We start from the raw sequence: 55706 nt of genomic DNA on the forward strand, positions 1-55706 counted from the left end.
AGGAGGGTGAGTACCTGCACGCCGACATGGTGCGCTGGGGATGGCGCCCGCATTGGGCCAAGGACCGCGCAGCACCGATCAATGCCAGGGTGGAGAAAGTCGCACACGGCCCATTCTTCCGCGCTATCTGGCCACACCGGGCGATCATCGCCATCAACAACTGGTTTGAATGGGTAGATGAAGGCGGACCAAAGAAGCAGCCCTATCTGATCCGCCGGCGGGACCGGTCACCAATCCTGTGCGCTGCGATCGGCCAGTATCCGAATGCCGAACATGAGCCCAGCGAACACGACGGTTTCGTCATCATCACCGCCGACAGTGCCGGCGGTATGGTCGATATCCCAATCCGGGAAAACGCCGGCTAGATCAAATAGCGCCAGGCCCGCTTCAGGAGGGGTCGATTGCCGCCCTTAATGATAGGTAGAAATCGGCCAGAAGGGGTCACAGGACAAACTGGTCCACCACCAGGTCCTGTGGAGGCTCCGCCTCCCGGTCTGGTATAGATTTGCCCTTCACCCACGGTTCAGTTTTAATTAGAAGCCATAGAATTGATCTTTATTAATCCTTGAAAGACCAGGACCACCAATGATTATCAGGAACATAAGTTACGACAACAAAGTCATTGAGCTTTGCGGAAGCAACTATAATAATGAAAAAAATGTTTATACTTTACTTGTAGGCCGAAACGGATGTGGAAAAAGCACTTTACTGAAAAAAATATGCTTACTAAATCTAACCTCCTCGATGAGCAATAAATCCATTTCATTTAACGCATTACAGCTCTCTAGATACTTTGATCACAACGCAAACAAAAACCTCAACAATACAGGAAGCATGACATATAAAAGCTACGATACAACATATACAATAACAATCAAAAAGCCACAATTACATTTTATACCAAACAATCTTGAAGGTGCTGACTCTCTACATCGTGAAACTTTCGAGCGCACCCTCAGAGACCATCACCTGATGCAAGAGAACGAAATACGGCATACAACCAATTCCACCGAATCCCCTCCATATAAAAACCCGAAATTGATTGCCGTTTCATCGAGCCCTTTTGACAAATTTCCAATACTCGACAAATTCTCAATACCTGACGAAGATGTAAACCTTCTAAATCACTACATCTACAGAGGAACCCGAACCAATGAGCAAAACTCACAAAAAAACTATTTAACATCTAAGTTTGATCAGCTCGGCGGCTCATTTATTAATTTATTTTTAAACCACGAAAGCAGAAAAAATGAAATCCTACCATTATTCACTTACCTGGGCTTAACATCAAAATTAAAGCTAATACTCAAAACTAGTTTTCATTTTTCTTTCGATGACTTTCTAGACGAAAAAGGCAGAGGCCCAATAGAAGCAATCCGAAACGCTCGTTTTTTCAAAGGAGGATCAGTCCGAGGCATTGAGGAACTTTCAGCTGAAGTCAAAGAAAAAATTGTGGATAGCGTGAGAGCCATTCGTGACCACTACAATAAAGATCAAGAAGAATTATTTGGAAGAAACTCAACCTACGAATTAGACTTAAATATCACATCGGACACAAAAGTAGAACTACTAAAAGAGTTTGCAACTCTTGCAGAACACGACCTCATCGATTTAGAAAACATAGAATTTACCAAGACCAAAAACAGCTCATCCTTTTTACTAACAGAAGCCAGCTCCGGAGAGCTTTGCATTCTATTCAACATACTTTCTATCGCAGGAGCGATTTCCGACGATTCAGTAATTTTATTGGACGAACCCGAGCTCAGCCTTCACCCGGAATGGCAGCGTGATTTTTTACCGTTGGTAGAAGGAATATTTTCAAACTACAAAAGATGTCACTTCATTATTGCAACTCACTCACCACAAATCGTTTCATCAATGAGCCCATCAAACTCATACGTTGTCAATCTCGAAGACAATCCAGCGATAGTAATCGATGGCAAACAAACACACACGCAATCTTCCGACTACCAGCTTGCGCATGTATTTAGGGCACCCGGACATAAGAATGAATACTTATTAACTCAGATCGTCGAAATACTGTCCCAGATTAGAGATGGCAGAAAGCCTGACGAGGTCTTCTTATCTGAGATTGAAAGTCTTTTGAAATTTCATGACTTGGTACCAAGCAATGACCCAGTAAAAAAACTACTATCCACACTTAAGAAAGCATTACGGGTCATAGAAAATGATTGAAGTCAAATTTTCAAGTAGTGAGAGTGCCATTATCGAAAACCACTCTCGCTCACCGAACAAGTCCGCTTCTGACTGGATAGATAAAATTTTTGAGCCAGTAAAAAAATCAATAAAAGACCATTATTTAAAAGAGCAAAACTATACCTGTTGCTTTTGCAGGCAAAAAATAATGGTAAAACACAATAGAGCATGGGATACAGAACACATTATATCTAGATCCTCACATCCAGAATTCATGTTCCACCCTCAGAATCTTTGCGTCATATGCATAGACTGTAACTTAGAAAAAGGCAGTAAAGAAACACTGTCTACGCCGAAGAAAACAATTAAATTCCCAAACAAATCGAATGCATACAAAATCATACACCCTCATTTCGACACTTATGATGAACATTTAAAAGTCATTGTCGCTGGACAATTATACTCATGGAAAACACCAAAAGGTCGTGCAACACTTAACATCTATGGACTTGATCGCTTTCTGAAAATCGCCGACAGACCTAAACAGCCTGACTCAGATGTAAAACGCCTAATGAAGACCGCCTTAACTTCACAAGATGATGATAGTTACACTTCTATTGAGTTGGAGCTATTAGAAATTTTTGTTTTAAAGCACTCAGAAAAACTAGGATTGCAAATGAGCATTGATATAATGAAGAAATTAAAAGAAACACAAACTGATTAATATGATAGCACAGGGCTCACACACTGATTGTTGGACTTCGCTAGTGGCGTGGTGCGGATGCATATTTCGGTAAGATCTCCCAACCCTAGCGACTGACAATCTAACTCGACTGATGAAATGCTTCGGTTGAGTTGTACCAAACCAGGTCTGCTAACCGAGGGTAGTACGAAGCTACTGCTTTGCTCTATCCAAGGCCCGGTAGGTTCCATCACCGGTGTCATTCGCTAAATCTGTATATATGTACTGCTAACTGCATAGCCACCCTGCAGTCAATTTATTGCTGGATATTGCGACAGGTGGGGAAAGGCCGAAAGTCGTCCCTCCCCTAACCTATTTAGAACAACCCGTCCAATGCCGCTGGATCCCAGTTCATGATCACCAACTCGCCGCTGATCTCAGCTTTGCCGTGCCGCTGATTGGAGCTGGTGTAACGAATGTCCAGCGTCTCGAAGTGGAAGCCCTCGAACACGCGGCGAATATCCGGGTGATCGTTGATGCTGACCATTACCTTGCCTTTGCAGCGGCGCATAAAGTCAGCCATTCGCTCATAGTTCTCGAATGGAAAGTCCACCCCATAGCCGGCCGTCTGCCAGTAAGGAGGGTCCATGTAGTGAAAGGTGTGGGCACGGTCGTAGCGTTCTGCGCATTCGAGCCAGGGGAGATTTTCGACATAGGTACCGGACAGGCGCTGCCAGGCGGTGGAGAGGTTTTCTTCGATCCGCAGCAGGTTGATGGCAGGACCAGTGGTGGCGGTACCGAACGTCTGCCCGGAGACTTTACCGGCAAAGGCATGGTGTTGCAGATAGAAAAATCGGGCAGCGCGCTGGATGTCAGTGAGTGTTTCAGGGCGGGTCATCTTCTGCCACTCGAACACCTGGCGAGAGCTCAGCGCCCATTTAAACTGGCGCACGAACTCTTCGAGGTGGTTCTGCACGACGCGGTACAACGTCACCAGGTCGCCGTTGATGTCGTTGAGGACTTCAACGGGGGCAGCCTGAGGTCGCATGAAGTACAACGCGGCACCGCCGGCAAAGACTTCGACATAGCATTCGTGAGGCGGAAAAAGCGGAATGAGGCGATCGGCCAGGCGGCGTTTGCCGCCCATCCAAGGGATGATGGGATAGGACATCGATAGCAAGACCTTTACTGTATGGATAAACAGGTGCTAGGCTCGCTCCGCTTTGTGCACGAAGCAGGAGCCTTGGCTGGAATTGCAGGGACATTCTGCGAGGACGGCGGTCGGTCTGGATGTTGACGCATCCACACCGGCCGCTCTTTTTTTTGCTTATTTACTCAACTTTGGCTGCAGGATCAGGCGAGCCACCATCACCAGAATTCCAAGCACGCCATAAGCCACCGGCGGCAATACCGCCTGCAGCTGAGGCAGCAGCTGCTCAGCGATACCCAGTGCTGCAATGGCACCGCCCGCTTGAACGCTGGACATTTTTAAAGCGTCTTTCCAGTTGCCAATGAGTTCCATAATTTCCCCGTTCTATTTCAAGTAGTGCCCCGCTGGCAATTGCTAGCAGGTATGAATCAGGCCAGTGTTTTCAGTGAGACCTGGTACAGCGCAAGCCGCTCGGCGGCGCCGTGTGGCACCCGTCCAGGCTTGCCGGTGTTGATGACACTGCCGATATCCTGAAATCGGCCCGCGTCGGCCATATCGTTCAGGCTGTGCTGCGTCCACCACCAGGCGGCAGACATGGCGGCGTATTCGGGCTGCTCGAGCAGCTCCGGCTGATCGTCCAGCGGCAGACCCAGACCGGTGCCGGCAGCGCTGTAGTTCGAGCGGCCGGTGATCTGCAGCAGCCCACGTCCGCGGTATAACCAACCATCCCCGGGCGCCTTGTTGCCGTTGCGACCGGCGTACGCATCGTTGGCGATCGCATCTGGACGCCTGGCCAGGTGGATCGCCTTGGCGTTCGGCTTGCCATCGGCGCCGCAGTACCGATCTTTCCAGGTCGCCGCCAAACCCTCCGCGCTGTAGTTCAGGTTCTCTACCAGCCTCCGCAGATGCCCAGACTCATGCCCAACCTGGGCCAGGAACGCGGCCTGACGCACACGGCTGTCGATCTTGTAACGGGCCATAGCGCGGTTCATTGCAGGCAAAAAAATGCCCGCTAGAGGGCGGGCATTGGGAAGTATCTGTAGCAGTTGTTGCTGTGTAAGAGGCATGCATCTCTCCAAGCAGAAAGCCCGCGCTTGGCGGGCTATCAAAACGCAGACATAAAAAAACCGCTCATGGCGGCTGGTTTATCACGAATATCTACTTCAGACGGCGATGCCTTTGCGCAGGGCATACGCACGCAGATCATCAATGGTTGTTGCTATCTGAACCGGCGTTAAAAGGTCTGAGTGCACCTGGACCAGCGCAACATCCCCGGAGCCGCCAAACGCATTGAACGCACTGCCCAAGCGAAGTTTGTTAACTGTTCGACGCCGTGGCAGACCTGCAGGCGGGGTTACAGTGTTCGCTCGGTTGTTAGTGACATCACGAAATGTAATACCGACCGAGCTGATGGTTGCTACGAACAGTGCAAAGGTCTTGATGTTTTCCCAAGACACTGAACAGACGACGTTTGTCCGATCAGCATCATTGTTCCCGTAAGCTGCAGTAAAGGAAACCATCCCTCCGCCGGCTGAAGTCATGTACATGTTGATGCCGTCGGAGGTACCCCCTGCTGCCGCAACCCCTTGCTGCGTTCCTAAAAAAGACGGCCTGGTTGGAGATGCAAGACCGGTGTCAAGGCTGCGAGCAATACAGAAAACCGTCATGCTGTCAGACTCTGGGATACCCGACTGGATGTAGTCTGACAAAGACTTTATGGAAGCGTACCCGGCAGTAATGCCAGGTGTTCCGACGATACTTCCCTGCTCGATGCCCTTACCTGGCGCATAGTTTCGAGCAGCCTTCTCCAAGCTTGTGTTGAGAAAGTGAATACCTTTCAGTGCATGGCGCACAGGTGCTGCGTATTCCGTTGCGTACGCTTCAGCGTCTACGCCTTTTGCAATAATACGAACGCCGCCCATATTCTTCTCCTTAGAAACCTGTTTTACGGTTGAATTCGAACATCACGCAGGGGTTATGCAGCGCGAAAGTGTTGCCAAGTGGTGATGTAGCGGTGTCATAGAGGCCGTGCGTATCGCGCAGGTTTCCCCGCGCCCCGACTACAGGACCTGAGGCCGCTGCATCGCCAAGACGCCCCCTGGCATAGCTCAGAACCGCGTCAGTGTGTGCTGCTCGGCTGAGTGTCAGGCGCACTGTGTCGCTGCCGGTGACATCCACCACGCTGATGAGATTGGTAACTACAGCCCCAAACTCGCGAATGTCGAATCCGAAGTTTGGAGCTGCAGCTGCTAGTGCAGTGTCAAGGACCAGTTGACCGCCCGGCACATGGAACTTGATATCGATGTGGTCAGTGCGCCAATCGACGGTGACAGGTTCCAAAGGGCGCCATTTGCCGCTTCGATGAACCATCGTTTCGTGCATTGCGCGACTGTAGTACTCACCCAGCAGCCAGCTGCCTTCGTTGGTCAGATGCAGGTTGTCGGTGTAAACCGGAAAGATGTAGTCGGGTACCGCCATGACCACATCCGGGCGCATGCGGCTGGCACGCCACTGAGCCAAGGCAATCTGCATGGTGTCACTGCTGTAGCGTCGATGCGCGGCGACCTGGTAAGTAAAGAGGTACGGCCGAAACTTCTGCCCGGTAATCTGTGCAATTTCTCGAGACATAGCATCAAACAGTTCTAGTTGGAGCTGCGCGTACTGGTAGGCGGACTTTGTGGCTGTTGCGCCGCTACCGGTCGTTGAGTAATTCGCTTCGCCTTGGGTCCAGGTGTACGCCCATACCGAATAGGTTTTTCCGAGACTTTTCGAAAGCGCGGCATGATCCTTTATCAACTGGATCGTTTTTTCATAATAGCCAGTCCCACCAGGGCCTAAAGATTCAACACTCTGACCACCCATGCCGGGGGATGAAGCGATAAGCACCCAGTCAACCGCCTTCTCACCAGCCGCTACAGCTCGGCGCACAACCCCGTTACACATTGCCAAAACCGGTGCCTCGCCATCGTCACCAACCACCGTCTCTACCAGAGGTACGTATGAGCTTGCGTTGTAGCCTGGCTCACCCGCCCGGATCTTCGTGCCACTCACCAGCATTAAATTGTTGTACGGTTGAACTGTAGAAATGATCGGGAGCGAAAACGCCCCACGCCCTTTCGATTGCCCATAACCAATGATGTGTATTTGGTCTGTACGTTGTTGCCGGTCCAATTCAAGGGTTGTCGAGAGGACCTGAGTCTGCCCCGCACGTGAGGGACCAAAAAACGCACCCTCGCTGTCGAATCTACCGGCGACGAATCCACAACCACCCACAAATTCAATGCCAGCTTGATCAGAAGGCTGAGTGACCAGACCATTGATATTGCTTTCAGCAGCGCCGAGCCGGGCAAAGATGAAATTTCTGAAGTCCGAAATCTCCAGTCCATCACCTGAGTTGCTCAGCTGCGCACCGAGCAAATCCAATGTTCCATCAACCATCAGCTTCAGCAAAGTGAAGCGCCGACTTGCGTCATTGACCTCCAAAGCGACACCGTCCTCCTCACTGCTGTAGTTATCAATCAGCTCCCTGATCGACGAAATCGCATCGGCAGAAGGGTATCGCTTGATTTCGACCGCTACTCCCGCCACCTTCCGGTAAAGAATGAGGAACTCTTCGACGCCGGAGGAAATCACGCTGAAATATCTACCATCGAGGGTTGCGGCCAACCCCGAAGCTATATCCGGGTAAATTTGGGCGGCCACCTGCGCGGAGTTCGCAGCGGCCTCAGCGCGAACCATAGCTGCTTCAGCAGCCAGCAAGGCATCTTGCGGGTCAACCGTTACGATCCCTTCCATCATGGGTGCGACGTAACCGCCTCGGCGAATCTTGATATCGATCCGTGGTTCGCGGGTGTAAAAAAAAACGCGGGCATTACCGTCTGAGGTCAGGGGGTTGGCTATTGGAAGCTCTGTATCAGCTTTTGCGAATACATCCGCACGGACGTTGGATCCGCTCACAAACACGTCCACCGTTGCACCGGGCAGCAGGGCGCCGTCCTCGGCCCTGGCGGCGAAGAATTGGATGGGTTGCATATTGAGTCTCTATCAGGTGTTGAAGGTGATCGCGGGGGCGAAATTGAGCTGGGAGCGGGTGCTGCTCCAGGTGTCATAGGCAGCAGCGCGCAGGAAGCACGTTTGCCCGGTAGCCAGGCCTGTGATCTGGCCAGTACGCGAGGCTCCCTGATAGCCCACGCTTCCGGTGATTGTTGGTTCGAAGTCCGCGGTCAGGGAGTACACGTACATATACCCTGCTGCATCTGCAGCCACGCTGGCGGTACAACTGACGTTTGCGGTTGTACCGCTGACTGTCGCAGCGGTACCTGTAACGGCAGGTGGTGCGCTGTTGGTGACCAGCAACGCCGCCACTGGCGCGCTGCCGGCGGCATTGCGCTCGACGACTTCGAGGCGGTAGCTGCGCACCAGTGCGCCGTCTACCAATGCATCGTCACGCTGGTAGGTAAAGGTCGTGCTGGTCGTAAACACCTCACGCAGCAAGGCATTGCTGCTGGCATTACGAATCCGCACCACATGTTCTTCAGCCCGAGCTCCGGGCGCCCAACTGACGGTGAAATACGGCGCCTCAAACGCGCCGACCAACTGCAGGTTCTGCGCGGCACCGGGTACGACCCGCGCCGGCGACAGCAGGACGCTGTAGGCAGCCACATCGGCCAGGTCCTCCAGCGCACGCCCGAACACATTGAACGACCGAAATTTGACCCAGACCGTCCTGCCGATTTGGTCTGGGGTGTAGCTGTACTTCCAGACCGCATCATCCAGACGAACGAAGGGGGCACCTGCCGGATGGCTGACTGCCGGCGAACTGAGCCGGCCGCGTCGCAAATACTGCAGGTTATAGGCACCGATACCGGTCAGCGTGGCGTCCCGATAACTGATCAGCTCACCGTCGACCCAACAGAGCGTCGCCCCTCTATCAGCTTCCGCAGTGGTGACCGCGGTCAGTTCGTCAGGCACGGACAACAACACGGATAAGGTGTTTGCCGTATCCGGATCACTCCCCGTAGCCAAAGTCGCCGTAAGCCGGCCCATGCGGGCACCGCCATAAATGGTCTCAGCCTTCCAGTAGCTGTCACCATCAGCACTGATCCAGAGTTCGCAACCTCCCCAGCTCTCACCGGCGCCGGTGACCGCGCCCCAGATCTGGTTGTCACCACCCAGCAACAAGCTCTCCGGTGGGTTGAACATGATGGGCGGCAGCACTGGCCCAGGCTCTGCGTTCTGATTGCCCTGGTAACCGGCCTTGCTTTGCACGGGATAGTTCGGTGCGCTGCCGACACCGAGCAAGGCATCCTCTGCGGTTACCGCAAGCTTGCCTTCATCGTCCTCCTCAACCGAGATCAGCCGGACCAGCCGCTGCTCTAGCTTCAGACCGGGCTCTGTTACGGTAACCAGATCCATCGGCTCCAGCAGCACGTGCTGCCACCCGAGGGAAAACTGGTACTCGTTGCGGATGTAAAGTTTGCGCTGCACCAGAAGCTGCGCCGCGTGCGCTCCAATGGCGACGTCACAGATCTCATACGCTTTCATGGTATCCATCGGCCTCGAGCCAAACTGCTCGATCGCCGCCTGATCCACACCACGCACCACATCGGTATTGTATTCATGTGCTCGATCCAGGATCTCCAGCGAGACTTCGTTGTAGCTGTCGGCCTGGCTCTTGATCTTGAGCTGAACGGGGGGTTCGCCCTCTTCGGCGAGAAAGTCGTCATCGGTCAAATGCGCAACTGGCGTCGTGTCCGGGTACCAGGTGACACCGTTTCCGGTCACCACCTGATCCCCAAAGGGAACCACCTTCAGCTTGCCAGCCGACCAGAATATTTCACTGTTGGTCAGCAGCAGCCAACGCGCGATCGCTTCGCTTGCGGGGGCCTGCTCATCGAGCACCGGACTTAGCAACAGATTTTCCGCCAGGCAGTAATCACGGTAGCTGCTCAGATCCCCAATCCAGCTGGGGTCGAAACCGATCCCATCCAACGGATCCAGAAGCAAGCCGGGCAGGAACGCGCCGGGGTTGGCATCAGGTAGACCCGGTACCTGATAGGGTCCGTCGACCTCGAAGGTATGATTTTGTACGCCGGCACTATCATTGAGGCGGTACCGCGGGGCGTACACGTACGCTGTGTCTGAATAAGCGATCGCCTCGGCAGGATGCTTGGTTGAAAGAAATCCCCATACATCCTGATCCGAAGTGCCTCGCTTAAAACTCAACCCGACCTGCGACAGCGCGGACTTCGCAACGCCCTCCACCGTCTTTTCAGCGAACACTTCTTTATCACGGAAGATTCGGTGAACGGCCCCTAATCGACCCCGGCCGATGGCTAGAATCAACGCGGCATAATAGGTGTAGGTGGTGTCTTTCTGCGTTGCGCCACCCCCACCCTTGCCACCGGACTTGGTCTTTTTGGTTTTGGCGACCGACTCGAAATCGGTGTAGTAAATCAGGTTGGGGCTGATGCGATTGCGTCCAGCGATCCACGCGATCGGCTTGCCACTGGCGCTGCTCTGGACCTGCAACGCATTGATCCGCGTTGCGCTGTTGGAGATGGTGCTACTGCTGCCTCCCATCATTCACCCCGTAATTGTTCAATGTGTAATAGCGAACCGGGCGGCTGGCCAAGTGCTCTTCGCGCATGTCGGCTAACTCGACACCGATGTCCCGGTAGGCATGGATGACCTGGTGCTCATTGACCACAATTGCCCCGTGGCTGAAGGTTCGGCCAAACTGCCAAACCGCCACATCACCGGCTTGCGGTGTTTCGATCTGCTGCCCGTACAACTCCAGCCAGTGCAGGTATCGCTCTTCGCTACGATGCAGATGCCAGTCCTGGGCATAAGCCCCTGGGTCGATCATCGGCATCAGCCCCGCAACGAAGTACACCTCGATCAACAGCCAGGCGCAGTCCACACCGATGCCCATCAGGTGCTGGCGATGTTGATACGGTGTGTTGAGCCAACGACGGGCCTCGGCGATGACGATCTCGCGCTGCTGAGTTTCCAGCGCGTTCATACCGAAGTCTCCGCCACGGGAATGAACGGCATCCCCCGGTACCGTGCCCGGTTGTCGAACTTGTTAGTGCAAGCTTCCAACGTGCGCGCACAGCCCGGATAAATCAGAAATTGGTCGCCGGCCTGTGGTTCGGCTGGCAGCCCAAGAATCAAGGTGACGACGCCATCACCAGTGAAGCGTCGCACCGTGCGGGCCACGCCGGCATTGCCACCGTTTACAAATCGGATTACACCCTGGTCAAACCAACCCTGATCGGCGTCGACGTTGCTCTGCAGGCGCAGCGCCGTGCTGCCCGGTCGTACGACCCCAGCGGTTTCAAACAACACCCGATTGACGCCGCAATCACTGCTGTAAACGGTGCGCAGGCAGGACGGCTGATACACCCCTTTCGGCACCTTGGTGTCGAGCAGCTCCATGGGAGACTTGACCGCCACCGTGGCCTGCTGTCGATCAGCAGGATCAACCTCGGCGACACGCCCGATAAAACGTGTAACGGCGCCGATCACTGGTGTATGCCAGTCACGCATAAACGCGCGGGCCAACTTCAGTGAAGCGCCATCAAACCCGCCACCGGCAATGAACGGCAGCACCGACTCGCCGAGCACCGTGTCTTCCAGTCCGGCCGAGAACGTGACACTCAAGGTATTGACCTCAATGCCACGGACGGCCCGCACGCCCGAGCGTTTAATCAGCGGGCCACTGGCTGAGTAGTTCTGACCGCCGTAGTAAATTTGCACACCGGCATCGGTGTAGCGCAGCACCTGCCCGCTGGCCAAGGTGATGGTGTACAGATCAGCCATGACAAAACTGCGCGCCGTAGCCAAAAATTCCTTTAACGCGGGAGACGCATCGATCATGGTTTGATACTCGTAAAGGCGATGTTTTTCATTTCCCAAATCATCCGAAATGGTTGAGCGCTATCCAGCGAATCCCCATCAAACGCACAGCGAAAGAAGAACGCCCCACTCCAGACCAGCGAAGCACCACCCGGGGGCGGAACATCGAAGGTGACACGCCCGATTTCATCGACGGTGAACGCAGTAATGGGGATGCCACTCATCCGAAGAGCATCGATATTGACGATGCCGTAAACCGGCTCCACCCAGCTGCCAATGGCGCGGGTCAGCTGAAAAGTGGTGGTCGAGCCATCCCCGGTACCGAAACGGTGATTCGTCACCAGGTGATCGGAACGGTCGAAATACAAGAACTCGCCAAACTGACCTTTACGCCGGTTGAAGAAGTCCATGAGCCGCGAGTATTCATCCAGACCTGGACGCTTGCGCACCGCGTTGTAGCTGATCTGAAAAGACCAAAGCGGTGCCGAGTAATAGGCCGTCGTCCGGCGGCGCCCGCTGACGGACTTCTGCACCCCGGTGCTCCATTCGGGTGCTTTTTTAGAGAGCAAGGTCTGCCCCGGCATGCGCGGCAACACCCCTTCGGCCATCACGCCTCGATCCGGATAGCCGGCGATCCAGCGCGGCGGCCAGATAGGACCTAACGCCATAATTCCTCCTCACGCTTTGATGGCGCCGTTGCGCCGCAGTTTTTGCATCTCCTCGGCAAACACCCGGGCGTTGCGCCGGATATCCGCTGGGGTGAGCCGGCCACTGTGATCGTTGTAGTGATAAACACCGCCACCACCGAGCTGCCCTTCACCACTCGCCGCCTGGCGAATGACGTTGGCGTACTGTTTGGGCAGTACCATTTCTTGTTCGTGAAGCTGGGTCAGGGGGTTGGTACCGGCGGGAATGTCATAGCCGCCCTCAGCGGAGGCGACGTTCTTCACCATCCCGAAGACGAACGCACCGGCGGCAACAGCCGCTGCCACACCCAACGCTGGGCCAATGATGGGGATCGCCGACATGGCCGCAAACGCACCAGCCATGGCCTGCCAGGCGCTGGCCATGATGTTCTTGATGCTGGCCGCGCCCCAGATCGCCACGGACATGGCAGCGCCGCCCGCCTCGGCCGCGGTGCGCACCCCAACACCGGCAACCGTTGCACCGGTTTTGGCTGTCTCACCGAACATCCAGGCCATCAACGGGGCGGTGACCATGTTCTCGATAAACGCACTACCGATGCTGCCAAAAATCCCGTTGAGCAAGCCCTGGGTGGACATGGTGCCGGTCAAGATGCCATTCAGTCCGCTGGTCCAGCTGGAGCGCACGCTGCCGACCATTCCGGTCCAATTGCTCTGGGACTCCATCGTTTGCTGACGGCCAATGACCGCCATGCTGTTGCGATGGGTTTGCTCGAGCGCGAGGATCTGTTGTTGCACCTGCTGCAGGGCCACCGGATTGCGATCCGGATCCTGCTCCAGCAACTGTTTGCGCTGCGCCAAGGCGGCCGCTTCGATCGCGTAGCGCTGTTGCTCAAACTCGGCCTGCGACTGCAGCAATTGTCCCTGGGTGATCAGGTTGGCTTGCAGATCCAGTTGTGCCATTTGCTCAGCGTGCGAAATGTCCGTGAGCCGAGCCTGCTGATCAGCCGCCAACTGTTGCTGCTTCATGTTGGTGATCTGCTGTTGCTTTTCACGCTCGATCGCAACCACTTCAGAGGCCGCCTGGCGATACTCTTCGCTGTCCTGGCCGTACAACTGCCGGCTGCGATCCAGCACCTGCTGGGCGATCTGCAGGCGGGCGTCCATGTTGTTGCGGTACATCTGGGCCTGGGCCTGCAGATCTGCAAACGCTGAACCTTCGTCCTGCTTGCGCAAACTGGTCAGCGCACCCAGGTAGTTGCGCTGGACACTCAACCGTTCGGCCGCACTGAGGTCGGTGCGCTGCAGCACCGCCTGCCAATAGTCGACTTCCTTCTGCAGCGCGAACTGCTGGAACGCCCCCTGCTCGGCTTGCTGTTGGGTGTGTGCCACTTTCTGCGCGTCCAGCACTTCAGCCCACTGGCTGACCCGCGACTTTGAAGTGCCGCCGTCCGCTGTCGGCGTGTCCGTCTTGGCCGGTGGCGGGGTGTTGCCCTGCTCCAGCGCCTTACGATGCTCAATGGCTGCCGCGTAAGCCGTTTCTAGCTTCGTTAGACGCATCACCTCCAGGCCATAGGCCGTCGGGCGTTGCTGCGCCTGTTGCTGGGTTGAAAGTCGGGTATCGCCGGTGGCCGCCATCTCGGCGACCTTTTGCCGTTGCTCTTCGATTCGGGCCAAACGCGTCTTCATGCCGGCGTCGACTGTTTCGATCTTGTCGGAAGTCAGCTGCATGGCTTCCAATAACAACCGCTCTTCCTGCAGCGAACCTTCCAGCTGCGCCTTACCGCCACCGCCGCGGGAACCTTTGTTATCCAGATTCGCCAACATGGCCTCAAGGCGTTTGACGTTGCCAGCGACTTCATCAACGGTGACGCCGGTCCCGGTCAGGCCCTTCAATAAGCCATTGAACCAGCTCGCTGTTTCGGCCAGGCGCTTGTTCAGGCTGATGAACGCAGGCTCAAGAATCGTACCGAGGGTGACCTTGAGTTCGTTGCTCTTGGTGTCCAGCTCAGCCTGACTGCCCGTCAACCCTTGCGAGGCTTTGGTGGCGTTGCCGACTTGCGCTTCGGTTTCCTTGAGAATACCGGTGTACTCGGCCTGAATCTTTTGTGAGTCGCTGAGTTTGTCGCGGGTGGTGCCGATGCTTTTGGCGTACTCCTCCCACATTTTTGCCACGTTTTTGGTCACCCCCGCATTGTCGACCAACGCGGAGTTTTCGTTCTTGAGGCCCTCGGTTGCGCCTACAACGGCCTCAGACATACCGAGGTTGGCCTGTCGGTTAAAGGCAGCAGCGTCCTTCAAACGGTTGATCACCAACACCGCATGATCAATGTTGTAACCCCGACTCAAAAGGTTCTGCAGGGACTTAGCCGCATCACTAACACTGATCAAACCATCGGCGGACAGCTTCTGCGCCTCCTCCATTGCCCGACCAATGCCTACACCCGCATGGTTGGCCACCGCCTCGAGGCCACGGTACGCAGACTGCTGTTCAAGCAGTGCCGCCTTACTGTCGCTGACGAAATCCTTGATCGCAACGGCGGAAAATACGGCAGCCATCGAAGCACCCAAGGCCAGCAGGTCGCCTTTGATTTTGGCCCCGACAAAGCCGAAGGCATCATTGGCGGCCGCACCCAATCGACTGATCTGGGTTTGGCTGCCCACCATGTCGGTGTTGATCGCCCGGAGTTCGCGATTGAAGGTGCTTCGTGCATCGCGCATGTTGCGCTCGATGCTTTCTACTGCGCGGTCAAAACCCTGCGTGCCGGCAGTGAACTGGTAGGCAATGTTTCTTTCCATGCCGACACCTCAAAAAAGTGGGGGTAAGAAAAAGCCTCCGACGATGCGGAGGCTTTTCAGGTGTTGAATGCTGCTGCGACCTAACCGGTACTGCCTGGTCCGGAAAACGCATCCAAGGCGCCGCGTAAATGCTCTGGCAAATCGCCCCACAGATCCTTTGCCATCGCGGCGAGGTTCGTGGCCAGATCCGGCGCATCCGCCACCGGCAGATCCGGTTTGAAGCCGAGGTAACCGGCGGCCAGGACATGCAGCGGCGGATGTCGCTGCCAGTAATCCGTCATATGCCCCACCATCACCATGTCCCAATCACGCCGCAGCGTGACCGGGCTCTGGCCAGTGCTGGCAATCAAGTGCGCGTAGAGTTGGCCCCAGTCGAGGGGGCCGGAGCTTCCCCCGACTCGCTCACAGGTTGCGCCTCCATTCCTGACGCGCTCATGACGGCATCCAGCGCGCCACGCATGTTCTGTAGGTCGAGAAGGCTTGCCACTTCCGCACGATCCATGTCCGGATAATTGCGACGCAATGCGGCGTGCGTGGCATCAATAACGGTCGCAATGCTGTCCTTGTCCATGCTGCCGGACATGACGTTATTGATGCGGTCCAGCAGCTGCTCCAGGTCCCCCAACGACAGCGGCGGAATCACCAGTGTTTTGCCCGGGAACGGGAACGAAACACCCGGTACGTTGACAGCGGTCATTCGTTCGAACTCCAGTAGCAGACTTCACCGAATTCATCCTGGTAACCGGTGAACTCAAAGTCGGGGATGGTGTAATCGTCCTGCTTGGTCGAGATGCCGAGCTTGTTGCTGACGAAGTTGGGCACGCGCACGTAGATGGTTTTACCTTTGTATTTCAGGAACAACTCGCCTTGGAACACCGGCATGTCACCCATGGGCAGATTTTTGACCGACAGGCTTTTGCCCGTCGTCACGGTGTAGCGAAAATCAATGAACACTGGAACACCGACATCAGCGGTCGAAAAGGTGTATTTGCCGACAACCGAATCGAATACGTACTGGCCCGCTGCTGGAGCAGCCAGCACTCGTTGGAACGGGACCGAACCTGCGCCACGAACACCCAGGTCACCCGAAACAATGCCGCCGGCAGGAGGTGCAACAGTGATGGAGGCGCCCACCGGAACTGGCGTCGGGGTCGTTGAATGGCTCACCAGCACCTGGCCGGTACTGAGCGTCTGTCCAAAGACCAGTTGGTTCCACTGAAAGAGGCTGATCTGGGCCGACTTGGCCTTGCCCGACAACTTGCCCTGCCCGCGCGCCGCATCGATGGCGAACTGGTCACCCCCGAACAACTCCTTGGAGTCAAAGGACAGGTCAATAGACGCTTCCTGCATGATGCCGAGCAGGATCGGCGTCGGTGCGGCCAGCGAGTTGCCGAAGGCGTCCATCAGCGGGGTGGCATAAAACAGCCCGCTACCGAATGCAATTTGCATAGGAGGTATTCCTCAATAAATAGTGGGTCCCGACGACAGGTCGCCGGTGTTGCACAGATAGGTGAAGCGGTAGCGCACCATGCAGTTGCCCGCGGTGTTGTCGCCGTCGTCCTCGATCCAGTCGATGTAGAAACGCTGAATGCGGTCAGCCTCGGGAAAGGAGTCCTCCACCAGAAGGATCGCGTGCACGGCGACCTTGACCAAGTCCGCGACCTGATCCCAGGTCTCGCCCGTGGCGGTGTCCTCGCGAGCGAGAATTTCCACCGACAGCTCAAACTGGTTGCGGTCCACCGACTGGCTTTCGCGTTCGGTGGTTTCCAGGTTCGGGCGAATCACAATGGCCGGCGACATGTCCCGGGTAATCGCTTCCGTGCGACTGCGAAACACGCGGTCGCCGGCCAACGTACCGGCGGCAAGAATCAGCACCTTCGCCCGATCGACGATGCGCTCTTGAATGGAAGACATAGGGTTAGACCTTGGTGAGTGAAGCGAGACTGAACGCCCCGTCATCGATCATCAGCCGGTCGCGCACCCTGTAGGACACGCCACCCACGCTGATCAACTTGCCGTTGACGATGCCCAGGCGCTCCGCCTCGGCGGTGATGATCAGGATTTCGTAGTAGGTCGACTGACTGTTGATGCCGGCCATGGCACGGATCTCATCCGGCATATCCCGCACCGCCAGGAAGGGCTCGCCGTCAACCAGGCCACCCACATTGAAATCCTCAAGGAAGGCCGAAAGGTCCTCCTCAAACATCGGCGCCCACCTTGTCGATGCTGGCTTTTTTGGCCGATTCGCCGGGCTGAGTTTCGGTCAACTGGTTGCGGAAGCGTTGGGCCACGTCTTCAGGCAACTCAATCGTGCCCCCGACCCCGACTTCGGTGTTATCCGGCTTGCGGAATGATCCGCTAACCACCGTAAAGGACTTATTCGCCATTGCCGCCCCCTGCGTCCTTTTCGACCTTGGTGACCTTCTGAGCCAGCGCCTTGTCCGGCTCACCCGGGATGACAATCACCTCTCCCTTCTTGAACTGGACCGGGCTGATGATTTGGTAACGGCCTTTCTTGAGCTCCTGCAGGCAGTGCGCACGCGCACCGGCCTGAGCAGCCGTCAGGATCAGCTCGCCACCGAACAAGGTGATGTTCTGATCGACTGTGTATTTCGGCATTGTGATGTCCTCGAATGAGTTGCAAGCCCGAAGGCTTACACCAGTTGGTTCAGGACGGCGTACTGCCAGCGCCCGAAACCGACGTTGCGCCAGGTGTCGACGCCGTACTGGTGCGCGTCGTTGTCGAACTCGTACTCCGAGCCCTCAGCCTTGGCCTTCATCACCACGTCGGTTTCCTGCTGACGGATGAACGACTTCAGGCGCCCGTCGGTGCGGAAGGTCACAAACTTGTCGGTCCAGGCGTTCAGGCGGACGTTACCGATCACCCGCACGTTGACGTTGTCCGGCATGACGATCTCGCTGATGTTGGTACCGCGCGGTACGGTCAGCGCCGACTGGGCCACGCTCAGCAAACCGAAAGGCACCATCACCAGGAACTCGCGGGCCAGTTCGTTGATGGGCTCGCCTTGATCGTCCTTGAGGCTGGTCAGTTGGGTCACCGACCTGGCCACGGCCTGCTGAAACTCTTCAGGGCTCGGACGCGAGGGGGTTCCGTGCAGCGTGGCCGCCAGTTCACTGATGTCGGTGGTGATCTTGTTCGATTGCGGGCCGCTGTTGCCCTCTTCGTGGTCGGTATCGAAAAAGTACTGGCCGTCGTAGCAGATCTGGCTTTCGCCGTTCAGCACCAGGGCCGACAGCAGGCGAGCCCAGTGCGAGTTGGTGCGATCGGCCAGCTCACCGAGGCGAATGCGCAGCTGCCCGGTCTTGTCGCGGCGCAGCTCCTTGACCAGGACCTCGATCGTCGCTTCGTAGTGCAGGTTTTCAATTTCGAGGTCAGCGCTCACAAAGCCCTTGGCGTGGCGACCGCCGATCCACTCACGCAGCGTCGGTACCGCGCCAATCCACGGATACGTTTCCTTGGCCTGGTCGGAGTCAAAGAGGTTGGAGATCAGATCGATCCAGGTCGCCCCGGCGTTTTGTTCGAGCAGCTCGTAAAACGTGCCAATGACGGCACGGCTGGACAGTACTTCAGCACCCATGGGTGTATCTCCTGATGAAAGGGTTGATAAGCCGGCGTGTTACGCGACCGGGACGGCCTGCGCGGCGAACTTGACGATGCCCGCGCCAACGCTGACAAAGCGGTGCACATGGCCAATCCGGCTATTACTGGCTGCGATGAGGACAAACGTGCCGCTGTCAGTGGCGTACACGGCCTTGCCGATGTCGGTGATGGCCAGGGCAGCGACAGGCAGTTGCACCTTGCCCGCTTCACGCAAGCGAACGCGCGCCGCGCCGGCAGCCCCAGTGCGGTTGTCTACGCCGCGGTCAGCGAAGCCAACGAACAGATCACCAGCAGCCATCGGACGCGCAAGGCCATTCGCCGAATTGATGCCGACGGCCGAGCCTTCGAAGATCTGCACGCCGGAAGCGACAGCCAGATCATTGATGTCGCCCGTCTCGTAAGCGCGGGGAGTGTCGAGAGTAAGAGGCATGAGGATCTCCAAAGCCTAAAGGGTGGTGGGTGTGGTCCGGGTTACTTCTTCAGGACTTTGATCAGGCCCTTGTCTTCAGCTTTGCGGTACGCGTGGTACGCACCGAAGTCGCCGAACTCAGCCCGCAATTCCTTGTTGCCATCCCAGGTCGCCTTGGCTCGCTCCTCTAGCGGCGCCTCGGGATCTTCCTGATCAGCCGCGGCCGCCGGAGTGTCCGGTGCGGCTGCGGCAGGGACGGGCTTGGTCGCCGTGCTGCGGATATCCGCCAAAGCGGCAGTGCGCTTGGACTTTTCCGCGCTGATCACCTGGCTGGCGGCTTCCGCACCCGAGGTCTTGCCGTCGAACTTGAGGGAGGCGATCAACTCCTCATGCCCAGGAAGGCCGGCTGCCTCGACCGCCTGAATGCGCTCACACTCCGCTTTCGCACCGGCGGTGTGAGCGTCATGCTCCAGCGTCGCCAGCAGCTCGGCGTGGTTGGCCGCCAGGTAAGCGCGGTCAATGGATGGTTTATCGCCAGCGGTCGTACTTGGCTGGGTGGTGGTAGTACTCATAGAACGATCTCCAGAGTTGCTGCCGTTGAGTTCGGCAATCAAAGATTCAAGGGTGGATTCACGATCGGCCATGCCCAGTGCAACAGCATCTGAACCTATGCGCATGTCTCCCTGACCGAAGTCGGAAAGGACGGTATCGACGTCAACACCGCGATAATTCGCGACGTCCTCCACAAAGATGGTGGTCAAGCGATCGACATGGTTCTGAGCCAGTGCACGGCCCTGCTCGGTCGCAAAATCGGGGCGTTTGTTTGGGCTCTGGCTGCTGACGATCTCGACGCTGCCGTCATCCTTGTTCGTGCGCACCGAGAGCACGGTGCCGATCGAGCCGACCGCACCGGTGCGGCTCATGACGATTTCGTGGGCCGCAGCCGCCATCCAGTAACCTGCACTGGCGGCGTTGCCCGACACGTACGCGACCACCCGTTTCGGGGATGCCCGAATCATCTGGGCGAACTCGGCGATGCCGCTGGCCTGGCCGCCGGGCGTGTCCATCACCAGGATGATGCTGTCGGTGCGCGGGTCATCGACTGCCGCGGTGAACTCCTTGGCTAGGACATCCAGCGAAGTCGCGCCGGACATGGCGGTGAACAGGTTCGCATAGCGAAACACCGGGCCGGTGACTGGTACCAGCGCCACACTGCCGCGCTGAGTCACGTTGCGAGTGTTCTGCAGCGGACGCCCCTGCCGGGCCTCTACAGCCTCGGGGCCATCGTTTTCACGTCGGGCGATCGCCGCGATGGTGTGCAACATGTCCGGGGTGATCGCCCAGGGCTCGCGCGACACCAGGTCGAACGCCGTCACCCGATGCGCCGGGGGAGCGTCGGTTGGTTTATCGGTCATGGTCAGGTCCGTTCGGGTAGGTCGGGGTTTTGCGGCAGCTGGTCTTCAGGTTGAGAGGCCGGCGTGACAGACAGGCCGTCTTCCATTCGACGTTTCACTTCCAGCGCACGCTGTTCGTGGTTTTCTTCCCAATCGCTGCCGTCGTAGAGCATCGATTCCTTGGCCAGCGTGCTGACGCCAAGATCGACACGCGCCTTGGCCGCGTTGATGTCCTTAAGCGGATCCACCGTGCCAGGACCATCACCGACCCAAATCGACCCGCAGTAGGCATACCGCAGCAACGGATGGTCGAAAAAACCGGGAGCATCGATGTCGCCCTGGGCGACCGCCTCTTCCAGCCAGTGCTCGTACACCGGCTGACAGAAATCGTTGCCCAGAAAATCACGACAGCCACGGATGAACTGCCAGGCCTCCATCACGGCGGCACGCGCGGCGGTGTAACTGGCCGTGAAGTGCTTGATCAGCACTTCATACGGCAGCTCCAGGGCCATGCCGATCTGGCGCAACATCGCCAATACAAACGGATCGAACGCCAGGTTTGGTCGCCCGGGCGCCGCCGACTCTATCGATGCGCCGGGATCCAGCTCGGCGACAATGCCGCCGCTGAGCGTGCCGTCCCAGCCACCGGCCGCGCGATCTGCAGGACGATCACCGCCCACCGGCGTGTTGCCGGTCGCTGCGGAGGCCAACGGGCTGAGGTCTCCCCCCGGGCCGGGTTTGATGAACACCGCGAAGAACGCCGACACCACCGCGGCTTCCAGCTCTGCATCGGTGTAACGATCAAGTTGCTTGAGCTTCTCGATCACCGGTGCCAGGTACGGCACTCCGCGAGGCTGACCGACACGTTTGCGTCGATACAAATGCAGCAGCGCCCGACCACCCCGTTCATTGAAGAACGGTCGCTCATCCCACTTCCGCTCTCGCACACCCAGTGCACCCGGGTGGCTGCGCAGAATGTGAGCCTTGATCGGTTCCCCATCAGCATCACGTTCAATGCCGGCGGTCAGCGTTTCGGTATCGGCCTTGTTGTCCGGGTTACACACCCGATCGCCTTCGATCAGCTGGATACAGGCCGAGTAGTGCTGACCCGGGCGTTCTTTGTGGGTCAACAGCGGAAAGACATCACCACTACTGAGCACTGAACGCCAGGACAGGTCCTGCAAGCCATAAAAGTTCTGTTCGCGAGTGATGTCGCACGCCGTGGTTTCCGCCCACGACTTGAACAACGACTCGGTGTTGCGCTGCCAAGCACGCGCGGTGTCCTCATCCCAGCCGAGGATCTGCCGGTTGACCACCGACTTCAGCGCCAACCCGGTACCGACCGTTTTGGTTACCACCGTGTTGATCGCGCCGCCGCCGATGGGGTTGTTGCGCTCTAGGTCGCGGCAACGTTCCCGAAGCGTTGGCAGATCCGGCAGCAGATCCGAGGCTGCACTGCCAGCACCCGGATTCCAGGCACTGAGCGAGCGTTTGTTCTTCGAGGCGCCGCTGTATCCGCCCAGCGCCGTCACCGTCATCCGCGCATGCATGCGTTTCGCACCCTGCACGGGGTTCAACCAATTGATGGCCCGATCCAACAACGTCGGTTGGGGGGCTTTCGACCCGCGGCTCATAACGGCGTGATCCCGCGCAAGATAATGCCGCGAGGGCGACCGCTGGCCAGTCGATCCACCTGCAGCTGCCAGTAATCGATCATCTTGGTGATCTCCGCCGCGTCGGCGTAGTTCAGCTGGCGGGTGCCGATGCGGTAGCTCTGCTTCTGGCTGACCTTCATGCTTGCGTCGAGCCAGGCTTGAAGCTGGCTTTGCGCCTGTTCCAGGGTGATGGCCATAGATTAATTCCTGCGTTGAGAGAGCACGCGCATAGCAGTGCGGCGCCCAGAAACAACTCTCCCGCCAGAAGGCGGGAGCTCGTTGGGTTCAGCGGATGGTTTCGGTACCGGGTTATCCGGCGCCGGTGCGGGGTCTGAATCCGGCTTGATGTCGGGTTCCGGTGGTGGCGAATCAAACAAACCGCCTTGCCGGATCTGCGCATCCAGTGCAGCCCAATCGTGTTCATTGAGCAGGTGCGTTTTCAGCGAACGGGCCGCATGCAGCGCGTAGGTTTCGCAGTCCGTGGCTTCGTTTCGCTCGCCCGCCTTTTTCTGCCAGACCTTGCGATAGTGGTGCCGCCGGCTGGGGGCTTTCACTTCGGCGGTAATCTGCCGGAAGTAGTCCGGTCGCACGGTCTTGTAGAAGTGCATCCGACCAGGACCTTCGCCAGTCAACGGCAGCCGGCCTTCGATCCAAAGATCCTTGGCCCGCGACGTACCGACGATGTAAGGGCGTAGGCCGTACTTCGAGGCTTTTTGCTCCTTGTCGGTGTCCACACCCTGGCGAGGCGCACTGAAGATTTCTTTGCGTTCATCGTCCCGGCTGTTGCCCCGCTCGCTGGCCCCCTTGATCGCCATCACACCGCGTTGTTGATGCTTACGGCAAAACGCATAGGCCGCATCCTGGGTAACGGTGCCGTCCGAGGTGTCCAGCGAAACGGCCAAGACTTTCAGCTTGGCGCCGCAGGCATGAGTGATCGGCGAGAACAGCAGCTTTTCCAGATCCAGCCAAACGCCCTGCCCTGGCAACACCACTTCTCCGTAGATCTCACCCCAGTAGAGCAACCATGACTCCTCGCCACGGCCCCAGGCGCGAAGAACGACCGCCAGGCGATCGTGCTGCACGTCGACGCCCGCGGTGATCACCAGGCCACCCATGGGCACGAACATTTCCGGGTAATCCTCGGCCCGCTCCGCCAGCTTGTCGGCTTCGGGCAGATCCGATTTGTACTCATACGCTCGACCCTGTTTCTGGTTGACGAACTTGATCAGCAGCGACAGGTTGCCCATGGCTGCCTGGTGCTCGGCGTTGAGCTGCTCGCGCACGATGTTTGCCAAGCTCGTACCGGGCAGGCACGCATAAAGCTCGTTCAGTTCGATGAACCCGGCACGCCCAGCAAAAGGCTTGGTCGCTACCCAACCACAGAATGGATCACCCGCCTCCACGGCGTTGAACACCGTGTTGCGGATGTTCTCTTTACGCTGGTAGTCGTCCCAGATTTCCCCGCAATGCGGGCAGGCATATCCGGCGGTATCGGGATCCGCACGACCATAGATTTCGTGCGGCTCGACGCCTTCATTGATGTCCAGGTATTTGATATGGGCGAAGTCCAGCACATGAGCCTGGCCGCAGGCATGACAGACAATCGGCAGCACTCGGCAATCGGTCTGGGCCAAGCGCGCCTCGGTTTTGCTCGCGCCCTTGATCGCCGGGGTTCCACCTACCAGCATTTTCGAACCGGGATAACGCTTACCACGCTCTTCGAGCAGGGCGATCGCATCGCCCTGCCCCTTCACGTCGTCGCTGGTGTCATCAGGTTCTTCAACCACCGATAGTCCCACCGATGACGTCGACTTCACGTTGCCGGGGGAGTTCGAGGCGACCAACTTGAGAAAACCGCCGGGAAAACTCTTGTGGTCCCAGCGGTTGCCGGAGGATCGGCTGGTGTCGACCGGCATCAACCGATTGACCTCGCTGTTCGCCATCACGCCGTGCTTGAGCTTCTCGTCGTGGAAATTCTTCCCGTCCTTTTCCTTGGCAAACAAGATCATGATCGGCCGGGGCAGGAACTGGACAAACTTGAACAGATAACCGATCAGGAACCAGGTCCAGCCGATCTGCGCAGCTTTCATCAGGTCCACTTCGCTGACGCGCGGATCATCCAGCGCCGCGGCAACACCGAGAAAGTACGGCGTGTAGTGGAAGTCGTACAGGCCGTGCAGCACACCGCTTTCAGCGGGCAAGTAAAACTCCGTGCTCAAGTACTCCGCCGTGGGCACATCACGCGGCGGGTTGAATTTCCCCGCTGCTGCCAACAAGCTCTGCGCCAAGTTTTCGCGCGTAGCCTGCAATTCGTTCGGTTGTAGGTCCAGCAACTTTGGCCACCACAGATCGATCAACCGTGAGTTTCTGCACGTTCTCGATTTCCTGAATTAATCGTTCAACGCCGCCCAGGTACTCCCGGTTGGCAAAGGCCGACCAGTCGGACAGCACGCGCTCCGCTTCCATGCTGGGGATCAGCGACCGCAATTTCTCGTGATATAGCAGACGCCCGTTCGCCGCCTTTACCCGCCCTTCGTCAATCCGCACGGCGTTGAGTTCTTCTAACTGGCTGCCCCCACGCCCCGCCGCCTTGTTGCGCAGGTCGCGGATGTACGCGATCCGGATCTCGTCCAGGCTGGCCGCCTGCCAGTCACTGATGCTCAACCCCTTCAACACCTCGCGGGCATTGCGCTCGCTCATGTCCAGGTGATCGGCTATCTCGCGCTGTGTTGGCATGGTCATCTCCTAGGACTGGACAGGAAGCGGAACCCCCTATGTCGGGTTGAATCTGCAAAAAGATCGGGGTTCGAATTACCCCAATTCCGTCATCGCCCCAAAGGACCCATTGAAAAGAGGTGGAGATTTCCATTTCCGCACGATAAGCACCGAAGTCGCCGGCAATCGATGATCGTCTTTAGGTTTCGGGTGCCTCGAGAACCGAAACCGTCACGCCTTGCGAAACCCACGCCAGTTCGGATATACAACTACATTATTTTTCTAACTAGGACAGACAAAGACAACATGGATTTTATCGACCCAGCTTATGAAGCAATGGCACTGAGCGATCCAAATGCACAGAGCTTCCTAGATTTTATGGATGCTCAGTATGAGCTGATGAAAATAGCAGTGGCCAAAAACCCTCTGCCCATAGGCAACTGCTACTGGAATGTTGCCCGAGTCGTAAATGACCATGGAGGCTCGGTAGTACTTGGCTGGCTCATTAACATCTGGCCCGGAAGTCATATTGAAGCGATGCACCACGCAGTATATAAAAACATTAGCGGTCAGCTGGTTGATGTGACTGAAGGGTACTCAACTGTAGCGCCAGGGACGCCGGTTACGTTTTTACCTGACGATCGCCTTGCCGTTAACCTTGATAAATTACCCAACATTCCAGCACGTTTTTTTGCGTTGTCAGATAGGCCGCAGACAAAAAATTTCATCAATGCCTGCGAGCAGTTGCACTCCCTCGACACCCAGAACTCAGATTTTCTCTATGCTGCTGGCTACAGATGCGAAGCACAGTTCCGTAAAACTTACAGGCTGGCTCCCGAGCCGATTACAAACTTCACTGACAGTGACCTGATGGCCATAGGTACTTTAGCGAGGAGAACCCAAAACGCTAGAGAACAAATCGCGGACGCCATTACCGCTCTTAGGAGCGTCTCCTGAATTCACGTAACCACGTTATAGGGGAACATGGAAAGAGATATCAGCCCCTTTCCATTTCCCTGGCCAATGCCCGCCGAAACAGCGGTTCGAACTCGGCGGTAGCGACACGATCGGCCACACCATAGAAGTCGAAGCGACGACGATAGGTCGGACGCTTGACGAAGATCAGGATGGGGCGCGCACCGCTGCCGACGCGTTGCCAGATACCCAGCGGACCCGTGCCATTGCCTGGGCGACCAGCGAAGTAGTCAGGGGCATTGCGATTGCGCCGCTTGCTGCGCACCGTGCGGTTGGCCATGAAACCCGATACACGCTCGGCAGCACCAAGGGCAGACAGTATCTGCATGATCTGGCCGCGGCTGATGTTGCCACTGCCATCCATTCGGGCGCGCTGACCTGGCACCGCGTACATGTCCGCCGGCATCAGGCCGTAGTGAATCAGGGCCTTTTCAAATCGCTTGTGTGGACGACTGCCGCCGTCCATATGCACCGGCAGGTATTTCGAGGCGGCAACACCGGAGCTGGATTCATCCTTGACCCATACGCGAGAAAATAGCCTGGTGGGGCTGGCTCCGCGCTTGTAGATCGAGTTCAAGGTCCAGCGGGTTGGGCGATCAAACACGCGGACTATCTCGGCCGTCTCAGCTAATTGCACACGCTCAGCCGTGAAGGTCAATGCCTTGGCCGCAGCCATGGGCACCTTGTTACGGGCCAGCCCGCGCATATCTCGCACGACCTTGTCGATGTTATCGCGCATCTCAAGCCGCATCATGGCCCTTACTCGCGATCAATTGCTGGCGACTCATTGACGCCAAGGCGTTTGGCGGCCCAGCGTTCGTACAGGCCGATGGCAACATCGGCACCGGCCATCGCAGTCAGGCAACCCAGGCTGCCTGCAGTCCAGATCGTCATGCCCGCGCCGATCATCAGCATCATTGCCGACACACCGCATACGATGCAGGCACCGGAGCGAAGTGCCAGGCGCCGCAATAGCGCCCAGCCGCGCGCCCCATCCTTATCGGCTCGCCACATCTCTCCGGATACACCTCCAACGAGAGCCAGAACGATCACTAACCAGATCGGCATCTCTGCCAGCGCTTGCTGCTCATTTGTCATGTTGTGCCTCAAGTGAAGGAGTGTGCCGAGCACAAAAAAGAAAACCCCGCCGGGTGGCAGGGTTTCAATGTCATGATGTTAGCCAGGACGGAGTGCACAGCACGTGCTCGGGTCAGCGCCAAGGCGCAAAATTCATATCGTGGTGACTTTTTACCCCCTGAGTACGAAACCGAAAAGGGGTCATTTTCGGTTATCAGACTCGACGCAACTTTGACGCAACTTTGAGGAGACTTTGAGGCAAAACGCCCCGACCAGCGGTAAGCCACTTACGGGCGTCAGCTCGTTCGGCCAGCACTTCCAGCAACCGCTCATGCAGACGGTGCACCTGGTCGTAGTAAGTCTGTTTCGCTCTAGACTCCATCCCCAGCAGATGCAACTGCATCAGCCAAGTCGGCGCCGGATCATCGCCATAACGCAGGCTCGCCAACCGCATCAGCCGATCACCCTGCTCACCCTGACGCCCGATCTCCGACAGGGCAGCGGCGATATCCTGCGCAACTGCATCAGGCCCAGCTCCAGCGCCAAGGAGGACTCGGGATCCAGGCGTGCCGCGTGGTGCGCAGCCACCCCACTCCATGATCGTTGCCATCGGACTGCCCATGCCGCCGCTTTCGCCATTGAGCCGAAGTTGATCGCCCCAGTGCTTCAGCAGTACTTCCATTGCCTGGATCATTGCCCTTCTCCCCCGAAAAACGAACCCGACACAAAAAACACCCAACCCGACACAACCCCAACACAAACAAAACCCTTTAAAATCAATAGCCCTAATCGTGTTGTGTTTAGTGTGTTGGGTTTGTTGGGTATTTCCGTCCTCGCATGAAGAAAATAATCAGCCATCAGAAACCGAACATCTAACGTCACGCATGCGCGCACGCGTAGCGAAACCCAACACACTCGACACAAAGCCCGCAAACCGCCGAAAAATAAGGCTCCAATCTGTGTGGGGTATCTGAAATCAACCCAACACACACCCGACACACCCAACACACTTTTAGAGATAGTCATGCGGCAGCCGCCTTGATGTGGTCCCAACTGTCCACATGCCAGCCCGCAAGCTTCGCCTTTGCACGCCAGTTGTCGACCTGCTTGCCCAGCTCGGCCGCCTTCAGTGATGGGGGCGGGGAAGCGTCCTGATCGACGGGGAAGAAGAACGCGCCAAAACGACGGTTGCTGCCATCGGTCCAGGGAATCGCCCGCGTCTTATCGACCTCGGAACTGATGAACAGTGAGAACTTCGTCTGACTCATCACATGCTCTTTATTGCGCTGGCACCATTCGAGGAACAGCGAATAGAGGTCGGTCGAGAGACACGGCCCCCAAAGCCCCTGGCCCAACTCGCTGTACTTCCACAGATGCAAGAACGTCTGCCATCCGGCCCGACTCAAGGCCACCAATCGTTCGCGGGCATCCGTCGAGGGGGGGCGTGTCCGCTGGTTGAAGTCGCCCAGATCGACCGATAACAACCAGGCGTATAGCGCCGCGACTCCACCCTGCTCTAGTTCTCGTCCGATCGCCTTTTGCCGTTCGACCGGCAAGGTTTCCATAGGCCACATCACCAGCATCCGCCGGTCACTGTCACTGATCGGCCACGGCAAAATTTCGTTGCTCAGGAATACCGCGTTCATGTGGTTGGCTTCCTCCCAACCGTTGATGAACTTCGATTCCATTCGCACCGTTTTACCGGTGATCAGGTGCTTGATCTTGCCCACTTGGTTGTACCGCTGGTCACGGCTCACAACCTCTTCAAACACTGACCACAACTTGCGGCTTTGCCAGGCGTTGAAGTTGCTCTCCAACTGTGTCTGGCCGACCGTGGCCGCGTACTGGCCATACAGCATGCCCAGTGCATCGGCGAATAGCAGGCTTTTGCCCGAGCCTTCCATGATCGAGTGCATCAGTACCGCGGTGTCCATCTTGGCGCCCAGGTGTTGCAACGGGTACGCCAACCAGCGAACCAGCCATTGGGCCGCCGCTTCATCGTGGTTGCACAAAAACGAAATCAGCCAACGCAGATTGGCGCAAGCTTCATCATCCCTGACAGGTTCCAGCGGCAGGCCATCAAAGGTATTGATGTACACCGCAGGGTCCTTGCTCATGGTCGGATCAAACACTATGTGTTCGACATCCACGGTGCGCCGCTCACTGCTGTTGAGCCACAGCGGATAAGTGTCACCCAGCGCCATCTTCACGGCGCCTTCGGCAATACGCCGCTTCTTTTCCCGATCCCAGACATCCTTGGTGCCATCGATGTACACATACCGATCAGTCGGCGGCATACCGAGCGCGCCGCCCTTCTTACCCGCCATGCGTCGCGCTTGCTCAATGTCGCGGACGTGTTCATCAGCAATCAACCGTTTGCCCATGTCGTCTAGCCACGCCTTGGCCAGCGGCTTGCCCACGCGCGCTTCAAATGCGGCCTTCTTCATCACCCGCGACTGATCGCAGTCCCACACTTGCGTGGTGCCCTCGACCAGCGCAAAACGACGAAGTAAATGGTCGAGCGTCAGTGCCTCCCCCGCCCCCCCGTCAGGAGCCGGAGCAGCCTCGCCGATGGCGTCGTTCGCACAGCTCGGCTCGCTCACATCACCGGATGGGGTCGGGGGAAGATCCTGCGGATCAGGCCGCGATGAACGCTGCAGACCCAACATACGCGCAGCGTCCTTCACCGCTTTCGACTGATCGCCGTCGTGCTCGAGCAAACAGAACACCTCGAAGGCGTCGTTCTGATGCCCATTCGCGAGCGGATCGGCACCGTGGTGCGAGTAGACCTTGCCGTCAGCGATTGTCACACCTGGTAGACCGGTGCTGCTCTGCGGGTAAAGCCACTTGCTACCCCGCTTGATATAGCCGTGAGTGCGCAGTAGTTCCTCGATATCGTGGCAGCGGTTGAACTCGTCGATCACCGATGGCTGCTTACCCACCGTAGACGCTGAACGCTTAATGACTTTCGCCGGCGCCGTGGCTGGCTTGATGGCCCATGGGCAGGCTGCCTCGGCATCACGTTTGAAAAATTCCCAGCCTTGCCAGATGTTCAGCAGATCGACAGTCAGCGTCGGCAGGCCGTCGTTGGCGTTCGGTGGGGTTCTCCAAGTGTAAGGCTTGCCGGTACCCGGATGAATCGAAGGCGGAAACACGTCCTGTACCAGGCCAGCGCGAAGCTCGAACACCGTGAGGCGCTTGTACTTTTTAGCCTCAGCGCGGGCCAAGGCTTCCCCATCTACGTCACCCTGCTCCTTCGCCGCATTGGCTTTATCCATTAGGCCTTTGTGAATCGAACCGTCAGGGTCTTTTTCATTCGGCCAGGAAAGAGAGTGCCGGGTCAGCTCAATGCCTTCCGGCAATTTGAACACGACCCGGAAGCGCGCCGGGTTACCAACAATAGTCGGATACACCAACGCCATGGCATCCAGATCGACACCCAGCAGCTCAAACAACACGTGCCGCGTCCACTGAACGTCGTCGACGTCCAGCGAACAGACACGGCTCGGCCCGAGTACGACGCCTAGGTTGTGATTAGGGTTTCGTTGCCAGAATGCTTCAGCGGTGGCGGCATCAGTGATGTAACCGCCCGGTTTGTTCCACCCCATGCCCTTCGGGGTTTTTTCACCTGGTTCAATGGATACCAAGGCGAAGTTGAAAGTATCGATGTAGCGTTTTGCCCATGTGGCGATGGCTATTCCTTTTGCCGGCTCACTCATCGCCGAACCTCCCGCAACCCTTGGCAGTCGACACAGGTTTGGCAACCTGCAATCGTCTGCTGTCGAAGTATCGGAATGGCTTCGTCGCAATCCACACAGAACTGCGCACTGACGCGGTTTGATGGTGCAAGGCGACGGCGCTGAAGAGCAACGTCGAGCAAGTACTGCGCCTGATCGTTGGCGCGATCGATTTCGTCAGCCATGGACACGATCCTCCATTGCCTGACGAGCGCCTGCCATGATGCCGAGAACTTCGCGGATCACATCCATGCCCTGCTTTTCAAGATCGAGAACTTCGTGAAGCTCCCATACGTTGTCGGCAGCACCATCGTGCATGGCAGCCACGAACTCGCCGGTTTCGCCAAGCAACTTACCGACGGCCTTCAGGGCATCCCGCGTTGCCGGTACTGGCACCGGGCGATACCAGACAGCGCCGGCCGGGCGCATCAGCGCATCAAGTAAGCGCGAATCGCCAGTGAGCCTGATCAACTCTTCAAGCTCATCAGGGTTCAGCCAACGGCGCTCTTCATCGAGCTTGAGTTTCTTTTGAAGAGTGTCGTTGTCCAACACCATGTCAAAGGCAAGGGCGGTGATTCCGCCTTTGTAATCACGACCAGCGCGATAGATCGCCTGTCGCAATGGAAGGACCGGACCAGCGTCCGGCAAAAGATCTGTGCGACTCATAACCGTAAATCCCCTATTTACGGTGTAGCCATAGACCAGGGCAGACCCTATCCTAAGACCACGACCGATGTGCATGTGCTGTGTGTCGTCGTAGCTGAGCTGGGGGATCTTTGGTGAGAGGCCCCAGCTCGGCACCTTTTAAGCTCCTTTGGAGCCGCGCAAATAAGCCCAGTCGATATCTGCACGAAGCTGTTCGCAGGTGACTGAACCCGCAGACTCTCGCTCGATGCCTACCGCCAAAGCGGCGCTGGCCCTGCGATTGCCGTAAGCGACCTGTTTCAACTGGCCTACTGACGTACCGCATCGGCCCGCGAATGCATCCAGCGATGCCTTATCAAGACTTTTCAAATACTCGTGCAAGGTCATACACACCTCCTTCTGAGCGCCGAGATTAGCAATTGCTAATGCATTGAGCAATAGCAAACCGTAATTTACTGTTTGCTAACGGAAGGCGATGATTGGCAAATGGATATAAAGAAAATGCGAATTCAAGTTTTGCGCGACTTGATGGGTGAAAGAACCCAGAAAGAGTTCGCCGAGCATTACAACCTGGATGCCTCGTACCTTTCCCAGCTACTCAATGGGCATAGATCGTTGGGCGAAAAAGCGGCCGCGAATCTTGAAGCGAAAATCGGCCTTGCTGAGGGAACCCTCACTACGCCATCTGTCTCGATGCGCGCCTCCGCAACCGGAACGCTGCCACCATCTGAGAATCAGTCAGTCGACAGCAATGCTTATTACCTCGGCCCTATCGACGTCTGGGACGACGATACCCCCTTGGATGATGACGAGGTTTACGTGCCTTTCCTTAAGGAAGTTGAATTGTCCGCGGGAAGCGGCCGGACTGCGGTTCATCAGTCCCACAAGCAAAAACTTCGATTCGGAAAGATGACGCTTCGGCGGCAAAACGTTCAGGCGAATGAGGCCGTATGCGTAACAGTTAACGGCAACAGCATGGAGCCTGTACTGCCACACGGCAGCACGGTCGGTGTTGATCAGGGCTGTACAGCCATTACAGATGGAAAAATGTACGCGCTGAATCACGGTGGTCAGCTAAGAGTTAAGACGCTATACCGCCTACCTGGCGGGGGCTTGAGAATGCGCAGCTACAATCGTGAAGAGCATCCCGACGAAGAGTACAGCGCGACTGACCTCATCAAAAACGAGATCATCGTGATCGGTAAGGTCTTCTGGTATTCCGTGTTGCTGTAGGACCTCAAGCATCAAAGAACCCGCCAAGTGCGGGTTTTTTTTTGCTAATCGAAAAACTAATTTAGCATTTGCTATTGCATGTTTATTTAGCCGTTGCTAATTTTACACTCGTATCTACCTCTCACCAAGAGTACGAGCCATGCAAACCACACAGCACAGCAACACCCGTTGCCCGGTCTACCTGCACCCATCCGCATGCAGTAGCCGGGCCGCCGTTGAAGCGATCCAGCGCCGCACCGGACTGCTGGTAATCACCAGCGCTAAAGGCCGCACCGAAGCCGTCAAGCCATTCGACATCGTCGCCGTCGATAACAGCTCCTGGCCTTTCGGGGGTGACGCAGCATGAACAGCTATCTAATCCCACTCGCAAAGCAAGAGCTCCTGCACCACATGCTGCAGGTCGGCGGCGCCGCCGTGTGCCCCCTTCAAAGACCAGAGCAAACCATCCACGCAAGCTTTGAAGTCGAGCTCACCGACACCACCGTCCTCATCAATGTTGACTTGGGCGGCCACACCGGCGAACTGACCCTCAAGCGATCAGACCGAGCCAACCACCTGCACCTGCGAGATTTCATCCAGGACATTGCGAACGGCCGGATTGAGTCGGCGCAACCCGCGCCACCAGAACAGTCCGGCCGACTGGCGCAAATTGATCAGGCATTGGCCGACTCGGAAGCATTGCTTGACCGCGTTCGCAAACTGATCGCCGCCTGAGGACAGCGCCATGAACCGCACCCTGGACCAAACCGCCGCAGTGCTCGGCATCAAGCCCCGCGCCTTCCGCACCAGGTTGCGGGAGCTGGGCATCTTGAACAGAGGCGGTGACCTCGCCAGTCAGTATCGCGACCAAGGCCGTCTGTACTCAGACCCCCGCGTCCGCTGGAATCCCACGATAGGCAAACCGGTTCACTACGCCGTAGTGATGGTGAAAGAACCCGGGGTGGAATGGCTGGCAAAGAAGCTGGGCATCACCATTACGAACAAGGACGCCGCCGCATGAAAACCAATCAAGCCAACGCCTACACCCAAGCCCTCGGCGCCCTGAAGTTGATCCCGATCTTCCTCAACTGCCCCGGCGTCATCAGCCGCGCCACGCTGATCGGCGCCTCGACGGAAGCCGTCCAGTTGCTGGAAAGCATGCCAGTGCTGAGTACCGATCTGGCGGAGGTATTTCGCTGCGTCAACAACGTCATTCAAGACGGGCAAGTGGCCTACGTCACCCCTACCAACTCGCCGGAGTACCCATTCGGTGCCGTGGTGGCTGATGCCAAAGGCCAAATCTGCGCCGCCGCGATGGGCAAAAGCAAAGAAGGACTGGCCGAACTGATACGCCTCAAGCTGGTGCCCCGATCGGAGGGGTTCGGGGAGGAAGCCGCATGAGCACCACCCTCGACCTGCTTCGCAGACAGTTCGCCACACCCTGCCCGTCATTGACGGCAGTCCGAGAACATTACTTCACACACATCCGGACCGACCGCTACCTGCTGGAGGAGATCAAGGCCGGTCGGATCGCCTTGGTCGTCAAGCGGCTGCACAACTCGGCACGGGCGAAGCGCGTGGTTTACCTGCACGACTTGGCCGACTTCCTCGACGCCCAAGCTGCGAAGCAAGCGGCCTGATTCATCGGTGGCCCCTGCCGTCCAGGGGCAAACAACTCGCACTCAATGAGGCACAGCACATGAAACCAACAGATACAGCCGAGTTTATCGGCGAACTCAACGCGGGCGTCTTCGCGAACCAGATCGGTCACGCCCTTTCGGAAGTTGCATCGGGCGTTGTCGACAACGGCAAGGTCGGCTCCGTCACGCTGACCTTCACGCTTAAACAAATTGCCGACAGCCACCAGGTAACTGTCAACCACAAGCTCGCCTACAAGGTGCCAACCAAACGCGGCAGCCGCAGCGAAGACACAACCCTCGACACGCCGATGCATGTCAATGAGGGCGGGCGCCTCACCTTGTTTGCCGAGGCTCCTCGCGCGGGCCAGCTGTTCAACCGAGACGCCGCGCCAATTCACGCGAAGTCCTAACTGCTCTATCCATGCCTCTCACCAAAAGGAAAACGATCCAATGGAAGCCAAAGCAATTCAGTTGATCCAAGACACCGCCGTACTGGCCTATGCCAAGCCGCTGAGCACCTTCACTCCGGCGCTGGTGCTGCCGTCTGATCAGAAGATACACAGCATCGAGAAGTTTCAAGCTGCTCGCAGTCGCTTCCGCGGTGCGCTCACCACCCACTCATTGCTGGACTTCGGCAACTACGTGATGGAACAAAGCGCAGAAGTCGTCGCATCTGGTTTTGTCGATGCCGAAGCCATGTCTTGCACCGTGATTTTCAACCTGGGCAACACCAAAGAACCAGGACACGGCGACTTCACGGCGACCCTCAATCTGAGAAAAACTGCCGCCTTCCGAGCGCTGGAGCGTGCCGCCACCATCCAATTTGCGCAGAAAGATCTGAGCGACTGGATTGAGGATTGGGCGTCGAACCTCCAAGCCCTTGCAGCGGACGACAGCCACATCAATCTGCGCAAAGCCGCGAGCGCTATCCGCTCCATCAGCATCGAGCAAGCACGCAAAAGTGAACATGTCGTCGGCGACCTGAGCGCATCCCGTTCGGCGATGGACCAGATAGAAGCGAAATCATCGGAAGGCCTGCCCACTGAATTCCTATTCACCGTTGAGCCATACGAAGGGCTGAAAGTACAGATCATGCGACTCCGTGTTGCTGTCCTCACCGGCGGTGACAAGCCGCTACTGCGCCTGCGCTGGATTGGCGAAGAACAACTGCGCGAGGACCTCGCACAAGAATTCAAGGATGTCGTTCAGCATGAAGTCGGCGCCGCCGCGAAGTTGACCATCGGCAGCTTCAACTTGGGCTAATACCCACCGCAAAACTCCGTCGTCGGCCTCTCACCAAGAATCCCGGCGGCGGGCTCTACCGAGGAACACAGCACATGCAAACTCTAAACCTGATCATCATCGCTGCCGGTCTAGCCATTGCGTTGTTGGTGACTGCCTACTTCATCTGCAATGCAATCCTACAGGCCTTCGCGCGAGTCGCTACAGTTCACGCCACCGAGCTCAAAGGGCACCGCGATCGCATTGCAGCCCTAAACGAAATCATCCGCTTAGGACGTATTCCCGAAACCGAGACGATCCTCACCTCCACCGACTATCAAACTCTGCTGCAAGCCCACACAACGCTGATCCTTGCCCAGATGACGTGGCGCGCAATGCCTGGCACAGAGTCGACGCAACGGAAAGCACCAAAACAAGCGCTGAAGGTTATTGAGTTGGCCAATCGCATCAGTTGCACCATTCAGCCCGGAGCCGCAGCATGATCGAGAACATCCAAGTGGTGACCGCATGATCGCCTTACGCCGAACAGTCCGAATTCGCCGCGGACAAATGCCACCTCTCGACTTACAAACCATTTGCGAGAAGTGCTGCAAGTCGCGGGCACATGGCAATCACCAAAAATGCAGCAAGCTGCGCCAAGCCGAAGGCATCGAGCGGCGTGCCAAGGAGATCAGCCCATGAATACCGCTTTTATTTTGATGGCTCAATATAATGGCCGGGCAATTATCCCCCTGGACCAAGTCTGCAAAGACTACTTCACGCACCTAACAACCGAAATGTTCCAGCGCAAAGTCATGGCTGGGCAGATAAAAATCCCAATCACTCGGATGGAGCCGAGCCAAAAAAGCGCCAGAGGCGTCCACATCACTGATCTGGCGGCTTACTTAGATTTGCAACGAGAGGCTGCGGTGAAGGAATTTAACCAGCTCAATGGATTCCGCCGAGCAAGCTGATTCACTGCTAACCCCAGGCGCCCAGCTTCGCGGGCACCTGGATGAGCACCTCTAAATTGCTGCTCATGTGTACTTTCTTCAAAAACAATTAGAATGAGTAATCTATCGACAACCGGTCAAGTGTCTGCTGGAGATACGGAACTGTTACTCTTCCCATCGTAAACTTGGTCTTTACAAACACCGAAAACCTTTGCCAAACTTCTTCAACGTGCGCAACTTTATCGCAACTTTTCGCATAAGCACTCTTCAACCGATTTATTTCTAACTGCTTATACTCATCACTCACGTCATCATAAAGAGTCGCTACGACATCGAAAATATTGTGCCCTCGCACAAAAAGATAGACGTTTGCCTCTGTAACCCCAACACCGGCCAAACTTTGCTTGTAAGTCTCGAATCCTTCGCGACCTATAGCATCAATGGCAGAATTTGAATTAACGAAAACAGCAGCAATTTCACTTTCAAAACCTTTGAATACCGAACAATCTTTGTAATTATCAAAAGAAACGCTTGCTAGTCCATCCAAAGATTTATGTACAATTTTTCGCGCAACCGAAAACTCCTGCGCACGGCCCAAGCCCTCAATGTAGTTCAGCGCAACATACGCCTCATAAATAACTTTTGAAACATCAAGAATAAACTGAGAGGGCATTACCTTAACATTATGATCACCCTGACAGATATTCCCCCTCAGCGAAAGATCCACATGATCTAAATACAAAAATGCATTATCTATCGCATAGATATTTGTTACATACACATGATCCCTAGGAAGCTTTTTCGATGTGTAACCAGGAACAAAACTCTTGATAAAAGAGTCATCACTATCAAGGCAAAAAATGCAATCCTTGCCTACTTTTATAACCCCTTGCTTTTCTAGTGCGAACAAACGATCACATCCCGTTGATCTTTTTCCATCCGCCGATATCGCCTCATCTGGCCCTTTTAGATTGAATTTGAAATCTTGAGTATTGCGCAAAAAATCCTGCCAGACAATCTTATCCTCAAGAGCCTCAACCCATACATCTACGTGAACAGCCTCCGTACCATCAATATTGAAGTACTTCAGGCTATCACCCACCCCTCCACTGAGATCAAATGACACATCCTGAGCATCGTTCATCAATTGCTTTCCTTGAATTTCTTAGCAAGATTAACGACGGTCTCAGACTGTGTATTCATAATCAGGAACGGCGAATGAGTACCAATAATAAACTGCGACTCTGGCGCCAAGCGCTGCATAGCGGGGAGGAGCATGCGTTGCCATTCAACATGAAGAGAAAGATCAGGCTCATCAAGTAGGAAAACAGCTGAATCACCATAAAGCGAAACAGCCAACAACAAGGCCAATAATGTTTTCTCACCTTTTGAGAAAGCCGTGAAGGGTATAACCCCCTCGTCCGGGACGATCATCTGAAATGTATCATTTTTCCAAATCAACTTACGATGGGTCATACCATAGAACTTATTCAGCTCCGCAAACACGGGGCCATTTTCTAAGTCGGATGCCTCTCTCATTTCTTGAATCGCCGTTTTTAGCAAACTCTTAACATTATCGCTATCAAAATCCACATTACCATTCTTCTCGAAAGAATTAAGCCTATCTAACAAGGCATTCATGTGATTCTGATTTAATCGCTTAGCTATATATGCATACATCAAAAGCCACAGAGTTCTATCGATATTAGACTCTATCGCTTTATCCTCAAGCGCCAAGTCCGCCCCATTCAGGGGAAAGTTAAAATAAAGAGACTCATCTATAAAGGACACCAAATTAACTTGAGCAATGTCTCCCGAAGGAAGAGAAGTCGGCACAAACCCACCACTTATACAGAAATGCTGCTCACTCTCTTGCTCAGAATCATTCGTATACCTTGTCTTTGAGCGATTAAGGACCATGTTTTTAGCTGCGTGAAACATATCACTCAAATCAGCATCAACATCGTTAAATGATCCCCCTAATTTTTCTATGTCATCTTTTGAAGCACCGCCGACCTCCATCTTTAGGGCACGTACTTTAGCACCATTACTCAGACCGGCCTCAAAAACCCAACGAGAAATCGCACTATTAAATTTTCCAGATCTGGCGACACTAAAAGCCTCAGATATAATGCTAATTATCCGACTCTTTCCTGCACCATTGTATCCAGTCATTATAAAAAATTGCTTATCAGGATCCAACTCAAACCCAACAGAGCGATCAACTCTTGGGGAATTGTAAAACTCTAACGACCCTAACTTAACCAATTAATTCACCATCTTCATATATAGTATATTCGCGCGATCTTACCACAAACACAAAAACAAGTCATCACTCATTATTTCGCCGCCATTGAATATATAAATCCACTTAAATACCAAATAGCACTACGCCCCACTTAGACTATCCGGCTAATTATTACTCTCACTCAAATTAAACCTTGATCCAGTCCTGGCACCAAGAGCCACACTTGAACCAACAATCTTCTCAAACCACTTCCAAGCTGAATACTTATCCCCTCGACCCTTGACATGAGTGTATCGCCTCAGAGAGTTCCAATCCCTATGCCCCGACACGCTTGATACGCGCGGAATATCCCAGTCCATTTCAAACAACCGACTCACCCCCTCATGACGCAAATCATGAAAATGTAAATCCACGATCCCAGTTACCTTGCATGCCCTGGCCCAAGCAGTGCCGATAGAATCGGAACAGTAAGGGAATATCTCAGGGCACTCACGCGGCATGCTCTGCACAATCCGCCACGCCTCATCTGGCAAATGACACCAAACATCGTTGCCGATCTTCTGCCCCGGGTTTTTCATATCCCGCACCTTCACCGCCCGACGATGCTCATCCAGATCTTCCCACAAGATGCGAGATATCTCGTCCATGCGTCGCGTCGAGAAGATCGCAAATGCAATGACCTTGGGCATATGGATCACAGTGGGGCGGCGAGCAAGCATTTCAAAGAAGTGCTCAAAAACCTTGTCGAGCTCATCCGCCGTAGGTCGACGGTCCCGCTCACGGCTTTTCATGTTGTAGCCCAGCTTCCTTAGCACCTTCCGAGCGTCCGCCATCGCATGAGCATCTACCTCATAACCCCAAGCAGGCCGTGCAATTGAAAGTACAGCGCCGAGATGTGCGAGGTCGTTGCCAGCAGTCTGGGGCTGAACGCCGCCGCCCTCCTTGCTCATTCGCCACAAAGCAAAGTCCACCAAACGCTGGCTGTTAATGTCAGAATCAATGGTCTGACCAAACTCTGACGCAGCAATGGCATTAAGAGTGGCCTCCTTGGTTTTGCCCAAAGGCCGTACTTTCTCCATCTCACCCAAGTACTGCGTGATCATGTCCTCCACGGTGACACCCTTGCGGTTCGCCCTCTCGATTGCGCCAGGCTGATCGAGTTCTGCCTCACGTCGCCGCACCCACGCTTGCGCCGCCTGTTTCCGGGCGAAGGTCTGACTCTCTTGGTAGACTTGCACTCCGTCGCGCTTGATGCGGATCTGAGCCGTGTAGCTCACAGTCCCATCCGCCAGTTTTCTTGCCCTGATAGTCGCCATATCGAAAGTGGTACGCGTCAGTTTTGAAGTGGTACATCGTACCACCGACACTCAAAAAACGCCCGAAAACGCCCTAAAACACGCTGAAAATACGTAGAGCAAAATGGTACAGAACACCCACTCCAGACCAGTAAACTCAGGCCCTGCGCTGTCTCGACGGTTTAGTGTTGCACCCATGATGGATTGGACCGACCGGCACTGCCGTTTCTTCCTGCGCCTGCTGTCGAAGAACGCCCTGCTCTACACCGAAATGGTCACCACCGGTGCCTTGCTCAACGGCGATCACGAGCGGTTCCTGCGGCACAACGAGGCCGAGCATCCGTTGGCGTTGCAGTTAGGTGGCAGTGTGCCGCTTGACTTGGCGGCCTGTGCGCGGATGGCGCAGGAGCATGGGTACGATGAGGTGAATCTGAATGTGGGCTGCCCCAGTGACCGGGTGCAGAACAATATGATCGGGGCGTGCCTGATGGGGCACCCGCAGTTGGTGGCCGATTGTGTGAAGGCGATGCGCGATGCGGTGTCGATTCCGGTGACGGTGAAGCATCGGATCGGGATCAATGGCCGTGACAGTTATGAAGAGCTGTGCGATTTCGTTGGTACGGTGCGTGATGCCGGTTGCACCAGTTTTACCGTGCATGCGCGGATTGCGATTCTGGAGGGGTTGTCGCCGAAGGAGAACCGCGATATTCCGCCGTTGCGTTATGACGTGGCTGCGCGGTTGAAGGCGGATTTTCCGGAGCTGGAGATTATTCTCAACGGCGGGATCAAGAGCCTGGAAGCCTGTCATGAGCATCTGCAGACGTTCGACGGTGTGATGCTCGGGCGTGAGGCTTATCACAACCCTTACGTGATGGCCGAGGTGGATCAGCAGTTGTTTGGCAGCACGGCGCCGGTGATCACGCGCGCCGAGGCGTTGGCGCAGTTGCGGCCTTATATCGCTGCGCACCTGGACGCCGGCGGGGCGATGCACCACATCACCCGGCATGTGCTGGGGCTGGGCACCGGGTTTCCGGGGGCGCGCAAGTTTCGCCAGTTGCTGTCGGTGGATATCCACAAGGCGAAGGAGCCTTTGGCCTTGCTGGATCAGGCGGCCGGGTTGCTCGAGGGGCGTTGAGCGCCCCGCTGTTTCAGCGCTTGGGCAGCTCGATGGTCACTTTCAAGCCGCCCCACTCGCTTTCGTGCAGCAGCAACTCCCCGCCCCAGGTGTCGACGATGTCGCGCACAATACCCAGGCCCAGGCCATGCCCGTCGGTCTGTTCATCCAGGCGCGTGCCGCGGCTGAACACCTGGTCGCGCTGGTCCTGGGGGATCCCCGGGCCGTCGTCTTCCACATTTAACTCGTAGGCTTGCGCGGTTTCGATCACGCTCAGGCGCACTTCGGCGTCTGCCCATTTGCAGGCGTTGTCCAGCAGGTTGCCGAGCAGTTCCAGCAGGTCTTCGCGGTCCCAGGGCAGTTGCAGGCCGGTGGGCGCGACATAGCTGAGGTGCAGGTGTTCGCCGTGGATCATGTTCAAGGTGGCGAGCAATCCCGGCAGTTCGGCATCGCAATCGAACAAGGCCCCCGGCAAGGCGTCGCCGCTCAAGCGGGCGCGGTTGAGTTCGCGATTGAGTCGCAGGCGGACCTGTTCCAGTTGCTCTTTGAGGACCCGGCGCAGTTGCGGGTGCGCGTCGAGTTGCTCGCTGGAAGCCAGGCTCAACAACACCGCCAACGGGGTTTTCAGGGCGTGGCCGAGGTTGCCCAGGGCATTGCGCGAGCGCTTGAGGCTATCTTCGGTGTGGGCCAGCAAATGGTTGATCTGGGTCACCAGCGGTTCCAGTTCGATCGGCACCTGATCGTCGAGTTGTGAGCGTTGGCCCTGTTGCAGTTGCGCGATCTGTTCCCGGGCTTTTTCCAACGGGCGCAAGGCGCGTCGCACGGTGATCCGCTGGAGCAGCAGGATCAGCAGCAGGCCCGCCAGTCCCAGGCCGAGGCCGATCTGCTGCATGCGCTGGAAGCTTTCGCGCACCGGGGTGTAGTCCTGGGCCACGCTGATGGAAATCGACTGGCCCAGGCGCCGATAGTCGGAACGCAGCACCAGCAACTGCTGGCCTTCCGGGCCCAGTTGCAGGTTGCTTTCCAGGCCCGGGTGCTCGAGGCGTGGCAGTTCCTGGTCCCACAATGAACGAGAACGCCAATGGCTGTCGGCGAAATCGATGCGGAAATAATGGCCAGAAAACGGCCGCTGATAAGCCGGCGACAATAGTCGCTCATCCAGTTGCAAGCCCTGGGGGCCGCGCACCAGCGCTATCAACAGGTTTTCGCTGTCGTTGCGCAACCCGGCTTCGAGGTAGCGCTGCAATCCCACTTCGAACAGCCACAGGCTGGTTTGCGCCAACACCAGGCCGACGATCACCATCACGCTGATCAGGCCCAGGCTCAAGCGGCGCTGGATCGACCTCACCGGGCTTGTCCACCCAGCAGGTAACCTTGCCCACGACGGGTTTCGATTACGCTGCGCCCGAGTTTGCGGCGCAGGTGATTGACGTGGACTTCCAGCACGTTCGAGTCGCGCTCGGTTTCACCGTCGTAGAGGTGTTCGGCCAGGTGGCTTTTGGAGAGGATCTGTTCCGGGTGCAACATGAAGTAGCGCAACAGGCGAAACTCGGCGGCCGTGAGCTGGATGTCGGCGCCATCGCGGGTCACGCACTGGCGCCCCTCGTCCAGGTGCAGCCCGCCCGCCTTCAGGGTCGGTTGATTGACCTGGCCATGGGAGCGGCGCAACAGCGCCTGAATGCGCAAGTGCAGTTCTTCGGGGTGGAAAGGCTTGGTCAGGTAGTCGTCGGCGCCGGCCTTGAGGCCTTCGATGCGCTCGGCCCAGGAACCGCGGGCGGTGAGGATCAGCACCGGCGTCGCCAAGCCACCGGCACGCCACCGCGTCAACACCTCAAGCCCGGGCAGCCCCGGCAGGCCGAGGTCGAGGATGATCAGGTCGTAGGGTTCGGTGCTGCCCTGGTGCACCGCGTCGCGACCGTCGGCCAGCCAGTCCACGGCATACCCTTGGCGATTGAGGCCGGCCAGCAGTTCGTCGGCCAGCGGCACGTGGTCTTCCACCAGGAGCAAACGCATCGGTCAATCTTCCTTGTCTTTGAGTAAACGGCCGGTGGTGGCGTCGATGTCCAGTTCGCGGACCACGCCTTCGCTGGTCAGCAATTCGACTTCATAAATGTAGACGTCATGCTTTTCTTCGAGCTCGGCTTCCAGCAGCTTGGCGCCCGGATAACGATCCAGTGCCTGCTGTAAAAGTTGCTCGAGCGGCAGGATCACACCTTGTTGGCGCAGGCGCAGGGCCTCGTCCTGGTCGAGGTCGCGGGCCGCCACCACCGAGCAAAAAACCAGCAGCGCCAGCGCCAGGCGGGCGCTGGCGCGTCGAAGTGAAAAGGATTGCAGCGTCATTACGTGTCCTGATGATCCTTGAGAATCTGCCCGCTGACCGCGTCCAGCTCCAGGTCCCACTCGAGGCCCTGCGGATCGCGCAGTTCAATCTGGTAGATGTACTTGCCGTACTCTTCTTCCAGTTCGGTTTCCGTGACCGTGGAGCCTGGGTGCTTGGCCAGCGCGGTGGCGTTGAGCTTCTCGAAAGACACAATGGTACCAGCGTCTCGCAGTCTCAGGGCTTCGTCGGGCCCGAGGTCACGTGCATGGGCGAGGCTGGCGGACATGGCGATGAGGGATGTGACGAACAGGGCAGTGAAGGATTTCATGGGGTGTCTCCGTATCTTTTATGTGTTGCCTACGGGGCTCACCTTAGCGAAACGAACTTAACTGAAACTGAATTGCCATCATGCACAACTATTGTGCCAGTACTTCATCCGCCCTGCCGCCCGCGCGCTGGATCACCAGGTGGATGAAGTGCAGCTTGGCGATCACCGCGGGCGGCAGCACGAAGGGGTAGAAATCCGGCTGGCCCATGCTGCGCGACAATTCATTGAGCATGCCGGCCAGTTCGATCCACGCATTGACGAATGAGAGGAACGCGGTACCGCCGGGGTGCTGCGGATCGTAGAGGGTGCTGGGGGGAAAGGGCTGATAGTCGAGGTCCATTTCCCGTGCGCTCATGCCAAACCCGAGCGCGGTGTCGACGGCGTCCATCATGTGCAGGTAGTGAGCCCAGGTTTCGGCCCAGTCTTCCCAGGGGTGCATGGTGGCGTAGGCGCTGACGTACTGCTGCTGCCAGTCGAGCGGCGCGCCTTGCTGATAATGCCGCTCCAGGGCCTCGGCGTAGCTGGCGCGTTCGTCGCCGAACAGGTCGCGAAAGGGATCCAGCCAGTCACTATCAGCAATCAAGCGGTCCCAATAGTAATGCCCGACTTCATGACGAAAATGCCCGAGCAAGGTGCGATAGGGTTCGTGCATTTGCACCCGCACCTGTTCGCGGTGGGCGTCGTCGGCTTCCTTGATATCGAGGGTGATCAGGCCATTGGCGTGGCCGGTGGTGGGTGCATTGCCTTCGAGGTCGACGCCGATGAAGTCGAAGGCCAGGCCGACTTCATCATCCAGGGTTTTCGGGACCACCTGCAACCCGAGGCTGACCAATTGCGCGACCAGTCGGCGCTTGGCGATTTCCATCTTGCGCCAGCGCTCGTGGTTTTCGGCAATGGATAAGTCGGGGATGGTACGGTTCAGGCTACAGGCGATGCACAGTGAGTCGTGGTCATTGGCCGGCAGCAGCCAATTGCACGCGGCGGGCGAATCGAGATTGGCGCAGCGACGAAACAGGCCGGCAGAGGGATCGGCATCGAGCAGCCAGGTGTCGCGCTGTTCGCCTGGCTGCAGTGAAGACAGGCGGCTTTGCTCTGGCTGATAACCCAAGGCTGCGGAACAGGCCAGGCACTGGCTGTTGCGAAAGAACAGCGACTGCCCGCATCGACAGGGCCAGATCTTGCTGCTGCGCGAGCTTTCGCCAGTGAAGGGGGCAGCGATACGCGAAGTGAGCTGTTCGAAGAAGCGGTGCATGAGCGATCTCTCCCTGGGGCTTGCCAAGACTAGATCATTCCTGGGTGAAGATCGTTCCCATGCTCTGCGTGGGAATGCCTCAAGGGACGCTCCGCGTTCCAGCTCTCGAATGGGACGCGGAGCGTCCCGGGCTGCATTCCCACGCAGAGCGTGGGAACGATCACTTAGACCGCAATACCGTGTTTTTTCAGGAACTCGACGAACGCCTCTTCATCCAGCACCTTCAACCCCAGCTCATTGGCCTTGGTCAACTTCGACCCCGCTCCCGGCCCCGCGACCACGCAGTGGGTCTTGGCCGATACGGAGCCTGCGACTTTGGCACCGAGGCTTTCGAGTTTGTCCTTGGCCACGTCGCGACTCATCAACTCCAGCGAACCGGTGAGCACCCAGGTCTGGCCGGCAAGCGGCAGGCCTTCGACGACTTTCTTCTCGCTGTGCCAGTGCATGCCGAAATCCGCCAGTTGCTTCTCGGCGGCTTCGGCCAGTTGGCGATTGGCCTCGATGGCGAAAAATTCGCGAACCGAAGTGGCCTGCTTCTCGGGCAATGCCTGGCGCATGTCCAACCAGTCGGCGCTGATCACCGCTTGCAGCGAACCGAACTTGTCAGCCAGTTTCTGCGCCCCGCCCGGCCCCACCGAAGGGATGTGCAGCTTGTCGAGGAAACCGCCCAACGTGGTGCTGGCGGCAAACTCGGCGCCCAGCTCGCCCTGGTCCTGAATCTGCAAACCGTGGTTGAGCAGTTCGGTAATGACCTGCTGGTTGTGCGCATCTTCGAAGAAGCTGTGAATTTCGTGGGCCACTTCCAGGCCGACGTCCGGCAGGTAGGTCAGCACTTGTGGCAAGGCTTTTTGCACCCGCTCCAGCGAACCCAGGGAACGTGCCAGCACCTTGGCCGTCTCCTCGCCGACATCGGGAATGCCCAGGGCGTAGATGAAACGTGCCAGCCCCGGTTTCTTGCTGTCGGCGATAGCACTGAGCAGCTTGTTGCTCGACAGCTCGGCAAAGCCTTCCAGGTCGACGATGTCCTCGAACTTCAGGGCGTACAGGTCAGCCGGCGAACTCACCAACCCTTCATCGACCAGCTGTTCGACGCTCTTGTCGCCCAGGCCTTCGATGTCCATGGCGCGACGGGAGACGAAGTGAATGATCGCCTGCTTGAGTTGGGCACCGCAGGCCAGGCGCCCGACGCAGCGGTACACCGCGCCTTCGCTGACCGTCTCGCGACCCTTGCTGCGCTTGACCAGTTGCGTGCGCTCGACGTGGGAGCCGCACACCGGGCACTGCTGCGGGATCTGCACCGGCCGGGCGTCTTCCGGGCGACGCTCGGTGACCACTTGCACCACTTGCGGAATCACGTCGCCGGCGCGGCGAATGATCACCGTGTCACCGATCATCAGGCCCAGGCGCGCCACTTCGTCCATGTTGTGCAGCGTCGCGTTGGCCACGGTGACACCGGCAACCTTGACCGGCCTGAGGCGCGCCACCGGCGTCACCGCGCCGGTGCGGCCGACCTGGAATTCCACGTCGAGCAGCTCGGTGAGTTCTTCCATGGCCGGGAATTTATGGGCGATGGCCCAGCGCGGCTCGCGGGCGCGGAAACCCAGTTCGCGCTGGGACGCGATGCTGTTGACCTTGAACACCACACCGTCGATTTCATAAGGCAACGCATTGCGGCGCTCGCCGATGTCGCGGTAGTAATCCAGGCACTCGTCGATGCCGTTCGCCAGCTTCAGCTCATGGCTGATCGGCATGCCCCAGGCCTTGAGTTGCTGCAGGTTGCCGATATGCGTGTCGGCGATGTCCGCAGACACCTGGCCGATGCCATAGCAGCAAAACTCCAGCGGACGGTTGGCGGTGATCTTCGAATCCAGCTGGCGCAAGCTGCCGGCCGCGGCGTTGCGTGGGTTGGCGAAGGTCTTGCCGCCGACTTCCAGTTGCGTGGCATTGAGCCGTTCAAAACCGGCCTTGGACATGAACACTTCGCCGCGCACTTCCAGGGTCGCCGGCCAGCCAGTGCCGTGCAGCTTGAGCGGGATGTTGCGCACGGTGCGCACGTTGACGCTGATGTCTTCGCCGGTGGTACCGTCGCCGCGGGTGGCCCCACGCACCAGCATGCCGTCCTGATAGAGCAGGCTGACCGCCAGGCCATCGAGCTTGGGTTCGCAGCTGTATTCAACCGCCGCGCCAGCGCCGAACAGATCACCGGCCGGCAGGTCCAGGCCCTCGGTCACCCGACGGTCGAACTCGCGCATGTCGGTTTCTTCGAAGGCGTTGCCCAGGCTGAGCATCGGCACTTCGTGGCGTACCTGGGTGAATGCCGACAGTGCCGCGCTACCCACCCGCTGTGTCGGCGAATCGCTGGTTACCAGGTCGGGATGTGCCGCTTCGAGGGCTTTGAGTTCGTTGAACAACCGGTCGTACTCGGCGTCCGGGATGCTCGGCTCGTCCAGCACGTGATAACGATAGTTGTGCTGATCCAGCTCGGCACGTAGCTCTAGAATGCGGTCTTGGGCGGCAGTCATGGGTGGTCTCTCATAAAGCAAAAGAGCAGCCGAGGCTGCTCAATTTCGATGCGGCGTTGATTCATTGTAGGAGCCTGCGGTGCGGCGATCCGACTTGCCGGCGAAGGCGTATTCGACATCGCCATCGCCAGCAAGCCGGCTCCTACAGGGGTACGGAGGTTTCCACACGTTACAAATATCAGCGCTTCTGGGTCAGTGCGCGACGCTCGAATTCAACGATGCGCTGACGGTAGTGCTCAATCGTCTGGGCGGTCAATACGCTGCGTTGGTCGTCCTTCAGCTCGCCGTTCAACTCTTGTGACAGTTTACGTGCTGCAGCCACCATCACGTCGAAGGCCTGCTTCGGATGACGCGGGCCTGGCAAGCCGAGGAAGAAGCTCACCGCCGGGGTGCTGAAGTGGTCGATGTCGTCCAGGTCGAAGACGCCAGGCTTGACCGCGTTGGCCATGGAGAACAGCACTTCGCCATTGCCCGCCATGCTTTCGTGACGGTGGAAGATGTCCATTTCGCCGAAACGCAGGCCGCTTTCGAGAATGTTCTGCAGCAGCGCCGGGCCCTTGAAGCCGGCCGGATCGCGGCAGATTACGCTGATGACCAGCACTTCTTCTGCTTGCGGCTGCTCTTTTTCGCTGACCGCAGGCGATGCCTTGGTGTCATCCGGGAAATCGTCGTCACGGCTGCTGAAGCTAGGGCCGCCGTCCAGGTCCAGGCTTAAGTTCATGTCGCCCTGGGAAGGCTCGCCATGGCCACGCTTGCCGCGCTTGGAGCCCGAATCGCGGGCAGGCATGCTCACTGACGGCAGGTCGTGCTCGTCCAGTTGCGGTTCCTTGTGCGTATCCAGGACGCGAGACGGGCCCAACACCTCGGGGCTGGTGTCCTCGTCGGGCAAGTTGGACAGGCTCCGGTCAAGACGGAATTTCAGCTTTCCCTTGCCGCCGCGCATACGGCGCCAGCCATCGAAAAGAATACCGGCAATGACAATAATGCCGATGACGATCAGCCACTCGCGCAGACCGATTTCCATGTAATCCCGTGCCTCTATAAAAAATGCTGAAAAATAAGGGGCTTACATTCTGTAAACCGCTTTAAAACGTGGCGCCAACTCTATGTTCTGACAGGCGTTTTGCCCACGTATACGAAAAATTGACATTAAACTAGCACGACCAAAGGCAACTTTACACCGTCTGGCACGTTGGCCCCGCGATTATGTCGATTGGCCAGCAAGTCGGCATGGCTAATTAGGTCCCACCGCTAAAAAATCCGACCTGAAAGCCATGTTTCAGGCGTCCACCATCGCCATGGCCTCCTCGACATCCACCGCCACCAGACGCGAGCAACCCGGTTCGTGCATCGTCACCCCCATCAGTTGTTCAGCCATTTCCATGGCGATCTTGTTGTGGGTGATATAGATGAACTGCACCGTCTGCGACATCTCCTTGACCAGTCGTGCGTAGCGTCCGACGTTAGCGTCATCCAATGGCGCGTCCACTTCATCGAGCATGCAGAACGGCGCCGGGTTCAGCTTGAAGATCGCAAAAACCAGGGCCAATGCGGTCAGGGCCTTTTCGCCACCTGATAGCAAATGGATGGTGCTGTTCTTCTTTCCAGGCGGCTGCGCCATGATCGTCACCCCTGTATCGAGTAGATCTTCGCCCGTCAGTTCCAAATACGCGCGCCCTCCACCGAAAACTTTTGGGAAAAGTGCCTGTAAACCGCCATTGATCTGATCAAAGGTATCTTTAAAACGGTTTCGGGTTTCCTTGTCGATCTTGCGAATCACGTTCTCGAGCGTATCGAGCGCTTCGACCAGATCGTCGTTCTGGGCGTCCAGATAACGTTTACGCTCCGATTGTTGCTGATACTCATCAATGGCCGCGAGGTTGATCGCGCCCAGTCGCTGGATTCGCGCGGCAATGCGCTCGAGTTCTTCCTCGGCGGCTTTCTCGCAGGCCTCGGCGGTCAGCGTGGCCAGCACGCCGTGCAGGTCGTAGCCGTCTTCGAGCAACTGGTCCTGCAACGCCTTGCGCCGCACGGTCAGGGCTTGCCATTCCATGCGCTGGTTTTCAAGCTGGCCGCGAATCAGTTGGGACTGTTGTTCGGCCTGGTTGCGGCGCTTTTCGGCGTCACGCAGTTCGCGGTCGGCATCTTCCAGGGCGATCTGCGCGGTCTTGAGCTCTTCGTCGACGGTCATGCGCTTGTCGAGCAATTCTTCAAGTTTCAGGCGCAGCTCTTCCAGCGGCGCCTCGCCCTCTTCCAGATTGAGGCTCAGTTGCTCGCGTTTTTCCGTCAGACGCTCGGCCTGCATTTCCAGGCGTTCCAGGGCCTGGCGCGTCGAGTCATGCTGGGCCCGCAGCGAGCCCAGGCGCACCGCCAGTTGATGGGCGTGATCCTTGTGCTGGCGGGCTTCCTGGCGCACCCGGTCAAGCCGTTCGCGCAAGCTGTCGCGTTGCGCCAGCAGCAGCTCGCGCTGCTCGGTGTCCAGGGCCATGGCGTCGAGGGCCTCCTGCAAGTGCAGGCGCGCTTCACCGATCTGTTCATGTTCCAGGGCTCGCTGTTCCGCCAACTCCTGGAGCTCTTCATCGAGGCGCGTGCGCCGCAGGTTCAACTGCTCGGCCTTGGCCTTGCCGGCCGACAGCTGAGCCTTGAGTTCACCTTGCTGGCGCGCTTCGTCCTGCAGTAGGCGGCGCAAATGTTCGCGGCCGTTTTCCTGCTGGCGCTGTTGCGCCCGCAGGTTTTGCAATTCGGTTTCCAAGGCTTCGACGGCCGCTTCACGTTCTTCGCGTTCAAGGCCCAGTTTCTGGATTTCCTGACCACGGGCGAGCATCCCGCTTTCCGCTTCACTGGCGCGGCGCACGCGCAAAAAGTGCCGACCGATCCAATATCCGTCGCGGCTGATCAGGCTCTGGCCCGCTGCCAGCTGCCCACGCAACCCCAGCGCTTGTTCGAGGCTTTCGACGGGTTTGACCTGCCCCAGCCACGGCGACAGATCGATCTGCGCCTCGACTTTATCGAGCAGGCTGCCGGGCACGCGCGCGCCGTCGGTCGCGGGGCTGAGCAAGCGCAGATCGCCTTGAGTAAACCCGGACAAATCGAAATCGTTGAAGTCATCCACCAGCACCGCTTGCAGGTCGGCGCCCAGTACGGTTTCCACCGCCAGCTCCCAACCGGCTTCGACTTTCAGGCCTTCGGCCAGGCGCGGGCGGTCCGCCAAATTCTGCTCGCTCAGCCATTGCGCGGTGCCGGTGCCCGGGTCTAGTGCGGCTTGCTGCAAGGCTTCAAGCGAAGCCAGGCGACCGTTGAGGCGCTGCAGATCGCCCTGGGCCTGTTGCTGCGCCGACAGTGCCTGCTGCAATTGCTGGCGCAGTTGCTCGAGCTTTTCAACCTGAGCTTCTTCACTGGTCTGCAAATCTTCGAGGGTCGCCTCGGATTCAGCGAGCTGCTCGTTGAGCGCCATGATCGCCGCGTCTTCCGGGTCCGCCGACAACAACGCGCGCTCTTCACCCAGGCGCCGGTGCCGTTCGGCCAGGCGCTCCAGGCTGGTTTCCAGCTGCTGGATCCGTGATTGCTGGACTTCCGACTGGCGCCGTGGCTCGGCGGCACTGAGGTTGAACGTGTCCCACTGCTCCTGCCAGCCGTGCATGGTGGTTTCGGATTCCTCCAGCGCAGCGGCAGCCTCTTCGGCGGCGGCGCTGGTGACTTCCTGCTCCGGCGTAAGCATGTCCAGTTCTTCGCCGAGGGTCAGCAACAGTGTGCGGTCGTGCCCCAGGTGCGACTCGGTCTCCAGGCGCGCACGCTCGGCTTCCTTCAAGTCGTCCTGCAATTGGCGCAAGCGCTGCTGGCCGTGCTGGATGCTCTGTTCGACCCGGGCGATGTCGCCGCCGACCGAATAGAAGCGCCCCTGCACCAGATTGAAGCGCTCGGAGAGGTCGTGATGGCCGTCGCGCAAGCGTTCGATGCTGGCATCGGCGTTGCGCTGTTCGGCCACCAGGGCTTCGAAACTGACTTCCTGGGTGCCGATGATCGCTTCGCGCTGGCCGACCTGGTCGTTCAGGTCCTGCCAGCGCAGGGCCGACAGTTGCGCCTTGAGCTGGCGCTCCTCGCCTTTGAATTCCTGGTACTTCTTGGCCGCTTCGGCCTGGCGGTGCAAGCGTTCGAGCTGACGTTCGAGCTCTTCGCGCAGGTCGGTCAGGCGCTCCAGGTTTTCGTGGGTGCGGCGGATGCGGTTTTCGGTTTCGCGCCGACGCTCCTTGTACTTGGAGATCCCCGCCGCCTCTTCAATGAAGTTGCGCAGGTCTTCAGGCTTGGACTCGATCAGCTTGGAGATCATCCCCTGTTCGATGATCGAGTAGCTGCGCGGGCCCAGGCCGGTGCCGAGGAAGATATCGGTGATGTCGCGGCGCCGGCATTTGGTGCCATTGAGGTAATAGGTGGTCTGGCTGTCGCGGGTGACTTTGCGGCGAATGGAAATTTCCGCATAGGCGGCGTATTCACCGAGCAATGTGCCATCGGCGTTATCGAATACCAGTTCGATGCTCGCCTGGCTCACCGGCTTGCGGCTGGTGGAGCCGTTGAAGATGACGTCGGTCATCGACTCGCCGCGCAGGTTCTTCGCCGAACTCTCGCCCATCACCCAGCGCACGGCGTCGATGATGTTCGACTTGCCGCAACCATTGGGCCCAACCACCGCCGCCATGTTGCTGGGAAAGTTCACTGTGGTCGGGTCGACGAAGGACTTGAACCCCGCCAACTTGATGCACTTTAGCCGCACGCTTATGCGTCCGTCAGGGCAGAGATCACCAGATCGCAACTGCGCTGGCCATAAGCGGTCAGCACTTCGCGGATCAGTGGAAAATCACGGGCGATCACTGCAGCAAGCAGACGTTCGAACAGCTCCAGATACTCACTCATCGAGGCCTTGCGTTGCTCCAGGGCGAGAAAATACGCACGGCTCATGGCCGGCTGCAGATTCTCGACGGTTTCCTGCAGGTAAGGATTGTTGGCAAACGAGTACGTGGCACGCATCACGTTGAAACTGTCGTCGACGAAGGCATGGATGTCCTGGCGCTCGTAGCTGGCCGTCAGGCGCTGCTGGATCTGCACGAACGGCGCCAGGTCGGCCTGGACTTTCCAGCCAGTGGCCACGGCGTTGGCGAGCAGGATGTACATCTCGCTCATCAGCGTGCAAAGGCTCTTGACCTTGTGCGCGGTGAGTTCGGTGACGTGGGCGCCACGTCGCGGCAGGATGGCGATCAGGTGCCGGCGCTCGAGAATCAGCAAAGCCTCGCGGACCGAGCCACGACTGACGTCGAGTGCCTGCGTGACCTTCTGTTCCTGGATGCGCTCCCCGGGCTTCATTTCGCCGCGAATGATGCGTTCGGCGAGATGATGCGCGATTTGCTCGGCGAGGCTGTCCGGCGCCTTGAACGTCATGGTTGTCCTTCAAACTCTTCGATTTGTACAAGCGGCGCAGTGTAGCGCAATTGATACGTCATGGCGCAGGGCCCACCCAGTGGTTTTTGGCACGATTCAAGCAAAAAGCAGGCTGTTGATCGAGGGTCAATAATGAAGAAAAGCGACGTTAATCGACAAAATGCATTTTCCTGACCTTTAAGTCAGAAAATCATTGACCGAAAAGTCAGACCTGCTAAATTCGGTTCATGGCGGTTAACAACAATAATGAGTCTGCGAGGCCTTCCGTGATCCAGTTTTTACTCAACCAGGAACTCCGTAGCGAGCACGCCCTGGACCCGAACCTGACCGTGCTCAATTATCTGCGCGACCATGTGGGCAAACCCGGCACCAAAGAAGGCTGCGCCAGTGGTGACTGTGGCGCGTGCACCGTGGTGGTCGGCGAATTGCAGACCGATGATGCGGGCCGCGAACACATTCGCTACCGCAGCCTCAACTCGTGCCTGACGTTCGTTTCGTCCTTGCACGGCAAGCAACTGATCAGCGTCGAAGACCTCAAGCACAAGGGCGAACTGCACAGCGTGCAGAAGGCCATGGTCGAGTGCCACGGCTCGCAATGCGGGTTCTGCACCCCTGGTTTCGTGATGTCGTTGTTTGCCCTGCAAAAGAACAGCGACGCACCGGATCAGCACAAGGCCCACGAAGCCCTGGCCGGCAACCTCTGCCGCTGCACCGGCTATCGGCCGATCCTGGAAGCCGCCGAGCAGTCCTGCTGCGCTAAAAAGCCGGATCAGTTCGATGCCAACGAAGCCCAGACCATTGCCCGGCTCAAAGCCATCGCGCCGACCGATATCGGCGAACTCAACAGCGGCGACAAGCGTTGCCTGGTGCCTTTGACCGTGGCCGACCTGGCCGACCTCTACGACGCTTATCCACAGGCCCGGCTGCTGGCCGGCGGCACTGACCTGGCGCTGGAAGTGACCCAGTTCCACCGCACGTTGCCGGTGATGATCTACGTCGGCAACGTCGCCGAAATGAAGCGCATCGAACGCTTCGACGACCGCCTGGAAATCGGCGCCGCCACCGCCCTCTCCGACTGCTACGAGGCCCTGAAGGCCGAGTACCCGGACTTCGGCGAACTGCTGCAACGCTTCGCCTCCCTGCAGATCCGCAACCAGGGCACTTTGGGCGGCAACATCGGCAACGCCTCGCCCATCGGCGACTCGCCGCCCCTGCTGATTGCCTTGGGCGCGCAAATTGTCCTGTGCAAGGGCGAAACCCGCCGCACCCTGGCCCTGGAGGATTACTTCATCGATTACCGCGTCACGGCGCGCCAGGAAAGCGAGTTCATCGAGAAGATCATCGTGCCTCGCGCCAGCGTCGAACAGCTGTTCCGCGCCTACAAGGTGTCCAAGCGCCTGGACGATGACATTTCGGCCGTGTGCGCGGCATTCAACCTGCGCCTGGAAAACGGTGTGGTCGCCGATGCCCGCGTGGCCTTCGGTGGCATGGCGGCCATTCCGAAACGCGCCAACAGTTGCGAAACCGCGCTGATCGGTTCGCCCTTCAACAGCGCCACCGTTGAACGCGCCTGCGCTGCCCTGGCCGAAGATTTCACACCGCTGTCGGACTTCCGCGCCAGCAAGGAATACCGCCTGCTCAGCGCACAAAACCTGCTGCGCAAATACTTCATCGAACTGCAAACGCCGCACATCGAGACTCGGGTGACCGCTTATGTCTAACCATCACGCCGTAGAGAAGACCCAGGCCGAACTGGCTGAACTGTTCGCCAAGGACCTGACCACCGGTGTCGGCCGCAGCGTCAAGCACGACAGCGCCGCCAAGCATGTGTCCGGTGAAGCGCAGTACATCGATGATCGCCTGGAGTTTCCGAACCAGTTGCACGTGTACGCCCGCATGTCGGACCGTGCCCACGCCCGGATCATCAGCATCGACACCTCGCCGTGCTATGCCTTCGAGGGTGTGCGCATCGCCATTACCCACGAAGACGTACCGGGCTTGAAGGACATTGGCCCGTTGCTGCCGGGCGATCCGCTGCTGGCGATCGACACCGTGCAATTCGTCGGTCAACCCGTGGTGGCCGTTGCCGCCAAAGACCTGGAAACCGCACGCAAGGCGGCGATGGCCGCGATCATCGAATACGAAGACCTGGAACCGGTACTGGACGTGGTCGAAGCCCTGCGCAAGCGCCACTTCGTGCTCGACAGCCACACGCACCAGCGCGGCGATTCGGCGACGGCGCTGGCCACTGCCGAACATCGCATCCAGGGCACGCTGCACATCGGCGGGCAGGAACACTTCTACCTGGAAACCCAGATTTCCTCGGTGATGCCCACCGAAGACGGCGGCATGATCGTCTACTGCTCGACCCAGAACCCCACCGAAGTGCAGAAACTGGTGGCCGAAGTGCTGGACGTTTCGATGAACAAGATCGTGGTCGACATGCGTCGCATGGGTGGCGGTTTTGGCGGCAAGGAAACCCAGGCGGCCAGCCCGGCCTGCCTGTGCGCAGTGATCGCGCACCTCACCGGCCAGCCGACCAAGATGCGCCTGCCCCGTGTCGAAGACATGCTGATGACCGGCAAGCGGCACCCGTTCTATGTCGAATACGACGTGGGCTTCGACAGCACCGGACGCCTGCACGGCATCA

59 protein-coding genes and 1 pseudogene (2 of these 60 cut by a window edge) are annotated in these 55706 nt (G+C 57.6%); 17 read left to right on the plus strand and 43 right to left on the minus strand.

The window, feature by feature from the left end:
- The 3 genes and pseudogenes from AC3WWR_RS04070 to AC3WWR_RS04080 form a co-directional block, all read left to right on the plus strand.
- Positions 1 to 341: pseudogene (locus AC3WWR_RS04070) on the plus strand (SOS response-associated peptidase family protein); its annotated part reaches 145 nt to the left of the window's first position; the annotation flags it as partial.
- A 244-nt stretch (positions 342 to 585) separates the two neighbouring features.
- A complete protein-coding gene (locus AC3WWR_RS04075) occupies positions 586 to 2196 on the plus strand; it encodes an AAA family ATPase (protein ID WP_492598483.1) in 1611 nt (536 codons plus the stop codon).
- The gene (locus AC3WWR_RS04080) at positions 2189 to 2881 is read left to right on the plus strand and encodes an HNH endonuclease (RefSeq protein WP_492598484.1); all 693 of its coding nucleotides are present in this window, start codon (positions 2189 to 2191) and stop codon (positions 2879 to 2881) included. Before AC3WWR_RS04075 ends, AC3WWR_RS04080 begins: the two co-directional genes overlap by 8 nt.
- Positions 2882 to 3215: 334 nt before the next feature.
- On the opposite strand, the gene AC3WWR_RS04085 is transcribed toward AC3WWR_RS04080, so the two are convergent.
- From AC3WWR_RS04085 to AC3WWR_RS04200, 24 genes are all read right to left on the minus strand, one after another.
- Positions 3216 to 4010: a DNA adenine methylase gene (locus AC3WWR_RS04085; protein WP_492598485.1), complete on the minus strand. Its 795-nt coding sequence runs from the start codon at positions 4008 to 4010 to the stop codon at positions 3216 to 3218.
- A gap of 156 nt (positions 4011 to 4166) precedes the next feature.
- The gene (locus AC3WWR_RS04090; protein ID WP_492598486.1) at positions 4167 to 4361 is read right to left on the minus strand and encodes a DUF7940 domain-containing protein; all 195 of its coding nucleotides are present in this window, start codon (positions 4359 to 4361) and stop codon (positions 4167 to 4169) included.
- 56 nt (positions 4362 to 4417) lie between these two features.
- On the minus strand, positions 4418 to 5056 hold the full coding sequence (locus AC3WWR_RS04095) for a glycoside hydrolase family 19 protein (RefSeq protein ID WP_492598487.1): 639 nt from the start codon (positions 5054 to 5056) through the stop codon (positions 4418 to 4420).
- Positions 5057 to 5152: 96 nt separating this feature from the next.
- Positions 5153 to 5911 (minus strand): hypothetical protein, encoded by a 759-nt coding sequence (locus tag AC3WWR_RS04100; protein ID WP_492598488.1) that lies wholly within the window; start codon positions 5909 to 5911, stop codon positions 5153 to 5155.
- A 10-nt stretch (positions 5912 to 5921) separates the two neighbouring features.
- Entirely contained in the window at positions 5922 to 8021 is a 2100-nt protein-coding gene (locus AC3WWR_RS04105; protein ID WP_492598489.1) for a hypothetical protein, read from the minus strand.
- Positions 8022 to 8033: 12 nt separating this feature from the next.
- Positions 8034 to 10571: a phage tail protein gene (locus AC3WWR_RS04110; RefSeq protein WP_492598490.1), complete on the minus strand. Its 2538-nt coding sequence runs from the start codon at positions 10569 to 10571 to the stop codon at positions 8034 to 8036.
- Positions 10555 to 11013: an NlpC/P60 family protein gene (locus AC3WWR_RS04115; protein WP_492598491.1), complete on the minus strand. Its 459-nt coding sequence runs from the start codon at positions 11011 to 11013 to the stop codon at positions 10555 to 10557. Before AC3WWR_RS04115 ends, AC3WWR_RS04110 begins: the two co-directional genes overlap by 17 nt.
- Positions 11010 to 11870, minus strand: coding sequence for a phage/gene transfer agent baseplate hub protein (locus AC3WWR_RS04120; RefSeq protein WP_492598492.1), 861 nt, complete (start codon positions 11868 to 11870; stop codon positions 11010 to 11012). The genes AC3WWR_RS04115 and AC3WWR_RS04120 overlap by 4 nt, the downstream gene beginning before the upstream one ends.
- Positions 11867 to 12517, minus strand: coding sequence for a DUF2460 domain-containing protein (locus tag AC3WWR_RS04125; RefSeq protein WP_492598493.1), 651 nt, complete (start codon positions 12515 to 12517; stop codon positions 11867 to 11869). Before AC3WWR_RS04125 ends, AC3WWR_RS04120 begins: the two co-directional genes overlap by 4 nt.
- Before the next feature lie 9 nt (positions 12518 to 12526).
- Positions 12527 to 15292: a hypothetical protein gene (locus AC3WWR_RS04130; protein ID WP_492598494.1), complete on the minus strand. Its 2766-nt coding sequence runs from the start codon at positions 15290 to 15292 to the stop codon at positions 12527 to 12529.
- An 80-nt stretch (positions 15293 to 15372) separates the two neighbouring features.
- Positions 15373 to 15573: a hypothetical protein gene (locus AC3WWR_RS04135; protein WP_492598495.1), complete on the minus strand. Its 201-nt coding sequence runs from the start codon at positions 15571 to 15573 to the stop codon at positions 15373 to 15375.
- Between the two features lie 65 nt (positions 15574 to 15638).
- Entirely contained in the window at positions 15639 to 15989 is a 351-nt protein-coding gene (locus AC3WWR_RS04140; protein WP_492598496.1) for a hypothetical protein, read from the minus strand.
- On the minus strand, positions 15986 to 16741 hold the full coding sequence (locus AC3WWR_RS04145; protein ID WP_492598497.1) for a hypothetical protein: 756 nt from the start codon (positions 16739 to 16741) through the stop codon (positions 15986 to 15988). Before AC3WWR_RS04145 ends, AC3WWR_RS04140 begins: the two co-directional genes overlap by 4 nt.
- A gap of 12 nt (positions 16742 to 16753) precedes the next feature.
- Positions 16754 to 17206, minus strand: coding sequence for a hypothetical protein (locus AC3WWR_RS04150; RefSeq protein ID WP_492598498.1), 453 nt, complete (start codon positions 17204 to 17206; stop codon positions 16754 to 16756).
- Between the two features lie 4 nt (positions 17207 to 17210).
- The gene (locus tag AC3WWR_RS04155) at positions 17211 to 17498 is read right to left on the minus strand and encodes a hypothetical protein (RefSeq protein ID WP_492598499.1); all 288 of its coding nucleotides are present in this window, start codon (positions 17496 to 17498) and stop codon (positions 17211 to 17213) included.
- A complete protein-coding gene (locus AC3WWR_RS04160; RefSeq protein WP_492598500.1) occupies positions 17491 to 17679 on the minus strand; it encodes a hypothetical protein in 189 nt (62 codons plus the stop codon). The genes AC3WWR_RS04155 and AC3WWR_RS04160 overlap by 8 nt, the downstream gene beginning before the upstream one ends.
- Positions 17669 to 17911: a hypothetical protein gene (locus tag AC3WWR_RS04165; RefSeq protein WP_492598501.1), complete on the minus strand. Its 243-nt coding sequence runs from the start codon at positions 17909 to 17911 to the stop codon at positions 17669 to 17671. Before AC3WWR_RS04165 ends, AC3WWR_RS04160 begins: the two co-directional genes overlap by 11 nt.
- Before the next feature lie 35 nt (positions 17912 to 17946).
- Positions 17947 to 18891, minus strand: a complete 945-nt coding sequence (locus tag AC3WWR_RS04170) for a Mu-like prophage major head subunit gpT family protein (protein WP_492598502.1) — start codon at positions 18889 to 18891, stop codon at positions 17947 to 17949.
- A 39-nt stretch (positions 18892 to 18930) separates the two neighbouring features.
- The gene (locus tag AC3WWR_RS04175; protein WP_492598503.1) at positions 18931 to 19344 is read right to left on the minus strand and encodes a hypothetical protein; all 414 of its coding nucleotides are present in this window, start codon (positions 19342 to 19344) and stop codon (positions 18931 to 18933) included.
- A gap of 41 nt (positions 19345 to 19385) precedes the next feature.
- Entirely contained in the window at positions 19386 to 20738 is a 1353-nt protein-coding gene (locus tag AC3WWR_RS04180; RefSeq protein ID WP_492598504.1) for a S49 family peptidase, read from the minus strand.
- A gap of 2 nt (positions 20739 to 20740) precedes the next feature.
- Positions 20741 to 22351, minus strand: a complete 1611-nt coding sequence (locus AC3WWR_RS04185; RefSeq protein WP_492598505.1) for a phage portal protein — start codon at positions 22349 to 22351, stop codon at positions 20741 to 20743.
- Positions 22348 to 22569 carry a DUF6148 family protein gene (locus tag AC3WWR_RS04190; protein WP_492598506.1) on the minus strand — a complete coding sequence of 74 codons (222 nt, stop codon included), beginning with the start codon at positions 22567 to 22569 and terminating at the stop codon, positions 22348 to 22350. The genes AC3WWR_RS04185 and AC3WWR_RS04190 overlap by 4 nt, the downstream gene beginning before the upstream one ends.
- A 3-nt stretch (positions 22570 to 22572) precedes the next feature.
- Entirely contained in the window at positions 22573 to 24573 is a 2001-nt protein-coding gene (locus tag AC3WWR_RS04195) for a phage terminase large subunit family protein (protein ID WP_492598507.1), read from the minus strand.
- Positions 24574 to 24610: 37 nt separating this feature from the next.
- Positions 24611 to 25108: a hypothetical protein gene (locus tag AC3WWR_RS04200; protein ID WP_492598508.1), complete on the minus strand. Its 498-nt coding sequence runs from the start codon at positions 25106 to 25108 to the stop codon at positions 24611 to 24613.
- A gap of 285 nt (positions 25109 to 25393) precedes the next feature.
- Here AC3WWR_RS04200 and AC3WWR_RS04205 point away from each other — a divergent pair, with 285 nt between their 5' ends.
- Complete coding sequence (locus AC3WWR_RS04205) at positions 25394 to 26044, plus strand: hypothetical protein (protein ID WP_492598509.1); 651 nt, start codon at positions 25394 to 25396, stop codon at positions 26042 to 26044.
- A gap of 40 nt (positions 26045 to 26084) precedes the next feature.
- Here AC3WWR_RS04205 and AC3WWR_RS04210 read toward each other — a convergent pair whose 3' ends face one another.
- The 7 genes from AC3WWR_RS04210 to AC3WWR_RS04240 form a co-directional block, all read right to left on the minus strand.
- Positions 26085 to 26816 carry a hypothetical protein gene (locus AC3WWR_RS04210; RefSeq protein ID WP_492598510.1) on the minus strand — a complete coding sequence of 244 codons (732 nt, stop codon included), beginning with the start codon at positions 26814 to 26816 and terminating at the stop codon, positions 26085 to 26087.
- A gap of 5 nt (positions 26817 to 26821) precedes the next feature.
- Positions 26822 to 27160, minus strand: a complete 339-nt coding sequence (locus AC3WWR_RS04215; protein ID WP_492598511.1) for a phage holin family protein — start codon at positions 27158 to 27160, stop codon at positions 26822 to 26824.
- Between the two features lie 193 nt (positions 27161 to 27353).
- A complete protein-coding gene (locus AC3WWR_RS04220) occupies positions 27354 to 27833 on the minus strand; it encodes a hypothetical protein (protein ID WP_492598512.1) in 480 nt (159 codons plus the stop codon).
- Positions 27834 to 28161: 328 nt separating this feature from the next.
- Positions 28162 to 30858: a bifunctional DNA primase/polymerase gene (locus AC3WWR_RS04225; protein WP_492598513.1), complete on the minus strand. Its 2697-nt coding sequence runs from the start codon at positions 30856 to 30858 to the stop codon at positions 28162 to 28164.
- Positions 30855 to 31061: a TraR/DksA C4-type zinc finger protein gene (locus tag AC3WWR_RS04230; RefSeq protein ID WP_492598514.1), complete on the minus strand. Its 207-nt coding sequence runs from the start codon at positions 31059 to 31061 to the stop codon at positions 30855 to 30857. Before AC3WWR_RS04230 ends, AC3WWR_RS04225 begins: the two co-directional genes overlap by 4 nt.
- Positions 31054 to 31542 (minus strand): phage regulatory CII family protein, encoded by a 489-nt coding sequence (locus AC3WWR_RS04235; protein ID WP_414920556.1) that lies wholly within the window; start codon positions 31540 to 31542, stop codon positions 31054 to 31056. Before AC3WWR_RS04235 ends, AC3WWR_RS04230 begins: the two co-directional genes overlap by 8 nt.
- Before the next feature lie 138 nt (positions 31543 to 31680).
- Positions 31681 to 31908 (minus strand): transcriptional regulator, encoded by a 228-nt coding sequence (locus AC3WWR_RS04240; RefSeq protein ID WP_008056019.1) that lies wholly within the window; start codon positions 31906 to 31908, stop codon positions 31681 to 31683.
- 99 nt (positions 31909 to 32007) lie between these two features.
- On the opposite strand from AC3WWR_RS04240, the gene AC3WWR_RS04245 reads away from it, so the two are divergent.
- From AC3WWR_RS04245 to AC3WWR_RS04290, 10 genes are all read left to right on the plus strand, one after another.
- The gene (locus tag AC3WWR_RS04245) at positions 32008 to 32754 is read left to right on the plus strand and encodes a S24 family peptidase (protein WP_492598515.1); all 747 of its coding nucleotides are present in this window, start codon (positions 32008 to 32010) and stop codon (positions 32752 to 32754) included.
- Between the two features lie 139 nt (positions 32755 to 32893).
- Positions 32894 to 33100 carry a hypothetical protein gene (locus AC3WWR_RS04250; RefSeq protein WP_492598516.1) on the plus strand — a complete coding sequence of 69 codons (207 nt, stop codon included), beginning with the start codon at positions 32894 to 32896 and terminating at the stop codon, positions 33098 to 33100.
- Positions 33097 to 33468: a hypothetical protein gene (locus tag AC3WWR_RS04255; RefSeq protein ID WP_492598517.1), complete on the plus strand. Its 372-nt coding sequence runs from the start codon at positions 33097 to 33099 to the stop codon at positions 33466 to 33468. Before AC3WWR_RS04250 ends, AC3WWR_RS04255 begins: the two co-directional genes overlap by 4 nt.
- Before the next feature lie 10 nt (positions 33469 to 33478).
- Positions 33479 to 33754: a hypothetical protein gene (locus tag AC3WWR_RS04260; protein WP_492598518.1), complete on the plus strand. Its 276-nt coding sequence runs from the start codon at positions 33479 to 33481 to the stop codon at positions 33752 to 33754.
- On the plus strand, positions 33751 to 34134 hold the full coding sequence (locus AC3WWR_RS04265) for a hypothetical protein (protein ID WP_008056010.1): 384 nt from the start codon (positions 33751 to 33753) through the stop codon (positions 34132 to 34134). The genes AC3WWR_RS04260 and AC3WWR_RS04265 overlap by 4 nt, the downstream gene beginning before the upstream one ends.
- Entirely contained in the window at positions 34131 to 34373 is a 243-nt protein-coding gene (locus AC3WWR_RS04270) for a pyocin activator PrtN family protein (RefSeq protein WP_492598519.1), read from the plus strand. The genes AC3WWR_RS04265 and AC3WWR_RS04270 overlap by 4 nt, the downstream gene beginning before the upstream one ends.
- A gap of 59 nt (positions 34374 to 34432) precedes the next feature.
- Positions 34433 to 34783 carry a YfdP family phage-associated protein gene (locus AC3WWR_RS04275; protein WP_090453414.1) on the plus strand — a complete coding sequence of 117 codons (351 nt, stop codon included), beginning with the start codon at positions 34433 to 34435 and terminating at the stop codon, positions 34781 to 34783.
- Positions 34784 to 34823: 40 nt separating this feature from the next.
- Positions 34824 to 35636 (plus strand): DUF2303 family protein, encoded by an 813-nt coding sequence (locus tag AC3WWR_RS04280; RefSeq protein ID WP_492598520.1) that lies wholly within the window; start codon positions 34824 to 34826, stop codon positions 35634 to 35636.
- A gap of 74 nt (positions 35637 to 35710) precedes the next feature.
- Complete coding sequence (locus AC3WWR_RS04285; protein ID WP_492598521.1) at positions 35711 to 36097, plus strand: hypothetical protein; 387 nt, start codon at positions 35711 to 35713, stop codon at positions 36095 to 36097.
- Positions 36098 to 36292: 195 nt separating this feature from the next.
- Complete coding sequence (locus AC3WWR_RS04290; protein ID WP_492598522.1) at positions 36293 to 36568, plus strand: pyocin activator PrtN family protein; 276 nt, start codon at positions 36293 to 36295, stop codon at positions 36566 to 36568.
- A gap of 88 nt (positions 36569 to 36656) precedes the next feature.
- Here AC3WWR_RS04290 and AC3WWR_RS04295 read toward each other — a convergent pair whose 3' ends face one another.
- The 3 genes from AC3WWR_RS04295 to AC3WWR_RS04305 form a co-directional block, all read right to left on the minus strand.
- Positions 36657 to 37691 carry a hypothetical protein gene (locus tag AC3WWR_RS04295; protein WP_492598523.1) on the minus strand — a complete coding sequence of 345 codons (1035 nt, stop codon included), beginning with the start codon at positions 37689 to 37691 and terminating at the stop codon, positions 36657 to 36659.
- Entirely contained in the window at positions 37691 to 38815 is a 1125-nt protein-coding gene (locus AC3WWR_RS04300; protein WP_492598524.1) for an AAA family ATPase, read from the minus strand. Before AC3WWR_RS04300 ends, AC3WWR_RS04295 begins: the two co-directional genes overlap by 1 nt.
- 144 nt (positions 38816 to 38959) lie before the next feature.
- A complete protein-coding gene (locus AC3WWR_RS04305; protein ID WP_492598532.1) occupies positions 38960 to 40111 on the minus strand; it encodes a tyrosine-type recombinase/integrase in 1152 nt (383 codons plus the stop codon).
- Positions 40112 to 40214: 103 nt separating this feature from the next.
- Here AC3WWR_RS04305 and dusA point away from each other — a divergent pair, with 103 nt between their 5' ends.
- Positions 40215 to 41225 carry a tRNA dihydrouridine(20/20a) synthase DusA gene (dusA, locus tag AC3WWR_RS04310; protein WP_492598525.1) on the plus strand — a complete coding sequence of 337 codons (1011 nt, stop codon included), beginning with the start codon at positions 40215 to 40217 and terminating at the stop codon, positions 41223 to 41225.
- A 13-nt stretch (positions 41226 to 41238) separates the two neighbouring features.
- Here dusA and AC3WWR_RS04315 read toward each other — a convergent pair whose 3' ends face one another.
- From AC3WWR_RS04315 to AC3WWR_RS04355, 9 genes are all read right to left on the minus strand, one after another.
- The gene (locus AC3WWR_RS04315; protein WP_492598526.1) at positions 41239 to 42552 is read right to left on the minus strand and encodes a sensor histidine kinase; all 1314 of its coding nucleotides are present in this window, start codon (positions 42550 to 42552) and stop codon (positions 41239 to 41241) included.
- Positions 42549 to 43217: a response regulator transcription factor gene (locus AC3WWR_RS04320; protein WP_168758715.1), complete on the minus strand. Its 669-nt coding sequence runs from the start codon at positions 43215 to 43217 to the stop codon at positions 42549 to 42551. The genes AC3WWR_RS04315 and AC3WWR_RS04320 overlap by 4 nt, the downstream gene beginning before the upstream one ends.
- Before the next feature lie 3 nt (positions 43218 to 43220).
- The gene (locus tag AC3WWR_RS04325) at positions 43221 to 43544 is read right to left on the minus strand and encodes a PepSY domain-containing protein (RefSeq protein WP_020795928.1); all 324 of its coding nucleotides are present in this window, start codon (positions 43542 to 43544) and stop codon (positions 43221 to 43223) included.
- Positions 43544 to 43852 (minus strand): PepSY domain-containing protein, encoded by a 309-nt coding sequence (locus AC3WWR_RS04330; RefSeq protein WP_020795927.1) that lies wholly within the window; start codon positions 43850 to 43852, stop codon positions 43544 to 43546. Before AC3WWR_RS04330 ends, AC3WWR_RS04325 begins: the two co-directional genes overlap by 1 nt.
- An 88-nt stretch (positions 43853 to 43940) precedes the next feature.
- Positions 43941 to 45104, minus strand: coding sequence for a zinc-binding metallopeptidase family protein (locus tag AC3WWR_RS04335; protein ID WP_492598527.1), 1164 nt, complete (start codon positions 45102 to 45104; stop codon positions 43941 to 43943).
- Between the two features lie 164 nt (positions 45105 to 45268).
- Positions 45269 to 47626, minus strand: a complete 2358-nt coding sequence (gene ligA / locus AC3WWR_RS04340; RefSeq protein WP_492598528.1) for an NAD-dependent DNA ligase LigA — start codon at positions 47624 to 47626, stop codon at positions 45269 to 45271.
- Positions 47627 to 47804: 178 nt separating this feature from the next.
- The gene (zipA, locus tag AC3WWR_RS04345) at positions 47805 to 48650 is read right to left on the minus strand and encodes a cell division protein ZipA (RefSeq protein WP_020795924.1); all 846 of its coding nucleotides are present in this window, start codon (positions 48648 to 48650) and stop codon (positions 47805 to 47807) included.
- A 255-nt stretch (positions 48651 to 48905) separates the two neighbouring features.
- Positions 48906 to 52394, minus strand: a complete 3489-nt coding sequence (gene smc, locus AC3WWR_RS04350) for a chromosome segregation protein SMC (RefSeq protein ID WP_492598529.1) — start codon at positions 52392 to 52394, stop codon at positions 48906 to 48908.
- A gap of 2 nt (positions 52395 to 52396) precedes the next feature.
- Positions 52397 to 53056 carry a GntR family transcriptional regulator gene (locus AC3WWR_RS04355; RefSeq protein ID WP_020795922.1) on the minus strand — a complete coding sequence of 220 codons (660 nt, stop codon included), beginning with the start codon at positions 53054 to 53056 and terminating at the stop codon, positions 52397 to 52399.
- Positions 53057 to 53322: 266 nt separating this feature from the next.
- On the opposite strand from AC3WWR_RS04355, the gene xdhA reads away from it, so the two are divergent.
- Both xdhA and xdhB read left to right on the plus strand, forming a co-directional pair.
- On the plus strand, positions 53323 to 54777 hold the full coding sequence (gene xdhA, locus AC3WWR_RS04360) for a xanthine dehydrogenase small subunit (RefSeq protein WP_020795920.1): 1455 nt from the start codon (positions 53323 to 53325) through the stop codon (positions 54775 to 54777).
- Positions 54770 to 55706, plus strand: the 5' end (the start) of a protein-coding gene (gene xdhB, locus AC3WWR_RS04365; protein ID WP_020795919.1) for a xanthine dehydrogenase molybdopterin binding subunit. Its footprint extends 1463 nt past the window's final position; the window shows 937 of its 2400 coding nt (coding positions 1–937); its start codon is at positions 54770 to 54772; the stop codon falls past the right edge of the window. The genes xdhA and xdhB overlap by 8 nt, the downstream gene beginning before the upstream one ends.

The organism is Pseudomonas sp. EB271-G4-1 (assembly GCF_058791355.1).

Bases quoted from the DNA above. Each gene is read 5' to 3' on its own strand.
- AC3WWR_RS04305 (WP_492598532.1), bottom strand. From the start codon at position 40,111: ATGGCGACTATCAGGGCAAGAAAACTGGCGGATGGGACTGTGAGCTAC.
- AC3WWR_RS04325 (WP_020795928.1), bottom strand. From the start codon at position 43,544: ATGACGCTGCAATCCTTTTCACTTCGACGCGCCAGCGCCCGCCTGGCG.
- AC3WWR_RS04210 (WP_492598510.1), bottom strand. From the start codon at position 26,816: ATGATGCGGCTTGAGATGCGCGATAACATCGACAAGGTCGTGCGAGAT.
- dusA (WP_492598525.1), top strand. From the start codon at position 40,215: ATGGTACAGAACACCCACTCCAGACCAGTAAACTCAGGCCCTGCGCTG.
- AC3WWR_RS04090 (WP_492598486.1), bottom strand. From the start codon at position 4,361: ATGGAACTCATTGGCAACTGGAAAGACGCTTTAAAAATGTCCAGCGTT.
- AC3WWR_RS04150 (WP_492598498.1), bottom strand. From the start codon at position 17,206: ATGTCTTCCATTCAAGAGCGCATCGTCGATCGGGCGAAGGTGCTGATT.
- AC3WWR_RS04275 (WP_090453414.1), top strand. From the start codon at position 34,433: ATGAAACCAACAGATACAGCCGAGTTTATCGGCGAACTCAACGCGGGC.
- AC3WWR_RS04215 (WP_492598511.1), bottom strand. From the start codon at position 27,160: ATGACAAATGAGCAGCAAGCGCTGGCAGAGATGCCGATCTGGTTAGTG.
- AC3WWR_RS04135 (WP_492598495.1), bottom strand. From the start codon at position 15,573: ATGACGGATTACTGGCAGCGACATCCGCCGCTGCATGTCCTGGCCGCC.
- AC3WWR_RS04230 (WP_492598514.1), bottom strand. From the start codon at position 31,061: ATGGCTGACGAAATCGATCGCGCCAACGATCAGGCGCAGTACTTGCTC.
- AC3WWR_RS04240 (WP_008056019.1), bottom strand. From the start codon at position 31,908: ATGACCTTGCACGAGTATTTGAAAAGTCTTGATAAGGCATCGCTGGAT.
- ligA (WP_492598528.1), bottom strand. From the start codon at position 47,626: ATGACTGCCGCCCAAGACCGCATTCTAGAGCTACGTGCCGAGCTGGAT.
- AC3WWR_RS04100 (WP_492598488.1), bottom strand. From the start codon at position 5,911: ATGGGCGGCGTTCGTATTATTGCAAAAGGCGTAGACGCTGAAGCGTAC.
- AC3WWR_RS04355 (WP_020795922.1), bottom strand. From the start codon at position 53,056: ATGACGTTCAAGGCGCCGGACAGCCTCGCCGAGCAAATCGCGCATCAT.
- AC3WWR_RS04290 (WP_492598522.1), top strand. From the start codon at position 36,293: ATGAATACCGCTTTTATTTTGATGGCTCAATATAATGGCCGGGCAATT.
- AC3WWR_RS04130 (WP_492598494.1), bottom strand. From the start codon at position 15,292: ATGGAAAGAAACATTGCCTACCAGTTCACTGCCGGCACGCAGGGTTTT.
- AC3WWR_RS04155 (WP_492598499.1), bottom strand. From the start codon at position 17,498: ATGTTTGAGGAGGACCTTTCGGCCTTCCTTGAGGATTTCAATGTGGGT.
- AC3WWR_RS04250 (WP_492598516.1), top strand. From the start codon at position 32,894: ATGCAAACCACACAGCACAGCAACACCCGTTGCCCGGTCTACCTGCAC.
- AC3WWR_RS04260 (WP_492598518.1), top strand. From the start codon at position 33,479: ATGAACCGCACCCTGGACCAAACCGCCGCAGTGCTCGGCATCAAGCCC.
- AC3WWR_RS04320 (WP_168758715.1), bottom strand. From the start codon at position 43,217: ATGCGTTTGCTCCTGGTGGAAGACCACGTGCCGCTGGCCGACGAACTG.
- zipA (WP_020795924.1), bottom strand. From the start codon at position 48,650: ATGGAAATCGGTCTGCGCGAGTGGCTGATCGTCATCGGCATTATTGTC.
- AC3WWR_RS04140 (WP_492598496.1), bottom strand. From the start codon at position 15,989: ATGACCGCTGTCAACGTACCGGGTGTTTCGTTCCCGTTCCCGGGCAAA.
- AC3WWR_RS04255 (WP_492598517.1), top strand. From the start codon at position 33,097: ATGAACAGCTATCTAATCCCACTCGCAAAGCAAGAGCTCCTGCACCAC.
- AC3WWR_RS04165 (WP_492598501.1), bottom strand. From the start codon at position 17,911: ATGCCGAAATACACAGTCGATCAGAACATCACCTTGTTCGGTGGCGAG.
- AC3WWR_RS04295 (WP_492598523.1), bottom strand. From the start codon at position 37,691: ATGAACGATGCTCAGGATGTGTCATTTGATCTCAGTGGAGGGGTGGGT.
- AC3WWR_RS04095 (WP_492598487.1), bottom strand. From the start codon at position 5,056: ATGCCTCTTACACAGCAACAACTGCTACAGATACTTCCCAATGCCCGC.
- AC3WWR_RS04225 (WP_492598513.1), bottom strand. From the start codon at position 30,858: ATGAGTGAGCCGGCAAAAGGAATAGCCATCGCCACATGGGCAAAACGC.
- AC3WWR_RS04270 (WP_492598519.1), top strand. From the start codon at position 34,131: ATGAGCACCACCCTCGACCTGCTTCGCAGACAGTTCGCCACACCCTGC.
- AC3WWR_RS04185 (WP_492598505.1), bottom strand. From the start codon at position 22,351: ATGAGCCGCGGGTCGAAAGCCCCCCAACCGACGTTGTTGGATCGGGCC.
- AC3WWR_RS04205 (WP_492598509.1), top strand. From the start codon at position 25,394: ATGGATTTTATCGACCCAGCTTATGAAGCAATGGCACTGAGCGATCCA.
- AC3WWR_RS04175 (WP_492598503.1), bottom strand. From the start codon at position 19,344: ATGCCTCTTACTCTCGACACTCCCCGCGCTTACGAGACGGGCGACATC.
- AC3WWR_RS04120 (WP_492598492.1), bottom strand. From the start codon at position 11,870: ATGATCGATGCGTCTCCCGCGTTAAAGGAATTTTTGGCTACGGCGCGC.
- AC3WWR_RS04085 (WP_492598485.1), bottom strand. From the start codon at position 4,010: ATGTCCTATCCCATCATCCCTTGGATGGGCGGCAAACGCCGCCTGGCC.
- AC3WWR_RS04200 (WP_492598508.1), bottom strand. From the start codon at position 25,108: ATGCCAACACAGCGCGAGATAGCCGATCACCTGGACATGAGCGAGCGC.
- AC3WWR_RS04160 (WP_492598500.1), bottom strand. From the start codon at position 17,679: ATGGCGAATAAGTCCTTTACGGTGGTTAGCGGATCATTCCGCAAGCCG.
- AC3WWR_RS04285 (WP_492598521.1), top strand. From the start codon at position 35,711: ATGCAAACTCTAAACCTGATCATCATCGCTGCCGGTCTAGCCATTGCG.
- AC3WWR_RS04265 (WP_008056010.1), top strand. From the start codon at position 33,751: ATGAAAACCAATCAAGCCAACGCCTACACCCAAGCCCTCGGCGCCCTG.
- AC3WWR_RS04115 (WP_492598491.1), bottom strand. From the start codon at position 11,013: ATGAACGCGCTGGAAACTCAGCAGCGCGAGATCGTCATCGCCGAGGCC.
- AC3WWR_RS04075 (WP_492598483.1), top strand. From the start codon at position 586: ATGATTATCAGGAACATAAGTTACGACAACAAAGTCATTGAGCTTTGC.
- AC3WWR_RS04330 (WP_020795927.1), bottom strand. From the start codon at position 43,852: ATGAAATCCTTCACTGCCCTGTTCGTCACATCCCTCATCGCCATGTCC.
- AC3WWR_RS04170 (WP_492598502.1), bottom strand. From the start codon at position 18,891: ATGGGTGCTGAAGTACTGTCCAGCCGTGCCGTCATTGGCACGTTTTAC.
- AC3WWR_RS04235 (WP_414920556.1), bottom strand. From the start codon at position 31,542: ATGAGTCGCACAGATCTTTTGCCGGACGCTGGTCCGGTCCTTCCATTG.
- AC3WWR_RS04145 (WP_492598497.1), bottom strand. From the start codon at position 16,741: ATGCAAATTGCATTCGGTAGCGGGCTGTTTTATGCCACCCCGCTGATG.
- AC3WWR_RS04180 (WP_492598504.1), bottom strand. From the start codon at position 20,738: ATGACCGATAAACCAACCGACGCTCCCCCGGCGCATCGGGTGACGGCG.
- AC3WWR_RS04190 (WP_492598506.1), bottom strand. From the start codon at position 22,569: ATGGCCATCACCCTGGAACAGGCGCAAAGCCAGCTTCAAGCCTGGCTC.
- AC3WWR_RS04110 (WP_492598490.1), bottom strand. From the start codon at position 10,571: ATGGGAGGCAGCAGTAGCACCATCTCCAACAGCGCAACGCGGATCAAT.
- AC3WWR_RS04105 (WP_492598489.1), bottom strand. From the start codon at position 8,021: ATGCAACCCATCCAATTCTTCGCCGCCAGGGCCGAGGACGGCGCCCTG.
- AC3WWR_RS04220 (WP_492598512.1), bottom strand. From the start codon at position 27,833: ATGATCCAGGCAATGGAAGTACTGCTGAAGCACTGGGGCGATCAACTT.
- AC3WWR_RS04335 (WP_492598527.1), bottom strand. From the start codon at position 45,104: ATGCACCGCTTCTTCGAACAGCTCACTTCGCGTATCGCTGCCCCCTTC.
- AC3WWR_RS04080 (WP_492598484.1), top strand. From the start codon at position 2,189: ATGATTGAAGTCAAATTTTCAAGTAGTGAGAGTGCCATTATCGAAAAC.
- AC3WWR_RS04245 (WP_492598515.1), top strand. From the start codon at position 32,008: ATGGATATAAAGAAAATGCGAATTCAAGTTTTGCGCGACTTGATGGGT.
- AC3WWR_RS04125 (WP_492598493.1), bottom strand. From the start codon at position 12,517: ATGGCGTTAGGTCCTATCTGGCCGCCGCGCTGGATCGCCGGCTATCCG.
- AC3WWR_RS04280 (WP_492598520.1), top strand. From the start codon at position 34,824: ATGGAAGCCAAAGCAATTCAGTTGATCCAAGACACCGCCGTACTGGCC.